Annotated in this window: 40 protein-coding genes and 1 pseudogene; 8 read left to right on the top strand and 33 right to left on the bottom strand. The window is 44.1% G+C overall.

All coding sequences use genetic code 11. The features are described from left to right. Positions 1 to 81: 81 nt before the first annotated feature. From BCT34_RS22450 to BCT34_RS22440, 3 genes are all read right to left on the bottom strand, one after another. Complete coding sequence (locus BCT34_RS22450; protein WP_076651181.1) at positions 82 to 1,314, bottom strand: glycosyltransferase; 1,233 nt, start codon at positions 1,312 to 1,314, stop codon at positions 82 to 84. Positions 1,315 to 1,413: 99 nt separating this feature from the next. Then, the gene (locus BCT34_RS22445; protein WP_076651215.1) at positions 1,414 to 1,878 is read right to left on the bottom strand and encodes a GNAT family N-acetyltransferase; all 465 of its coding nucleotides are present in this window, start codon (positions 1,876 to 1,878) and stop codon (positions 1,414 to 1,416) included. A 40-nt stretch (positions 1,879 to 1,918) separates the two neighbouring features. Continuing rightward, positions 1,919 to 3,016: a ketoacyl-ACP synthase III gene (locus BCT34_RS22440; RefSeq protein ID WP_076651182.1), complete on the bottom strand. Its 1,098-nt coding sequence runs from the start codon at positions 3,014 to 3,016 to the stop codon at positions 1,919 to 1,921. 122 nt (positions 3,017 to 3,138) lie between these two features. Between BCT34_RS22440 and trxC the strand changes: the two genes are divergently transcribed. Continuing rightward, positions 3,139 to 3,573, top strand: coding sequence for a thioredoxin TrxC (trxC, locus tag BCT34_RS22435; protein ID WP_076651183.1), 435 nt, complete (start codon positions 3,139 to 3,141; stop codon positions 3,571 to 3,573). A 109-nt stretch (positions 3,574 to 3,682) separates the two neighbouring features. Here the strand turns inward: trxC and BCT34_RS22430 are convergent, their stop codons facing one another. Next, complete coding sequence (locus BCT34_RS22430; protein ID WP_076651184.1) at positions 3,683 to 5,350, bottom strand: GMC family oxidoreductase N-terminal domain-containing protein; 1,668 nt, start codon at positions 5,348 to 5,350, stop codon at positions 3,683 to 3,685. Next, on the bottom strand, positions 5,343 to 6,950 hold the full coding sequence (locus BCT34_RS22425) for a long-chain fatty acid--CoA ligase (protein ID WP_076651185.1): 1,608 nt from the start codon (positions 6,948 to 6,950) through the stop codon (positions 5,343 to 5,345). The genes BCT34_RS22430 and BCT34_RS22425 overlap by 8 nt, the downstream gene beginning before the upstream one ends. Before the next feature lie 389 nt (positions 6,951 to 7,339). Here BCT34_RS22425 and BCT34_RS22420 point away from each other — a divergent pair, with 389 nt between their 5' ends. Both BCT34_RS22420 and BCT34_RS22415 read left to right on the top strand, forming a co-directional pair. Further along, positions 7,340 to 8,365: an AraC family transcriptional regulator gene (locus BCT34_RS22420; RefSeq protein ID WP_076651186.1), complete on the top strand. Its 1,026-nt coding sequence runs from the start codon at positions 7,340 to 7,342 to the stop codon at positions 8,363 to 8,365. Positions 8,366 to 8,633: 268 nt separating this feature from the next. Then, positions 8,634 to 9,785 (top strand): MFS transporter, encoded by a 1,152-nt coding sequence (locus BCT34_RS22415; protein ID WP_017632410.1) that lies wholly within the window; start codon positions 8,634 to 8,636, stop codon positions 9,783 to 9,785. Positions 9,786 to 9,893: 108 nt separating this feature from the next. On the opposite strand, the gene BCT34_RS22410 is transcribed toward BCT34_RS22415, so the two are convergent. The 3 genes from BCT34_RS22410 to BCT34_RS22400 form a co-directional block, all read right to left on the bottom strand. Then, entirely contained in the window at positions 9,894 to 10,235 is a 342-nt protein-coding gene (locus BCT34_RS22410) for a helix-turn-helix domain-containing protein (protein ID WP_076651187.1), read from the bottom strand. 154 nt (positions 10,236 to 10,389) lie between these two features. Next, a complete protein-coding gene (locus BCT34_RS22405) occupies positions 10,390 to 10,734 on the bottom strand; it encodes a winged helix-turn-helix domain-containing protein (RefSeq protein ID WP_076651188.1) in 345 nt (114 codons plus the stop codon). A 230-nt stretch (positions 10,735 to 10,964) separates the two neighbouring features. Further along, a complete protein-coding gene (locus tag BCT34_RS22400) occupies positions 10,965 to 11,858 on the bottom strand; it encodes an AraC family transcriptional regulator (RefSeq protein WP_076651189.1) in 894 nt (297 codons plus the stop codon). A gap of 50 nt (positions 11,859 to 11,908) precedes the next feature. Here BCT34_RS22400 and BCT34_RS22395 point away from each other — a divergent pair, with 50 nt between their 5' ends. Further along, on the top strand, positions 11,909 to 13,306 hold the full coding sequence (locus BCT34_RS22395) for an MATE family efflux transporter (protein ID WP_076651190.1): 1,398 nt from the start codon (positions 11,909 to 11,911) through the stop codon (positions 13,304 to 13,306). Positions 13,307 to 13,409: 103 nt separating this feature from the next. Here the strand turns inward: BCT34_RS22395 and BCT34_RS22390 are convergent, their stop codons facing one another. Further along, positions 13,410 to 13,805, bottom strand: coding sequence for a nitrous oxide-stimulated promoter family protein (locus BCT34_RS22390; RefSeq protein WP_076651191.1), 396 nt, complete (start codon positions 13,803 to 13,805; stop codon positions 13,410 to 13,412). Between the two features lie 3 nt (positions 13,806 to 13,808). Next, positions 13,809 to 14,323 (bottom strand): annotated as a pseudogene (locus BCT34_RS22385) (GNAT family N-acetyltransferase). A 97-nt stretch (positions 14,324 to 14,420) separates the two neighbouring features. Between BCT34_RS22385 and BCT34_RS22380 the strand changes: the two are divergent. Beyond that, on the top strand, positions 14,421 to 14,630 hold the full coding sequence (locus BCT34_RS22380; RefSeq protein ID WP_076651192.1) for a DUF2986 domain-containing protein: 210 nt from the start codon (positions 14,421 to 14,423) through the stop codon (positions 14,628 to 14,630). Positions 14,631 to 14,746: 116 nt separating this feature from the next. Here the strand turns inward: BCT34_RS22380 and BCT34_RS22375 are convergent, their stop codons facing one another. The 9 genes from BCT34_RS22375 to BCT34_RS22335 form a co-directional block, all read right to left on the bottom strand. After that, positions 14,747 to 15,670 (bottom strand): ABC transporter substrate-binding protein, encoded by a 924-nt coding sequence (locus BCT34_RS22375; RefSeq protein WP_076651193.1) that lies wholly within the window; start codon positions 15,668 to 15,670, stop codon positions 14,747 to 14,749. A 2-nt stretch (positions 15,671 to 15,672) separates the two neighbouring features. Further along, the gene (locus BCT34_RS22370; RefSeq protein WP_076651194.1) at positions 15,673 to 16,548 is read right to left on the bottom strand and encodes a metal ABC transporter permease; all 876 of its coding nucleotides are present in this window, start codon (positions 16,546 to 16,548) and stop codon (positions 15,673 to 15,675) included. Further along, entirely contained in the window at positions 16,548 to 17,282 is a 735-nt protein-coding gene (locus BCT34_RS22365; protein ID WP_076651195.1) for a metal ABC transporter ATP-binding protein, read from the bottom strand. The genes BCT34_RS22370 and BCT34_RS22365 overlap by 1 nt, the downstream gene beginning before the upstream one ends. Next, positions 17,282 to 18,217, bottom strand: coding sequence for a zinc ABC transporter substrate-binding protein (locus BCT34_RS22360; RefSeq protein ID WP_076651196.1), 936 nt, complete (start codon positions 18,215 to 18,217; stop codon positions 17,282 to 17,284). Before BCT34_RS22360 ends, BCT34_RS22365 begins: the two co-directional genes overlap by 1 nt. Positions 18,218 to 18,233: 16 nt before the next feature. Then, the gene (locus tag BCT34_RS22355) at positions 18,234 to 18,830 is read right to left on the bottom strand and encodes a hypothetical protein (RefSeq protein ID WP_076651197.1); all 597 of its coding nucleotides are present in this window, start codon (positions 18,828 to 18,830) and stop codon (positions 18,234 to 18,236) included. Next, entirely contained in the window at positions 18,827 to 19,162 is a 336-nt protein-coding gene (locus BCT34_RS22350) for a hypothetical protein (RefSeq protein WP_076651198.1), read from the bottom strand. The genes BCT34_RS22355 and BCT34_RS22350 overlap by 4 nt, the downstream gene beginning before the upstream one ends. Positions 19,163 to 19,277: 115 nt before the next feature. Next, a complete protein-coding gene (locus BCT34_RS22345) occupies positions 19,278 to 20,114 on the bottom strand; it encodes a DUF4198 domain-containing protein (RefSeq protein ID WP_076651199.1) in 837 nt (278 codons plus the stop codon). Positions 20,115 to 20,214: 100 nt separating this feature from the next. Continuing rightward, entirely contained in the window at positions 20,215 to 20,733 is a 519-nt protein-coding gene (locus BCT34_RS22340; RefSeq protein ID WP_076651200.1) for a DUF2271 domain-containing protein, read from the bottom strand. A 71-nt stretch (positions 20,734 to 20,804) separates the two neighbouring features. Continuing rightward, positions 20,805 to 21,434: a PepSY-associated TM helix domain-containing protein gene (locus tag BCT34_RS22335; RefSeq protein WP_076651201.1), complete on the bottom strand. Its 630-nt coding sequence runs from the start codon at positions 21,432 to 21,434 to the stop codon at positions 20,805 to 20,807. A 343-nt stretch (positions 21,435 to 21,777) separates the two neighbouring features. Here BCT34_RS22335 and BCT34_RS22330 point away from each other — a divergent pair, with 343 nt between their 5' ends. Next, a complete protein-coding gene (locus BCT34_RS22330) occupies positions 21,778 to 22,098 on the top strand; it encodes a hypothetical protein (RefSeq protein WP_076651202.1) in 321 nt (106 codons plus the stop codon). Between the two features lie 140 nt (positions 22,099 to 22,238). On the opposite strand, the gene BCT34_RS22325 is transcribed toward BCT34_RS22330, so the two are convergent. The 7 genes from BCT34_RS22325 to BCT34_RS22295 form a co-directional block, all read right to left on the bottom strand. Continuing rightward, positions 22,239 to 23,417, bottom strand: a complete 1,179-nt coding sequence (locus tag BCT34_RS22325) for a BTAD domain-containing putative transcriptional regulator (RefSeq protein WP_076651203.1) — start codon at positions 23,415 to 23,417, stop codon at positions 22,239 to 22,241. Beyond that, entirely contained in the window at positions 23,414 to 24,034 is a 621-nt protein-coding gene (locus BCT34_RS22320; RefSeq protein ID WP_008219721.1) for an energy transducer TonB, read from the bottom strand. The genes BCT34_RS22325 and BCT34_RS22320 overlap by 4 nt, the downstream gene beginning before the upstream one ends. Positions 24,035 to 24,053: 19 nt before the next feature. Then, positions 24,054 to 24,458 carry a biopolymer transporter ExbD gene (locus BCT34_RS22315; RefSeq protein WP_004739212.1) on the bottom strand — a complete coding sequence of 135 codons (405 nt, stop codon included), beginning with the start codon at positions 24,456 to 24,458 and terminating at the stop codon, positions 24,054 to 24,056. Next, on the bottom strand, positions 24,455 to 25,015 hold the full coding sequence (locus tag BCT34_RS22310; RefSeq protein ID WP_010429842.1) for a MotA/TolQ/ExbB proton channel family protein: 561 nt from the start codon (positions 25,013 to 25,015) through the stop codon (positions 24,455 to 24,457). The genes BCT34_RS22315 and BCT34_RS22310 overlap by 4 nt, the downstream gene beginning before the upstream one ends. Continuing rightward, positions 25,015 to 26,391 carry a MotA/TolQ/ExbB proton channel family protein gene (locus BCT34_RS22305; protein WP_076651204.1) on the bottom strand — a complete coding sequence of 459 codons (1,377 nt, stop codon included), beginning with the start codon at positions 26,389 to 26,391 and terminating at the stop codon, positions 25,015 to 25,017. Before BCT34_RS22305 ends, BCT34_RS22310 begins: the two co-directional genes overlap by 1 nt. Next, on the bottom strand, positions 26,391 to 27,158 hold the full coding sequence (locus BCT34_RS22300; RefSeq protein WP_076651205.1) for a DUF3450 domain-containing protein: 768 nt from the start codon (positions 27,156 to 27,158) through the stop codon (positions 26,391 to 26,393). Before BCT34_RS22300 ends, BCT34_RS22305 begins: the two co-directional genes overlap by 1 nt. A gap of 178 nt (positions 27,159 to 27,336) precedes the next feature. Further along, entirely contained in the window at positions 27,337 to 29,457 is a 2,121-nt protein-coding gene (locus BCT34_RS22295) for a TonB-dependent receptor (protein WP_076651206.1), read from the bottom strand. A gap of 558 nt (positions 29,458 to 30,015) precedes the next feature. Between BCT34_RS22295 and BCT34_RS22290 the strand changes: the two genes are divergently transcribed. Further along, complete coding sequence (locus BCT34_RS22290) at positions 30,016 to 31,320, top strand: dicarboxylate/amino acid:cation symporter (protein WP_076651207.1); 1,305 nt, start codon at positions 30,016 to 30,018, stop codon at positions 31,318 to 31,320. A gap of 179 nt (positions 31,321 to 31,499) precedes the next feature. Here BCT34_RS22290 and BCT34_RS22285 read toward each other — a convergent pair whose 3' ends face one another. From BCT34_RS22285 to BCT34_RS22275, 3 genes are all read right to left on the bottom strand, one after another. Beyond that, a complete protein-coding gene (locus BCT34_RS22285; RefSeq protein WP_076651208.1) occupies positions 31,500 to 32,885 on the bottom strand; it encodes a sensor histidine kinase in 1,386 nt (461 codons plus the stop codon). Further along, positions 32,882 to 33,547 carry a response regulator transcription factor gene (locus BCT34_RS22280; protein WP_017062555.1) on the bottom strand — a complete coding sequence of 222 codons (666 nt, stop codon included), beginning with the start codon at positions 33,545 to 33,547 and terminating at the stop codon, positions 32,882 to 32,884. Before BCT34_RS22280 ends, BCT34_RS22285 begins: the two co-directional genes overlap by 4 nt. Before the next feature lie 80 nt (positions 33,548 to 33,627). Beyond that, the gene (locus BCT34_RS22275) at positions 33,628 to 34,101 is read right to left on the bottom strand and encodes an NYN domain-containing protein (RefSeq protein ID WP_076651209.1); all 474 of its coding nucleotides are present in this window, start codon (positions 34,099 to 34,101) and stop codon (positions 33,628 to 33,630) included. A 245-nt stretch (positions 34,102 to 34,346) separates the two neighbouring features. Here BCT34_RS22275 and BCT34_RS22270 point away from each other — a divergent pair, with 245 nt between their 5' ends. Next, positions 34,347 to 34,889, top strand: a complete 543-nt coding sequence (locus BCT34_RS22270) for a DUF4174 domain-containing protein (RefSeq protein WP_076651210.1) — start codon at positions 34,347 to 34,349, stop codon at positions 34,887 to 34,889. Between the two features lie 51 nt (positions 34,890 to 34,940). On the opposite strand, the gene cobA is transcribed toward BCT34_RS22270, so the two are convergent. From cobA to nirB, 4 genes are all read right to left on the bottom strand, one after another. Then, positions 34,941 to 35,717 carry a uroporphyrinogen-III C-methyltransferase gene (gene cobA / locus BCT34_RS22265; RefSeq protein WP_076651211.1) on the bottom strand — a complete coding sequence of 259 codons (777 nt, stop codon included), beginning with the start codon at positions 35,715 to 35,717 and terminating at the stop codon, positions 34,941 to 34,943. A 329-nt stretch (positions 35,718 to 36,046) separates the two neighbouring features. Beyond that, positions 36,047 to 36,862 (bottom strand): formate/nitrite transporter family protein, encoded by an 816-nt coding sequence (locus tag BCT34_RS22260; RefSeq protein WP_076651212.1) that lies wholly within the window; start codon positions 36,860 to 36,862, stop codon positions 36,047 to 36,049. 123 nt (positions 36,863 to 36,985) lie between these two features. Then, positions 36,986 to 37,309: a nitrite reductase small subunit NirD gene (gene nirD / locus BCT34_RS22255; RefSeq protein WP_076651213.1), complete on the bottom strand. Its 324-nt coding sequence runs from the start codon at positions 37,307 to 37,309 to the stop codon at positions 36,986 to 36,988. A gap of 15 nt (positions 37,310 to 37,324) precedes the next feature. Then, the gene (nirB, locus tag BCT34_RS22250; protein ID WP_102305872.1) at positions 37,325 to 39,883 is read right to left on the bottom strand and encodes a nitrite reductase large subunit NirB; all 2,559 of its coding nucleotides are present in this window, start codon (positions 39,881 to 39,883) and stop codon (positions 37,325 to 37,327) included. Positions 39,884 to 40,522: the final 639 nt, after the last annotated feature.

Genomic DNA, 40,522 nt, shown 5'->3' with positions numbered 1-40,522 from the left:
CGCTAATCCGCGATGAACCTGAAAAAAGCCCCTAGGAGGTAACCTAAGGGCTTGTGATTCATTTTTTTTTGGAAAAAGCAGCTATTTGATCTTGTTCTTCTCAGCAATCCATTGTGACATGTACTTAGTACTTGCCATGCTATGGTGCTTAAGCATCGAGCCAAAAAAATTATCCAATCGATGTGATTCAAGCTCAGAATCCAGCGCAATCAGACGCTCTATCAATTTGTCGCCCAGTTGATTCTGTTCATAGTGCGCTTCAAGAATCGAATGACACTGGCTTTGAGCCTTAAGCCACTTATCTTCGTCTTTATAGAGAGCAACAGCGGCTTCAACAAACTCGTCAATATCATCTGCCACCGCACCCGGCCATTGTAGTTCGCCTTGCGGTAACATGCCTTCGCTGCCGATCTCGCTCGTTACGTTTGGAGTTTGAAGCTTCATCGCATCAAGCAACTTGCCTTTAATGCCTGCGCCAAAACGCAGTGGCGCAACACAAATACGTGCCTGCTCCATTACTTCTTGAGCGTCTTTCGCCCAACCTTTGATATGAAAACCGGTTTTAGGGTTGTGCAAAGCCGTCGCTTTCGGTGGTGGATACGATCCATAAATGTGAAGTTCAGTGTCTGGCAACTGCTTACGAATCTTTGGCCAAATCTTTTGCAACTGAAGCACCGCGTCCCAGTTAGGTGCATGTCTAAAGTTACCTATAGTCATGAAATGCTTACGTTCGTCGAAGCTTTTCGTGCTTTTAGGTAACGTATTAAGATCAACCATGAACGGCAGGTGATGTAGCAGCTTTGGATCGATATTGAACTCAGATTGAAGCAATTCCATCTCGTAGCTTGAAATGATCAACGAAAGATCACAACGTAGAATCGCGGCAATTTCACGCTTTGCCAAATCACTGTATAGGTGCTCTTTGGTCAGCTCCGTCTCTTTCTTAACCGCTTCATGTCGAGCATTACGTAGGAACTGTAAATCTTCAGTATCCAACAGCTTAAAGGCATTCGGGCATACCTTTTCAACGCGCCAACCAAATTGTTCTTCCATCATAAAACGGTCAAACATAACAACATCAGGCTGCAGCTCTTCGATGTACTGGTCAAAGCTATCGCAATTTAACTGAATAGATTGGCTTGTGATTCCCTCTTCTGAGAGATCAATCATGTGTTCGGTTTCTTGAGCTGGCGTTGCGAACTCAACGGACCAACCTTGTCTCTTAAACAGACGTAATAGAGACATCATATGGCTGCCAGCCGCCGATGAATTCGGTTCTGGCCAAACGTAGCCAATTGCTAAAACTTTCTTCAAAACACTTCCTAAGAAATAACAAAAGGGACTGTAGAAGTCCCTAATTAAACGTAAATCGATTTATACCGCTGATTATAATTAGTTCTAAGAACTCAGCGATCAGATTCGTTCACCTACATTGCGAGCTATCATAAGCACTTCATCCGCAGAGTACAGATTTGAAATCGTGGTTTCGACTTCTGCGCCCAACGTCGATTGATATAGCTTTTGTGCAAAATTGTCTGCTCTGGTGGTCACTAATACATGTTTTAGTGTCGAGCCTTGCTCTGCGAGCTTCTGCTTCACTTGCGGCAAAGAGTCTAGAATCAGCTTTTGACCCAATCCTTTGCCCTGCGCGCTCGGTAACACAGCAAGTTGCTCTAGCTCCAAAACAGCTTCAGGTCTAAACCCACTCTTTTGGACCCAAATAATGTAGCCGACAATCTCACCATCGCTTTCAGCAATAAAGTTAAGAAAACGTGGTGAAGCGTTCAAGTTACATTGTAACCAATCTCGCGAGTTTTTCTGTCGGATAATGGCAGACTGATGAACCAAAGCCGCCTCATCGAGGTCGGCTTCTGTCATAAAACGAACTTGCGCCATGTTGCTAGCTTGCGTCATAATGTTAGTCGTTCTCAGAATTAGGATGCGTTTTACAGTGTAAAATGGCTCTTTCTAAAAGCTCTAAAGCAGACTTATCCGCTTCTGGCAGCTTAACGTCCGATTGGCCTAACGGTTCAACTCGGCTACCCCATTTAATATGACCAGCACCCCAAGTTAAACCAGCACCGAATGCCGCCACAAGGATGTTTGAGTTAGGTTTAACAAAGCCTTGCTCTAACGATTCACACAAAGCAATTGGCACAGTCGCAGCCGACGTGTTGCCGTAGTTTTGAATGTTCACAAACGCTTTCTCACGCTCAATGCCCGCGATATCGCACAGCGTTTGAATGATACGGATATTTGCTTGGTGTGGAATCACTACATCGATGTTGTCTGTTGAGATGCCAGTACGGCTCAATACAGTGTGTGCTGCTGCACCCATGCCTTTAACCGCACGCTTGAAGATCTCTTTGCCGACAAAATCGAAGTCCCAGTAGCCGTTATCAGCAGCAAAACGGTCCATAGATGTACCGAATTTTGGTACTGCTAGAATATCGCGGCCTTCCGCATCACAACCGATTTGAGCTTCTTGCAGGCCAACTTGCTCTTCAGTGCGAGATAGAACCACAGCGCCTGCTCCGTCACCAAATAGAACCGCAGTATCACGCTTGGTCCAGTCGATGAAAAACGACAGACGTTCTGCACCCACAACGATTGCATTACGGTAGTTACCCGCTTGAATCAGTCGAGTTGCCGTTTCAACACCGTAGATGAAGCCAGTACACGCTGCATTAAGGTCAAAAGCCGCTGCACTCTTAATTCCTAAGTTCTGCTGGACCTTAGATGCGGTATTTGGGATAAGAGAATCAGGGCTGCACGTCGCGATGATCACAAGGTCGATGTCTTCAGCTGTGAGACCAGCACACGCCATGGCATGTTGCGCTGCAACAGTCGCTAGCTCAGAGGTATTTACATGACTGATACGACGGTTTTCGATACCAGTTCGAGTTCGAATCCACTCGTCAGACGTATCAATGAAAGTGCTTAGATCATCATTGGACAGCACGGCTGGTGGTAGACACTTTCCCCAGCCAGTAATTTCGGCGTAAAATTTTGTCATCATTTACCTGTTTATTGTTTGTTTTTATTTAAGTATCGTATTCTAGTTTTAAACAGTATAAGCGCTCCGAGCGTGATTCGTAAATCGCGTTAGCCACGGAGTTACAATAAAAAGAGAAAGTTATGTCTACATTCAACACACGCTGCCCTTCTTGTAATGGCGTAAACCGAGTTCCTTCAGAAAGAGTTTCAGAAAGCCCAACATGCGGCAAATGCAAAACAGCACTGCTCGATGGCGCTCCTATCGAGGGAACGTCTCTTAATTTCCAATCTATCTTGAACAGTTCACAGCCTGTCGTTGTCGATTTCTGGGCAACGTGGTGTAACCCATGTGTGGGCTTCGCGCCTGTGTTCAGCGACGTTGCAAAAGAGCGCTCTGGAGATGTTCGATTTGTAAAGATTGATACTGAAGCTCAGCAACAGCTTGCGGCAATGTATCAAATCAGAAGTATTCCTACGGTGATGGTTTTTAAAGACGGTAAACGTGTCGATACAATTAACGGAGCGTTACCTAAAGGTCAATTTGATCAATGGCTTAATCAAGCTCTAACTAAGTAAGTTTGTTTCGGTTCTTTGAGTAATCAACAAACAAAATAGGTTAAGGAACCTTAATGGATAAGGCTCCCTAACCTATTGTAAATCCGCTTGTTATCTCTAATCTGTGCTTCTAACCAGTCATTTCATGTTCTGCGCTCTCATTCGCGCCTTGCTTATTTACACTGTCTTTCTTATCCAAGCTATATTGGTTTTTAATTTGATCAGCGACTTTCTCAGCAATCATTATGGTTGGCGCATTGGTATTGGCCCCGACTAATGTCGGCATAACTGACGCGTCAATGACTCTTAAGTTGTTCAACCCATGGACTTTAAGATCTTCATCCACCACGGCTAATGAATCACTGCTAGGTCCCATTTTACAGGTTCCAACAGGGTGATATTGGGTATCAGCGCGGTTACGGATGTCTTCCTCGATAGCCTTGTCATCATTGGCATCGACAGGATAAAAAGCATTGCCACGGATATCATCGAACGCTTCGCTTTCTAGCATTTGATACTGCTTTTTCCACCCTTTAATCATAATCTCCATGTCTTCAGGGTGGCTGAAAAACGCAGGGTCGATCTTGGGAGGATCGTATGGATCAGCACTAATCAGTGTTACAGTGCCATGGCTTTTAGGTCTCAGTAAGGTGACATGTGACGTAAATCCATGACTGGTGTGAATTTTTCTCGCATGGTCATCGACTACTGCGACCACAAATACAAACTCTAAATCTGGCACAGCGATATGATCATCGGAACAAAGAAAGCCTATCCCTTCGGCAAAGTTACTGCTCATCTTGCCTCGGCGTTCTTTGTGCCACAAAGGCAGTGCTTTGGTCATTTCAGAGGCCATTTGCAGCGAGATACCAAAAGTTTCGCGCTTTTCGCTGCACTTGTATGAGTGAACCAAGTCGATATGATCTTGCAGGTTCTTACCCACTCCCGGTAACTCATGAACTTGTTCTATGCCATGAACCGTCAACTCATCTTTAGCGCCAACGCCCGATAGCAACAGCAACTGGGGCGACCCAAAAGCACCTGCAGACAAAATGATTTCCTTGTTGCATCGGATCTGATAACGTTTGCCATTCGATCCATATTCAATACCTACCGCTTTTTTACCTTCAAACAAAACCTTATGTGTGGTTGCTTTAGTTACCACAGTGAGGTTGGGTCGTGACAAGTTTGGTGTCAAGTAAGCCTTAGCAGCGCTACATCGTTCACCATTCAGCTGAGTCACCTGCGTCGGCATTGCACCAAACTGAGCGGCGCCGTTGATATCGTCATTACGAGGAACACCTATCGACTCACACGCAGTTAAATAGCGTTCCAACATTGGGCTTGGCGACCTAAGGTTCGCCACATTCAATGGACCGCCTTGGCCATGGTACTCATCTTGGTAGACTTCGTTATTCTCTGCTTTTTTAAAGTAAGGCAGACACGATTCATAGTTCCAGCCAGCATTGCCTAAGCTTTCCCATGTATCGTAGTCGTAGCGATGCCCACGGGCGTACATCATCGCATTAATAGAGCTAGAACCACCGAGTGTCTTACCCCTCGGTTGATAGCCCTTGCGACCATTTAAACCCGGCTGTTCAACGGTCTCGAAAGCCCAGTTGTTGAGCTTGGTTGGCATCATCGCCACAACACCCACTGGAGTATGAATAAATGGGCTCGTGTCTTTGCCACCAGCCTCCAATAAACAAACGGTCGTGTTTGGGTCTTCAGAAAGCCGAGAAGCCATCACACAACCAGCGGAGCCACCGCCCACGATAATCAAGTCATAGTTATCCATTGATTGCCTCCGCGACTTCTAAAGGGTGCAACTCTCGCTTCAAGATTTTACCTGTTGCCGTCATCGGTAACGCACTACGAATGAACACTTTACGAGGGTATTTGTAATCCGCGAGTTGCTCACGACACCAAGCCATCAAGGCTTTGCTATCACATTGAGTATGCTCGTGAAGCACCACATGGGCATGAATCTCTTCACCTAGCTGCTCATGATGTTCGCCCACCACCGCTACCATTTCCACATCAGGGTGACACATCAATACTTCTTCGATTTCTCGCGGATAAACGTTGTAACCACCGCGGATGATCATGTCTTTTACACGGTCGACAATAAACAAGTTTCCATGCTCATCAACGCGTCCGATATCGCCCGTTAAAAACCAACCATCTCTGATCGCTTCTGCCGTTGCTTCCGGTCGTTGATAGTAGCCTTTCATAACACTTGGGCTCTTAATGCACACTTCGCCCAATTCTCCCATTGCCACCGAGTTGCCTTGTACATCAGTAATCTTGATAAGGTGACCACACAACGGCTGACCAACACTGCCCGACAGACGATCACCATCGATATGATTGAAAGTCGCGACTGGCGCTGTTTCAGATAGCCCGTATCCTTCCAATACCGGTAATTCAAAGCGAGATTCAAACTGACGAATAACCTCAAGCGGCATCGAAGCACCACCAGACACGCCAAGCCTTAAGCTATGTTTAACCTGTTCAGACCGTTTGCTTGTTTGCTCTGAAGTATCAGGAGACTCTTCTCCCGCCTTTAGCAGCGCGATATACATGGTTGGAACACCAGCAAAGACACTCACTTTATGGTTAATGATCTGGTCAATCACCAGTGACGGCTCAAAACGTGGAATCAAGACCATGGTTGATCCCGTCAACACGCTCGCGTTCATCATGACGGTTTGGCCAAAGCTGTGGAACAGAGGAAGCGTGGCCATCGTCGTGTCGCTGTATTCCAATCTCATCAGATACTGTGACGACATCGCATTGGTTTGCATGTTGGTGTGTGAAAGCTCTGCGCCCTTTGGCTGGCCTGTGGTACCCGAGGTATACAGAATGACTGCGGTATCATCGCCATGACACGCTACAGACTCATACACATCCAAAGGTTGTGCTAGCCAATCTGCGATCGTTTCTTGCTCGTTATGGTTTTCTGAGAGCGTGGATGTTGCGCCGTTTGGTATTGGTATAGAAACGAAATGTTCGCAGTTATCGGCCTGCGCAAAACCTTGTAATCCATAGCGCCCAATGGGTAGCTCTTCACTGCCCTCAAAGCATAAATAAGCTTTCGAATCAGAATCATTAAGGTGATAAGCGATCTCTCTGGCCTTAAACAACACGTTTAAAGGCACTACGACACAGCCTGCTTTTAGAATACCGTAATAAGCAATGAGGAAATAAGTCACATTGGGACACGACAGCGCGACCTTATCACCCTTTTTTAAGCCAAGTCTCTCTAGATTCGTAGCTACCTTCCCAGCAAGTTGTTCCAACTGAGCGAAACTGACTTCATCTGTGCCCATGCGCAGAGCGGCTTTAGTTGGAAACAGCGAAGCGCTACGTTCCAAGTTAACAGCAAGATTGTGCATCCATGATCTCCTTATTTGGCTAGACCTAACGGTCACGTTCGCCTTAGACGTTTTAATCGTTGTAATAAGTGTTGTCTTTGTTGCTATCAAAGCCTGCACATTGGCGTGTCATATAGGTAAAAGTCGTTATTGAGCAAAACCGTAGGTATTGAGCAAAATGTTTGAGACGCTCCAATGTGCAACCCATCAAATTACAACATTTTGATAACATATCGAACAGGTTTCAAAAAGACAAAAACCGGTGATATTCGGACACAGCTCAATCAGACCTTGTAAAACCTTGCACACATCAAGCAAAAGTTTGAACAAGCTTGGGAAAGTGAGAACAAGCAACAGGCGTAAATGTTAAAAGTTCGGTTAAGATGACGATATTCAACCAGAGGCATCCTATGGAATACACCGCAGTCTACGAGCCCGATATGCAAGCATTCGGTATTCTTGATCTTCAACTACTGCATCGCTATATGTCACCCGCGCTTAATATCGAAGCATTGTTGGAAGGCAGTAACATTGATGACCTTCAGCTCAACACGCCAGACACGCACATTACCTTGGCGCAAAAGTTGGCGGTATTTAGCAATGCACTGGCAAATACTGATGAAGGCGGTTTAGGGTTAAGAGTTGGCCAGCAAGCACGGTTTAGCGACTTTGGTGTTTTGGGTTATGCGGTATTCAGTAGCGAAACGCTGTTAGATGCTTTGCTGATTGGGTTTAAATATCTCCAACTTGCTGGCCCAGTGCTGAGAAAAACTATGTCAGTAGAAGATAACGTTGGATACTTCAGAGCAGAGCAGCTGATCGACTTGGACTCTCTGCTTCCATTTTGTTGTGAGTATTGGTTCGCGGCAATTCAAAGCCTGTGTGAAGAAGTTCTGCAACAGCCCTTTCCATCCCAAGTGATCCGCTTCCCTTATCCGAAACCAGAATACGGTGACCTCTATACCGAGATTTTCCGTTGCCCGGTTGAATTTAATAGTGATCGCCTCGAATGGCAATTTGATGCAACGAGCTTGTACTCGCCTCTTCCTACGGCCAATACCATCACGTTACAGATGTGTCTTAAATCATGTGATGACATGTTGGCAAAAGTCAGTGCGTCCACCAGCCTTAAAGAAAAGGTCTCACAAATGCTGCTCGAGAGGCCAGGAAGTTACCCATCGATAGAATCAATCTCTTCAGAACTGGGGATGTCTTCTCGCACACTACGTAGACACCTTAAAGCTGCTGATACCAGCTATCAGAAGATACTCGACCATGTTCGCTTTCATCTTTCAAGACACTATCTGTCTTCGACCAAAATGAGCATTGAGGAGATCTCTGAGCGTGTGGGATTTTCAGATAGCGCGAACTTTCGTCATGCCTTTCGTAAGTGGAGTGGTAACTCGCCACGCCAATACCGTAAAGAAACGGCCTAACACATAAACTTCCATTCAATCCAAATCAAAGATAGACAACGATTCTGCGATCGCTTTCTAAATTAAACCACCGCTGAACAACGGCTTAAGTACTTTTTGACCGCATAAAATCTCGCCAAATCGTTAAATAGCGCAATGGTATTTTTGTTTAGATTGGCGATAAATTTCTTTTATCTTAACGACCATTTTTATTCGTTTTACCCAATTCAGTTTCTCCCCCATAGTCGCGGAAAATTCATCGTTTCTTTCACTATCGGAGGCTCCTGCATTGGACAACATCCAACCAACAACTCGCATAACCGTTCCAGTTATTGCACTGTCTTTCTACGCGATCGCTTCTGGCTACTTAATGAGCTCTTTGCCATTAATGCTGTCTGAATATGGCCTAGACAGTAATCTATCGAGTTGGTTGGCGAGTGCCTTTTATGCGGGTCTTCTAGCGGGTACGTTATTGATCGAGCGTGCGATTGCTCGTATTGGTCATAAAGATGCGTTCGTAGTTGCACTGAGTGTGTTCATTGCAACGATCCTAGTGTTGCCATTGATCCCACATCAAGCAGTATGGCTATTGGCTCGTTTTGTTGCTGGTGTTGCGGTAGCAGGCATATTTGTAATCGTTGAATCATGGCTAATGAGCGGTGACGAATCACAACGTGCTAAACGCCTAGCGATTTACATGTGTTCTCTGTACGGCGGTTCTGCGGTTGGTCAGCTAGGCATTGGTTACCTAGGTATCACTGGCGGCGTACCTTTTATCGCGATGTTCACACTGCTATTTGGTGCGATCATTGTGCTGATGTACGGACAAGCAACACCACCACAGATTCACGATGCCCAGTCTCTGTCTCTAAAACAGGTCAGCAAATTGAGCCACAGCGCTTTAATTGGCTGCATTGTGTCTGGGCTTACACTGGGTGCGATTTACGGTTTAATGCCAGTAGAGCTTGCTCAACGTAACATTGCGCATGAAGACATTGGTGGTTTGATGGCTTTAGTGATTATGGGTGGCATGGCTGTGCAGCCGATGGTGACTTGGTTATCTCACCATGTAGGTCAAGTGTTGTTAATGGCTTTGTTCTGCCTACTCGGTGTTGCAAGCATTGGCGTACTAACAATCAATCATGACTTCTACGTACTAGGCATGAGCCTGTTCGTGCTAGGCATGGCGACGTTCGCACTTTACCCAATTGCAATTAACTTGGGCTGCCGTAACTTAGATCCAAGTTACTTGGTGTCAGTGACTCAAATCATGCTGCTTTGCTACAGCATCGGTTCGGTTGCAGGTCCAATCGTGGCAGACAGCTTCATGGATTCTCAAGCAGGGTTATTCACTTACCTTTTCGCGTCTCTGCTAGCGACAACGATCTACATGCTGATTGCAAGCCTAAAACGCTCTCCACTACAAATCGCTGGCGAGTAATCGATTCTAATCACGTAAGATTGAACGATACACTGAGGGGCTCTTCACCAAAGACGATAAGTCTGAAGGAAGCGCCCTTTTTTTATACGCAATACTTAATGGTTAACACTATGGTTGAAACACATAGCCTTCGCCCGTGATCGTTAAGATCAATCCATCACCAAGAATTGAGCGTATCTCTGAAATAGCGACAATCACCGAAGAGTTGGTGACCTTCTCGCCTTCCCAACCGATGTTTTTTAGCTGGCCGACACTGAATAGTTGTCCACGATGACGATTCATAGAGAGAATCATTTTTCTGTAAGCTAATGGCATCGTTCCAACGATATAACCATTTTCTAGATTGCGTATGAGCTTTGTGTTCAGCTCGATAACCTTTCCGTTTACCTCCAAGACCTCGTTTTGTTCTACACGTTTACCTTCAATTACAGGGGAAGAGTCCGTATTCATATAATATTCCCTAATAGAGCAACCAACGACACAACTTTATTAAGAGATGTGTTTAATAACGTCACTTATAAATGGACGCTTAAAATCGAAGATAATGAAAGCAGCGTATACGGTAAAGAGATTAAATTTTTATTATAAGAATATGAACAGAATATCAACAGCAGGGTCTGGGCTCTAACAAATAACCTTCATTCGGTATGGTATAGATGCATTTACAGTCTATCATTCTGCGAATTTCATAAATGGCAACAAGCACTGAAGCGGATGTCACAGACTTACCAGGCCACCCTACGCGCTTGAGAATATTCTTGCTGATGACCACGCCTTTGTTCTGGTAAAGATAGAAAAGTACCTTACGGTGTGGTTCAGATAATGTCCCGACGATTGACCCGTTCTCTTCCTTTCGGACCAATTTCGTTTTAGTATTCACTTCTCTCCTGTTGAGAACGATTACCCGTTCAGAACTAAAGTCCGGCATGTCCGTTATGTCTTGTGGCATCACTTACCTCTTATTTTGTGAATCAGCCATACCGATTTGCATAGGCATGACCATAAAAGTAAGAGAAAAGTACATAACCCCGTTCGTTAACAATACAGTAAATCTACTGCATTCTTGAGTTATCAGACATCGTAAATGAACACTGTTTTATATTGGATTTACAGTTAAATTTCGTCCGAATATCAGACACATTTCTACCGACCTTTTACTTTGATTTTCAGATTAATAAGTTAGCGTGTCAGGCGGTGGCTTTTACGATATTGGCTCGGAGATAAACCAAAATGCTTCTTAAACCGATGTGAGAAATTATATGGGTCTTTATACCCCAGACGATTGGCTATCATCGACACCGACCAATCTTGCTGCTTCAACAAACTGGTCGCTTTATCCATTCTCAGCTGAATCAATTTGCTGCGTGGAGAAACATTGAACAGCGACTTCGTGACTCGATTTAACTGCTCTTCACTAATAAACACACGCTCAGCCATGCCTGCTACTGTCCACGCTAAATGCAGACTGCTTTCGATTTCGTTGTATAACGCCTGAACACGTGCCGTGGTGCTGGTCGATTTAGGCTCAAACCCTGTTAACGTACGTATGATTTCGCTCATCAGCAGCTTTCTATAACTTGCCCTGCCGCCGATTTCAAAGTGAACCAAGTTCATTAGTGACCAGATTTGTTCGCACTCGCCGAAAGGCACAATGCTCTGACCCAAGCTCGCAATATGTTGCCACTGTAGGGTATCAGGCGTCAGCATCCACGCCATTTTCCAATAGTTGTATTGAGGATCGAGTTCAAAGCGAAATGGGGTTCCAGCAGGAAGAACCACCAGCGTGTATGGCGTAATCGCTTGTACTGAGGTTGCGGTGGTAAGGATTCCGCCCCCTTCTTGCGTAAAAATCAACGTATGAACATTTACAGATTCACGTTCAACCCAATACGCTTCATGCAGCTTTGCCATACCACCCATATAGACACCACAGCTTTTCATTTCCGGGATATCTTCAACGGTCAAAAAACGTTCTTTACATTGTTCCGCGAGAAAAACATCATCTTGCCACGTTGATTTAGGCTTCATGGTATCAATGACGGATTCGCACAGGTTTTGTTGTTTTTTAAACATGTTGTTACTTCGCTCAAATCACTATAGTTCTGCCATAAATCGGAGAGCTTATGACAACTAACATCAACCCTAACTCATCTATGAATAACAAGCCAGAGAGCATCTTACCTCGTATCGTTAAACTTGGTTTGCCTGTTGCTTTGCAAAGCGCGCTGGTTGCTATTCTTGCCCTTGCTGACGTTTTAATGGTCAGTGATTTTGGCATGGAAGCAGCTGCCGCTGTGGGAATTGCATCAAAATGGCACTTCGTTGCTATTATGATTATGGCAGGGTTGGCCTCAGCAAACGGAACATTAGTCGCTCAATACTGGGGGAAGAACGACCGCAAAAGCGCGCGCACAGTGTCATCTATCGCGATGGTATTTGGCCTAAAAGTTCTGCTGCCTGTGACTGTAATCATCACTCTTGGTTCTCAGTTTTTAATGATGTTGCAAACCAGCGATCAAACCGTGATTGAACTTGGCGCGACTTACCTTTGGTATGGATTCCCTGTTCTGCTGCTGACTCATATTGTCGTCGTGGTAGAGGCAAGCATGCGCTCATCAGGTGACACCGTAACTCCATTATTACTTGGCGCGGTGACCATTGCACTCAACATTGCGCTTAACTTCGTTCTAATTAAAGGTGCCTTTGGTATTCCGGCTATGGGTGTAGCAGGTGCAGCTCTTGCGACAACACTCGCTCGTGCGATTCAAGTTGGCTTGATGTACGGCTACATGCGCATGCGTAAACACTGGTTATTGACCACGCCTAGCTCACCACATCGTCCATCATTGTGGTTATCTTACCGTCGTATTGCTTTGCCACTAACGATGAATGCGGTGTTATGGGCAATGGGTACTATGGCATACCAAATGATCTTTGGTCACATGGGCACAACGGAACTCGCCGTATTTTCTATGCTCGCGCCGTTTGAATCACTGTGTTACTCGATTTTCTTTGGTATTTCTGTAGCGTGTTCCGTGTTGCTTGGTCATTCATTAGGCCGTGATGAGTTTGATGACGCGATGAATATGGGTCTGACGTTCATTAAAGCCGTCATTGGCTTTGGTGCGGTAGTAGGGTTAATACTGTTTATGGGTAAAGAACATGTTCTAACATGGCTGAACCTTTCTACAGATGCACTTTACCCACTCGCTTCACCTGCAATGACCATTATGTGCTTTGCTGTGGTGATTCGTATGCTGAACATGGTGATCATTAACGGTATTATTCGCGCTGGTGGCGATAATGCGTTCTGCTTGCGTATGGATTTCATCGCAATGTGGATGGTTGGTATTCCTGTGTGTGTTTACGGCGCGTTTATCGCAGGGTGGGATTTCAAATACATCTATGGTTTGATGTTGGTAGAAGAAGTGGTGAAACTGGCAATATGTTCACACCGTTACTTGAGCAGACGCTGGATCAACAACCTCACAGTGACCTACGATGAGCCTCAAGCGGCGTAGGTTACTTAGCTGTGTTCAAGTTTAGATAAAACGTATCTACATCAAAAAGGTCTGAGAAATCAGACCTTTTTTCGTTTCTTTAGAAATGACTTTAAAGCGCCACTTACTTCTTGTTCATTCGAATATGACGGTTCGACACATTCGGCAGAGGCTTTTCTGGCACTTTTCTCTTCTCATGAATCAAATGACGAATCGCTAAAATCGGATGCTTGAGTAACATTCTTGGTCCTGCATAGCGCATCACTAAACGCATTTGCTCTTTCGGGTCAGGTTTATAGCAATGAATCGGACACTTATTGCAGGTCGGTTTAGCCTCACCATAAGGGCAACGGTCAAGTCGGGTTTCTGCATAACGCAACAGTTGCTCACACTCCTCACATAACGCGTTATTCTCGCGCATCGCACTGTGATGGTCTTTACAGTAGATATGCACCATCGCAATAACGGTTTTGTACTCCGTTGCGAGCTCGCCTTGTAGAATATTGTTATGTTGGAACATGTTTTAATTACCTAGTGAGAAACCGTACAGGTTGAGATTAATGCTTTCGTTTATCGTCTCTTCAACTCGATCGAACACGAAACCTAACTTAGTTAGCAGTGCGATGCTTCGAATGTTATCAGAGGTGGTGATGGCAACTAAATGACGATATCAGCATTCTGCTTAGCTTGTTCAATTATCGCCTCCGCTGCTTCTTGAGCAAAACCTTGACCATAAAACTCAGGGACAAACCCGTAACCAATATCATGCGACTCTAAAGTGTCTCTTTTAATTAAGCCGCAAATACCAATTGGCGTTGAAGTATCCTTGATTTCGACCATCAACAAACAGACGCCCTTCTCTTCATACATCTTAAGAATGTTGTTTTCGATGTACTCTACAGCCTTGTCAGTGTCGTTGATTTCCTTATCACCAATGTAACGCAAGAAATCTTCTGAGCTGTATAATCGTTGAATAAACGTCGCATCTTGAGGTGTGATCATTCTTAATCTTAAACGTTCGGTCTCGACTGCCTGCATAGTGATATTTTCCTAGCTGAATACCATGTAAATATTGAGTTCTAGAGCTAAAATGATTATCCTCCACCGCCTAAACTAAATACAAGGCTATGCAGCAATGAACCGTAAGAAAAAAATCAATCAAATTCTAAAAAAGAAGCAGAAACAGGCGAATTCTAAACTGCATAGTAGCAACAAGCCTCGCTACATTTCTAAAGCTGACCGAGCAAAAATGGAAGCTGAAGAACAAGCTAAAGCAGCTCAAGAGCAAGCTGAAGGCTCAGTAGAAGCAACTGTTGAAACTGAAGAGACAAAAGCTGCAGAGTAAGTTTAATATTCGCAGCCCTCTTGTTCTAAGCTCTGAATAGAACTAATGGACAAGAACAAAAAAAGCAGCCTCTATTTGGGCTGCTTTTTTGATCCTACCACTTTTAATCACGCTGGTTAGCCTTTGAATGGCTGTACTTCCCAACGGGCAAACGGTGCTTTTGCGTTGATTCCTGCTCTACCCCAACGGTCAACAGAATCCACCACCAAGATACGCTCATTCGGTACCAATGATTTAACCAAGTTACTTGGCTTTTTCGCTGTGACTAACCATAGAGCATCATCTTCCGAAAACATCTGTTTAAGCTTGGCTTTGTCTTTGTCTGTCCATTCCAGTTCAGCTTTGAACAAGCGCTCTTCAACAAACAATTGGCTACCAGACGCAAAATCTTCCAAGCTTTCTGAAAGCAGCAACACCGAATCTACTTCATTATCTAAAAGTACCGCTTGTTGCTTGTTGATGAGTTCACGAACATCCAACATCACACGTTGTAAGTTGCTATCAATCGTTTCCGCTTGCGCAGGCCACAACAACTTAAAGTCGTCAGCTACAATCGCCGCCATACGCGTTAAGTTAGTCGGGTTTAACCACGCGTATTTAGACACATCACCACTGGACAATGTAAGCGCTGCTACACCTTGTGCTCGCGGTGTAATTGCTTGAGCCGCATCTACTTCCACTAAACGTATGTTTCCTTGTCTTGCGTAGACGAAGGTAGGATCCGCTTGCCAGATGGATGACAGCGTTACAGCAACGGTCGCCTTTTCACCCGATTGAAGCACTTTATTCGCCCCCTTGGTACCAAACCAATTCGGCAGACGGTCAATACCGTAGCGCTTGGGTGGCAGATATTCGGTCGTAATGTCCGTGCCTTTGGTTAGCTCTGTCGCCAACGCATAAGTCACAGGTGTACTGGTTAGAATATCTTCTGCATTCACGTTCAGTGACAGCACAGAACCAGCTATTAACATACTACCAAGTACACTCACTTGAGCGGTTGCTTTTACTGAGCTAGCGATACGATTCATTAAACAAGTCATGATTACGCCTTTCTTACAATTCGGTATAGCGTTGCTGCTAAGAAAAACGTTGCAGAAACGATGATGATTGACGCGCCCGATGGCACTGGCAGTTTTAGCTCCATAGGCAGCACGGTTCCGACCAAACACGCGATGGTGGCCAGCAATGCAGACAGCAGTACAAAGCTTCCCATGCGTTTAGTCAGCAATCGAGCGGTCGCACCAGGGATCAGCAATAACGCACCCACCAAAACCGCACCCACTATCTTCACGGCTGCAATCGTGACTAAGGTAATCATCATGACAAACAAGTAATCATAGAAACTGGTGTTATAACCGCGCACCTTTGCAATATCAGGGCTGATACAAGTCAGGAGAATGCGGTTGAACGTCGGTATCAATAGCAAGATGATGATCGCGCAGCTACCTGCAAGAATCGCTAAGTCTTGGTCTGTTACGGTCAGAATCGAGCCAAACAGTACGTTTTCAAGCATGTGGATGTTGATCTTACGAGCAACGTACATCAGTAACGCCGCACCCACAGCCAAGGCTAGAGCAAGAAAAACGCCAACTAGGGTGTCGTATGGAACATTGGTTCTGTTTCTTACAAAGTGAAGAAGCAGAGCGAAGATCATACAGAAGCTAAACAGACCAATGATTGGGTTTTCTGGTGGCTCACCAAGCAAAACACCGATTGCGATACCGGTTAATGCCGCGTGTCCCACCGCTTCAGAGAAGAAAGCGAGACGCTTAGCAATCACCAAAGTACCAAGCCCACCTAACAGAGGGCCAAGTAATAACGCTGCTACTAGAGCATTGACCATAAAGGCATACATGAAGCTTTCTGATAACCACCCCGCTTCCACGCCACTAATGGCAAGTTGTCGTAACCATTCCATTACGCAACCTCCTGAGATTTAGTTATGGCAGAACCACTGCTGTAATGCTGAAAGAGACTCTCAATTTTACTAGGGTGTAAGACTTCTTCGTGTGGACCACTATCGACCAAGAATCGATTCACAACATGTACATTGGCTTCAAGACGACGCACTGCTGTGACATCGTGATGTACCGCAAGAATCGTGCGGCCTTCATCAACACATTCACGAATGAGTGATTCCAGATAACGAACGCCCTGCTCGTCCATGCCCGTCGTAGGTTCATCCAACACAAGTAAGCTCGGGTTATCCAATAACGCTTGAGCGAACAACACACGTTGCTGCTCACCACCCGATAACTGTCCCATACGGCGGTCGCTGCGTGTCGCCATACCAACGCGATCTAACTGTGCGAGTGCAAGATCCAATTGCTTAGATTTACGACGCCAAAACAATGGGATTCGCGTTTGGTTAAGCAGTACGAAGTCCATTACCGTCAAAGGTAAGCTCGATTCGAAGGTCGCTTTCTGGGGAACGTAACCAATACTTGGCTTTTCTGGCCAGTGGATATTGATTTGACCGGAGAAAGGCGTAAGGCCAAGTACAGAGCGTAGCAAAGAAGTTTTGCCGCCGCCGTTTGGTCCCATGATCACATGACACTCGCCCGCTTTAAGTTCTAACGAGATATCATCAAGAATCACGTTGTTGTCGTATTGCAGACCCAGTTTATTAATTGAGATTGATGGACCTAGCATTATGCGTTCCCGCTTTTCGCTTGGTTCGCCGCCGCAAACTTCATTGCTTCGATTAACGTTTCTAGGTTCTTCTTCATCTCAACTTCTACTTTGTCGTCTTCATATTCGCCGTGGGTCATGTGAGAGAAACGATAAAGCTGAACGCCTGTTTCCGCTTCAATCGTGTCAACAAAACGGTTTGGCATGTTTAACTCGTAGAACAGAACATCAATGCCCGATGCGCGGATCTTCTCGATCGTCTCTTGAAGTTGGCTAGCACTTGGCTCAACACCGTGTGCAGGCTCAATTACTGCCACGACATCCACCCCAAACTCTTGGAGAATGTAACCATAAGCGTTGTGCGTAGTCGCAACCTTCATGCCTGAGGTATCTAACTCACCTAAGGACAACATCGCATCACGCTTCATGAAACGAAATTGCTTAGCGTATTTACGCGCATTCTTGCGATAAAACGCAGCGTTGTCTGGGTCGAGCTTAGAAACTTCACTAGCAATGGTGTAAACCTTTTGAATCGTTGTCGAAAGCCCAACAAAGGTATGCGGGTTAACGGCACCTTGACCAACAGACTGACCAAGAGCAGGAAGTAGAGGCACTTCTTTATTCGCTTCGATCACGACTAAGTCACCACGTTGCGCGGCTGAAATCACTTTAAGTGCGAAGTCATCGTGACCAATACCGTTTACTACGATTGCATCCATTTGGCTCAATCGCTTTAAATCATTGGGTTGTGGTAAGTAGTTATGTGGGTTGAAACCTGCGTCAACCAACGGAAGAATGTTCACTTTATCGCCTACTACTGCTTTTACGTAGCTGTAGTAAGGCTGAAGCGTGATACCAATAGTCAGCTTATCACTGTCGATCTTGTATTCTTTTGCCAATGCATTGGGTGCCATGAACACCGCTAATAACGACATGAACAGAGTCATAATTCGCATAGTAATTCTCTTATTATTAGTGAGCATCGCTTTCATGATGCTGTTCAATTTCTGATTCGTTCACGACCATTTTCCAACCAGTAGACTCAAGCGTTTGTTGGTCAAAAGTAGCTGGCTGTTTCGCTACACCACCCAAGAAGATCCAGATTTCAGGAGAAACACTGTTCGCGTTTAAAATAAAGGAATCTGCAGAACCATGACCGGTTGGCGTAGCTTGTTCACTTGGTGTCACATCTTCACTTGGCGTAGAGAAATAGTAACCACGCTCGTCCAATACCCAAATATGAGAGCCTTTGCGCTTCCAACTCTGGTCTTCGACAAACGGGGCAACCCATTCATCTTTAAGTGACATGACACTTGGCCATTCGCCATCTAAGTCCATACGCAGGTCTCGGATTTCTTCATGAGCCAAACGTAGCTCTGATAGCATCGCCAAGTTTTCTTGCTCGACATCGGTAACTAAGATCTGATGATCAAGTACCGCTACGATATGAGAATCTGCTTGATGAAATGGGATAGCAACCGTGGCAAAGCTCAGAATGGCCACAATAATCAGCCCTACCCATTTGCCTTCTCTGCCTCCCGTGTCAGCACGTACACCTTGAATCATCATTTCTCGCTGATCTCAACAACGTCCACTTCAACAGGAAACTCGTGCCCTGAATCAAATACAAGGTAGAACTCAGTGTTTGGGTGTGGGAATTCAACGATAGAACGTTTATCTGTCATCTCTTTTGCAATCAAGTTGTCTTCGTAATCATACATCTCAACCGCGTAATCAATCGCTTTGCTGCCATCTGAATAGCCCGCTTCACAAGCAACGGTTTTGCCTTCAAACCAGCAGTTCATCAGTGGAAAGTGTGCTTGCGCAGGTAATGCAGCGAAACCAAGTCCCAGTGCTAAGCAAGGAGTCATTAAAGCGTTAAGTTTTGTTTTTATTGTCATGGTTCGTACCCTAGCCACAGTGCAAATTCTCAGAAGTAAACTGAGCGATAAAGGGCTCAAATGAGCCCTTAAATTTTTTGGTTCCTAATCAGGGTTCTGGCCCCGATATCACAGACTATTGAAGCAGTGCTTCGAACGTTAGGTGAACGTTCGCGCTTGCTTTGTCTGCTAGTGGGTTGTCAATCAACTCACCTTTGTAATTCGCTTTCATTACGTAACGACCCGCTACGTCTGGAGTAAACGTGATTTCACCATTCTCATCGCTCACTACGTCAATCTGTTCTTGATGGTTGCGGTAAAGTGTACCTTCACGAGTGATCTCCGCTTTCACGTCTTTCTGGATTTGACCGTTATAGAAGAACTGGAATGTTACTGGTTCGCCTTCAACGATGTCTGAAGGGTGAGTCACTGGCTTCATCTCAAGAAGCTTGCCTTCAATTTTGAACACTGAATCCGTTGGCTTGCCCACCGTGATGTAGCTTTCTGCGCGAGTGAAACTGATTTGTGTTACCACGTCACGTGATTTTTCAGGAAGCACAGAGTCACGTTCTGCTTTGTTTGCTTTAACCCATTTCACTGTGTCACGACGGCCCGCTTTGTATTGCGTGTAGTAAGACGGTTCGTTGTTGATTGCGACCTTGTGTGTCCCTTCTTCTTCAAAGTAGAAATCGAAGATTGAACGACGCTTGCCACGAATCACAAAGTTAGGACGCTCGCTGCGACCATCAGGCATGATGACATGAGCATTTTCGCTGCCAGCAGGCTTATCAAAAACAAACGTACCGTGAGATGCAGTCACGTCGAACGTTAGCCAATCACCACCTTCTTTAGATACAGTGAAGTGAGACGGCAAAATCCAACGTGGGTGAGCTTGTGCCGTTGTCGTTGCTGCTAGGCCGAATGCCATCACACCCACTAGAGCAAGTGCTTTGATTTTTGTCTGTTTCATCATGTTAAATTCCATTATTTATAATTGTTAGCCGTGTCGCTCTATCTGAGCCTACGATGACGACTGTCTATTCTGTTCAGCTTGGTTTTACTGTTCGCACTTACTATTTAGCGATGTAGTTCAGGGTGATCTCACCCGTCTCTTCCGTTGCTTTTAATTCGTAAGACGCATTTGAATCTGTGAGTGATACTTTTTGGCGAAGGTAGTTGCGGCCACCGTGTTCACGAACCACTTCGATATGAACCGTGTATTCACCTTGCTCTAACGTCTCACCGTTGTCGCTCTTACCATCCCAAACGAAACGGTACTGACCAGCAGGACGTGTCGCAGACGTCACAGCATCAACTAGCTCACGATCGTAACGGCCAACCTTTCTCCACCAGCTACGCAGATCCTTAAGCCATTCGTCTTTACCGACCCAAAGCTCGATGGTTTTCACTGACTTTCGTTCGCTGTTCTCTACCCATACCGCCACATAAGGACGTGCATACATAGACGTATCAATTTTTGGAAGCTCAAAGCTGACATCAAGTTTTGCCGTGTCAGGAATCGCTTGTGCCATACCTAGGCTTGGCAAAAGAGATAAAGCAAGAAGCGCCTTGCTCCAGTTCATTTTTTTCATTTTTAACAACCTTTTAAATCCGTTTAACCTTAAGTTCGTTCTTCAATCCAATTCATCAATCGAATCAAGCGTTAAGGCACGGCGAAAAAATAGATAACAAGTGAGATTGCAGATCCAAACACAGTCCACTTGATGGAGGTGTTCAGCGTCTTTTTCTTAGGTAACAGTAAGCACACGCCAGTGAGCACAAAGAAGATCATCAACAGTGCTGTGATATCAATGAAACATTTCCAGACCTCACCGCTATTACGGCCTTTGTGTAAGTCATTCAACAGTGCAATCACACCGTAATTCGTGGTTTCGACTTCGACCATTTCAGATGTCACGTCAACAAACACGGAAGCGTTGTAGCCTGGACCTTTGAAGTCCATAGACACTTCACCGATCAGCAACTCACCGTCTTCAATTTCGGCGTAGATATCTAAGCCAGAAGGAACACCAGATAAATTGACCTCTTCAAACAGGAATGTTTCGAAGGCTCTTTCGTCGGCTTTTAATCGCCCGTCTTGGATCGTGAACAAACTCGTAGGAAGCTCTAAAGTAGAGCGTTGAATATTGGGTTGGCTTGATTCAAATAACTCAGGTCTGTTCAAGGTGATACCTGTCACTGAGAAGAAAAGAACAACGAACAGAAGTGCCATTGAAATATAAACATGAAGTCGACGAGCCCATGATTGAACCGCCCTACTTTTTAACGACATACAAACCAATACCTATAAATTTTATGGCGACAATTTAGTTGATAATCATTCGTATTGGCATTCAATTTACATTGTTTACGTTTGCCGAGTGGCGTAAGGAAATTTACATAACATTACATGGGAAATAATCGAACTGTATGCATATTCTTGCTAACGTGTACTAGAGGGATTTGATTCGTTCTGTTAGAGGTTGTCGATAACAGGATCAAAACTCAAAAAACCTCTATCTCAACACGCTTGATTGAGATGGGTTTAAGGTAACAATTGTGGCTTTAAGGATAGAAAGTTGGGACTATTTGATCACTGGTTTGATGATAGCTAATTAAGCTTAAAAGGATTTGAAATGCGTATTATTGTTTTGGCTTTTGCTGCGCTAGTAACGGCGTGTACCAGCCAAATAGCCAGCACGGAAAAACATATTCAAAAATTCATCGGTGCAGACATAACCGATGTACAAGAACGTTATCTCACCGAACGGTCACGCCCTATCAGTTTTTGGGCTTCTCGAAACTATGCTTGGATTGAAACAAAGAAGCCGTTAGACAATGGCTATACAGTACATGCGTTCAAAAACCCTTATCGTGACTGCACCATTAATTGGATTGCTGATACCAGCGGCGTGATTCAAAGTGCAACGTCCAGCGGCACGATGTGCGAGCCTTAATTAATACACTAGAATAACAAAGATCAAAAACCTTTAACCGCCAAAAATTAAAAAGGGTGTCATTTGAACGCTCAAATGACACCCTTTTGCTGTTGTTACTTCTTACGAACAGTTTCTTATTTTCTGCTTTCTATAAACGGTTAGACGTTTCCGTTATCGCTTACCGTTCGTAGTTGAGTCAGATATTTAATCCAACCTTTTGCTTCAGAAGAAGGTTCAATGTTGTTCGCACGTTTTGCTTGAGCAAGAGCGTTATCAAGATTCTTTAGCTTGTACCAAGAACGTACTTTCGCTAACGCAACATCGGCTTGTTTGTTTTTGTCTTTTACTTTATCTAAAACAACTAACGCTCTGTCGTAGTATCCTTGTTGAACCAATAACTGAGCTACATTCCAATGATATTGAGCGTCCTTTTTAGATGCTAACATCCACACTTCAATTGCACTGTCCCACTCTTTCGCTAACTGCCAGTAGGTTGCTTGCTCAGCCAGAAGTTGAACATCGCTGTTCGCGTCATCTAACTTAGCGATCTCTTGTGCTGCACGCTCTGGAATACCGCGTTTAGCATAAAGCTGAGCCAGTAGTCTCCGGTCTGAGTTTTTCAGTTCAACACCTTGAAGATCAGCTAGTGCTAACGTGTTCAATGCATCGCGGTTACGCTCTAGTCTTAACTGAATACCCACAAGTTGACGCCACCAGTTGTCTTTTTCTGGCTGAAGTTCAATCAGGCTTTCCAGTGTTGGAATGGATTGCTTCCATTGCTTTAACTGTAGTTGTGCACCCAGTTTTAGAGACAGAGGCGACAGTTCTGATTTTGCATTGAACTTGTCACGATTACCAATCGCTACTAGTACTTTTGACCAGTTCTCGATTTGATATTCCGCTTGTGCAATTCGCATCCAAAGCACGTCTTTCTTTTCTGTCTCTGGTGCTGTTTTTACTAGCTCATAGTAATGTGGAATCGCGTTTTTGAACTGCTGATCATTTAATAACAGATCAGCAAGCATACGCTTCGTTATCCAAGCTTGTTCATCTACCAGTAAATTGGTATCGACGGCATATGTAAGCTGCTTAATCGCCTTGTCGGTTTTGCCATCTTGCCAGTAAAACACACCCAGCATACGAGCTACGTACGCTTTGTCGTAGCCTTTAGAAAGCTCCAAGCCTGCAAGTACGTCAATTGCCTGTTTAACCTGTTCATCTTGCGCAAGCTTATGCGCCTTTTGAACACGAATAGCAGTATATTGGGTTAGCTCTTGCGCCTGTGTTGTAAGGGGCATTAACAACAAGCCCACTAATATCCATATCTGTTTCATCATTTTGCCAACTTAAACTCTAGTTTCACGGTTTGACCAACCTGAGCTATCGCTTTTCCATCGACGACTTTCGGTTGATATTTCCATTTTTTAAGTGCTCTCATCGCTTCACGTTCAAACATACGACGTGGGTTTGCGTCAGTGACTTGAATGTCAATTGGGCGTCCCGTTTCATCGATGGTAAAAGACATAATCACATGGCCTTCAGCTCCGCGCTTAAGCGCTTTTGCAGGGTAACGAGGCTCTACTCGATACAAAGGCATGGCCTGTTGGTTTGACCCAAAATCAGAGAATGTCGGTGCGTTAATCGCTAGTCCATCAATGGATGTATTCAAATCCAATGAAGGTAAAGAAGACATCGAATTCAGAGGCGTAACTTCAGCTTGTGACTGAGATGTTTGCGCTTCTGGTGGCGGCTCTGGCATTTCTGGTTTTTCAGGGACTGCACGTTGTCTTCTTTGAACTTCTTGTTCTTGTTCCACCATCACCATGTTGAAACTTAACGTCTCGCTATCGTCTGGTGAGCGTTGGTGACCATTATCGACCATCCAAGCCATGAAAGAAAACAGTGCTAAGCCCAGTGCACCCGCTAGAGGTAAAGCAAGAAATAGGCGAATCATTTATGAAGATCCTCCAAGATCATCGCTTATCAGCAGCAAGCGCAATGTTTTTAACACCTGCACCTTTCGCGGCATCCATCACTTTAACAACGGTACCGTTGTAAGCGTGTTCATCCGCTTGGATTACCAAAGAAGCATCAGGTTGTTCTAGCAACAAATGTTCTAACGTCGCTTGGACACGTTCAACATCAACGACACGCTTATCAATGAAAATGTCGTTAGCAGAGGTAATCGCAACAAAGATGCCTGCATCCTTTTGGCTTACTACGTTAGAAGCTTGTGGGCGATTGACTTCAACCCCTGATTCACGAACAAATGAACTGGTCACAATAAAGAAAATAAGCATGATAAAGACAATATCAAGCATCGAAGTAAGGTCTATTTGAGCCTCTTCGTTTTTAGAATGACGTCGACCGAGTCTCATCGTTGACTCCTTAAAGATTTTTCTAATTTCAATTCTAAGCGATTACACACTTTCGCTAAGCGAGCGTGAACGAACATGCCCGCTAAAGCAGCAACCATACCTGCCATGGTTGGCAGTGTTGCTAACGAAATGCCTGAAGCCATCAATTTAGGGTCGCTGCTTCCTTGAGTCGCCATGACATCAAAGACAGAGATCATACCGGTTACGGTACCTAACAAGCCCAACATCGGGCAGATAGCCACTAACAGCTTAATAAAATTCAAGTTTTGGTTAAGCAAGATACTCGCCTGACCTAACCAACCTTCGCGAATGGCCTTAGCGTGCCAAGAAGAGTGATCTTCTCGTTCATGCCACTTTGCTATCCAAGCTTGGCGTTGCTTAGGAAAATAGAACGCAAGATAGAGCACACGTTCTACCACAAGCACCCAATACACTAGGACGACAGCCGCTAGCCACCACAGGACGAAACCGCCCTGCTCCATAAAGCTTGATAAAGACAGCAGCCAGTCACTCGTTAACCAACTTGCTGGTAATAGAGAACCCGACAAAATATCCATTACGCAGCAGTCCCAACTGGTGAAACAACTGCGTTTGATTCAACGGTCTTTTCTGCCTGCTCAGCAACAAGGCCAATACCTTGTTTCTCAAGAATATTGCGAATGTTCTCTGCTTGAGTGCTAAGAATATTGTGTGCTAGTAGAAGAGGCATCGCCGCAACAAGACCAAGTACCGTAGTTACAAGTGCCATCGAAATACCACCCGCCATTACTTTAGGGTCACCATTGCCAAACTGAGTGATCACTTGGAATGTTTCGATCATGCCGGTTACTGTTCCTAGAAGACCTAACATTGGAGCTAGTGCCGCCAATAACTTAAGCATCGACAAGCCTTTCTCTAGGTGAGTCTGCTCATCAACAACGGCTTCTAAAAGTCGTAACTCTAGTGCTTCAACCGTTTGGTTCTGCTCTTTGTTGTAAACCGCAAGAACACGACCTAGAGGGTTGTTACCCGCTTGCTCTGGGTTCTTAAGTTGAGCACGAATTTTCTGGCGAGCGATAGCCAAAGAAATACCACGAACCAATGCGATGATTAGACCAATTGCAAGCAAACCAAGAATCACTTTACCAACCACACCACCCGCTTGAAGGCGATCAGTTAGGCTTGGCGTTAGCGCTAGTTGCTCTAACATGAATCCACGAGAAGGATCGACAACCACATTAGCCACTTCACCGTTCGCGAATGAAGAAAGTGATGTTAACGTTGGACCATTTTCTGGTTGTTTAAGGTATGCGATTGCATCTTCACGTTGCGTGTTCCAACTTACATAGCCTTGGTCTGTCACTAAGCCGATCGAACCTAAACGGTAAGCATCAACCTTGTTTGTATTACCTTCACCATTAATGAATGCGATTTGAGATTTGCTCAGCTCTGAGCTCGCTTTAATCTGTTCAACCATGCTCATCCACAAACCAGTCAACTGTGGCATTGAAGGCAGAGATTTAGCATCAATGATTTGATCGACGGTTGCAGTATGCTCAGCACGATCAACACTGTTTACTGTTGAGCTAAGCTCTGCGCCAAGTTCTTTTGCGTTTTGACGAACGACACCGAATAACTCACCAAGACTACCCGTTTCTAAACGCAGTTTTTCTTCTAAACGAGCAAGGTTATTTTCGTTGTCACTGAATGTTTGAGTCAGAACATCTGTCGCACCTTGGATAGAGGTGCGCTTCGCTTCAAGCTGAGCTTTAATTGCTTTGAGCTCTTGTTCAGTCTTTTTAAAATCAGCTTCACGCACTACGTTGTGAGAAGCTTGAGTTCGACTTTCTGATTTTGCTTTATTAACGAGCTGAGCCGTTGAGTCTGAAGCTGAGAAAACAGAAAATGAAATTGACGTAATGCAAAGCAATGCTGCTAATGGCTTTAAGTTCATTACTTAACCTCCGCAACAGTTAAAGAAACAGGTAAAGTAATCAAGCTTGGCGCCGCTTGTTGGCTTGCGATGTCATAAGCTTTATCTAGCTCAGATTTCATTGAAGAATCTAGCTCTTGCCACTGAGCTTCTGTTTGATTCCAAGCCCAGTATTGGCTGCCATTTAGGTTACGAGCCACCAAAGAGATACGACCTAGGTGCAATACGTCAGCTTCGATCGTTCTGTCGTTGCTTAGTGCAACACGACCTTGGTACGCACCTAGCTTGATGCCGTAGTCCATCTCAATTTGGTAAGCTTCTAGGATACGACGATACTTTTCTGCATCACTCACATCTGCACGAGTCATCATTGCTTGCAGCTTTTCGACTCTTTCTAGACGCTGTTCTTTCTTGATTGGCACATCTTGTTCAACTAACTGCTGAAGGCCATCAATCATCTGGTACATCAGAGGCACAACACCTTGACGTGTGTATTTGATTTCGTCGATCTGCCCTTCAATGCTCTGAGCTTCTTGATTCTGGCTCTCAACCAATGCAGCAAGGTGGTCATGATAGATTTCTAGATTTTTGACTTCTTCTTGCAGACGCTCAATCTCAGCTTGCAGCATTAAAGTCGCCTGTGAGCTTTTATCAATAACCTTTTGGCTCGAAGCCGACGCGTTATTGGTCTTGTTTTGAATTGATTGAGCTTGATCCAAGCTGTTTGCCATAGAAGACGTTGCAACCAAACTGATGGCAAGCGCTAGGCTAGTTTTTAAAAGATTCATAATGGTAGTCATTTACTATAGAAGAAGGTCAAATGAATTTTATTGATAAGCACTCTCATTATCATTAAAACTCACTCTTATTACTAGGGTTATTTTTGTGAAATAGCAGAATCACGAAAGGGGAAAGTCGAAACCTTCCCCTTAACATTTAAGCTACCAATAGTAACCTACTAACAAATTAGTATTTTACCTGTAAAGTCGCCATGTAGTTACGGCCTTCGCCGACTACTACGCTGCTTGTGCTACCACCTTCAAGGTAATCTGTATCGAATAAGTTCTCTACATTAAAACGAGCAACGAAATCTAGGTTCTCGTCATACTTCATAGTATGTGCGATACCCATATCTACACGAGTATATGCGTCTTTCTTAAATGTGTTAGCGCTTTCTGTGTAACGCTCACCGACGTGGTACACGCCTAAGTTTACGTCAGTACCGTTGTTAAACGCATAAGTAGACCAGATGCTTGCAGTAAACTCTGGCACGTCAGCCGGTGTCTTACCTTCTAACGCTGGGTCATTCTTATATTCCGCATCAAGGAACATAGTAGATGCACTTAGAGACAACGCATTAGTTAGGTAGCCTGTTGCAGACAGTTCAATACCAGTATGAACCTGCTCTCCAACTTGAGAAGTACGTGTTTCTTTTCCGTTGTTAGCGTTAGGATCTACATCTTCTGTCACTTGAATGTTTGATTGAGTGATTTGGAACACCGCACCAGATACAAATAAGCGCTCGTCAAACAATTCCCACTTTGTACCAACTTCATACAAAGTACCTTTCTTAGCGTCTTGTGATTGACCGAAGTTCACATCGTCCTGGTCCGTGATTTCGCCAACTGGTTCAAAGCTTTCTGAATATACTGTGTAGATCGAACCATTCGATGCAGGTGAGTAAATTACACCTAGCTTCGGAAGAACGTTGTTAAAGCTCTCTTCTTTACCTTTGCTGCTAATAGTTTTGTCGTATGCAAAGCGCGCACCCGCAAGTACTTGCCATTGCTCATTAAGCGTTACTAGATCTTGTAGGTAGAAACCATAGTGCTTGCTTTCTGAATGAGATAGCGCGTCATCGTTATGGTAGCTGATATCTGAAGGCATATCGAAGCCATTACCACAAGCCGTTACAGCTTCAGCTTCAGTTGCGCTTGAACATGCGTAATCTTGTGAGTAAAGCTGCTTATAGTCGTAATGCAGGCCGTTAACGCCAACAAGTACTCTATGATTTACGCCCAGAGCATCAAAGTCACCAGTAAAATCAACATAGGCAGTATCGAAAGTCCATTCATCATGACGATCCGATACTTTGTAGCCGTATTCACTATTTGATGAGTTGAAGTCGACTTCATTGTCAGATTCTGTACGTTGGCGCTCATAAAACTGACGACTAACACCTGATTTAACAGACCATGTGTCATTTAGGTTTGCAGTTACTGCAACACCATAGTTTGCTACATCATTATCTGTTTGAGCAAAACGTTGATCTGTCACGGTATTAGGATCGACAACTTTACCTGTCGTGGTATCTATTTTAGAACCATTATCTAGATCGCCTAGTTCTTGTGTTCTGTCGTAGTGTAAAGAAAGCATCACATCATCGTTAATGTCGTAATCAACAAACAGACCACCAACGAAACGTTCTGTTTGTACATCCGTACCGTCGAAACGTGTGCGATAAGAATCTTGATTCTCTTGCGATATGATAGCTCGTGCTCGTAATGTTTGAGCTTCATTTAGCGAGCCACTCACATCAGCAACAGTACGCGTATAATTGTCAGAACCGATATCTTGGCTAACAGAAACTTGCGTTTCATATGTTGGTTTTTTCGACACCATGTTAACTAGGCCACCAGGTGCTGATTTACCGTAAAGAAGACCAGCAGGCCCTTTCAACACTTCTACACGCTCTAAAAGCTCAACGGGTTGGCGATAATGAGACCAGTGTTGAACACCATCACGTAGGTAACTAGAACCACTATCTAGTTCAAAACCACGTAGGTTAAAACGCTCACGGTTTGTAGATTTAGAACCAGCAGAGATAGATGCATCGTTCTTTAGAACTTCACCTAATGTGCTAGCGCGTTGTTCATCGATGATTTGCTCATCGATTACTGAAACTTGTCCCGGAGTCTCTAATTGAGTCGCCTCCATGCGCATTGCTGTTGTATTTGTGTCGGCTTTGTAACCGTAGTCACGACCTTCAACAACCATGTGCTCGTCAGTTTTTACTGTTTCTGCCAATACTGCTGGTGAAGCTAATACTGCGCCGATCACTAAAGCCAATGGGCTCTTTGAAAACATGTCCTTTACTCCGATTTTATTCTTTTAGACGAACACTTTGTTATTTATTCGATGTGTTCGTTGAACCGTTGCCGGTACCACTGAATTATTTCGGGAGAGAATATAAGTGATAACTATTACCATTTGCATTAAATTTACATTCTTTGCATTCGTAAAGTTTTGTAAAGGCCTGTCGGTGGGTCATATTTGGAGAGTTCAAGAAGCCAATTCAATACAAATAGTTAAGGCCGATGACCGTAAATCGAGTGGTTATCTTCACCGAGTTTTTTGAAACAACGATATTCGCCCAATCAATTGAAGACGTTAAGATTGATTAGAAAATCATCTCTTCTTATTTACTACCTTTGAAATGACAAATTTATGTATAAAACCCTCGATAAATGTAAATGACTAGTGAATTATTTTATTTAATCATGTTTATTTTGCATTTTTATCAGTGACTTTGATCACATCTATAATTTCAAACTCATTTTTGGTTTTTGATTTGATTATCCGACTGCTAATCTCCTGCTCACTTTGAAAAGGTATCAAAGTTATAAATAATAAGGAGTGTTCTAAATGAATACCAAGAAACCTATGTCTCTGACTGGTCGAGTAATCCTCGGTATGGTCGTAGGTATATTCACGGGATTTGCCATTCAATCCCTTTTTGCAGAAAGTGGATTTGTTAACAACTACATCGTTAACGGACTCTTTGAAGTAGGCGGACAAATTTTTGTCGCCAGTTTAAAAATGCTTGTTGTCCCATTAGTTTTCGTTTCACTAGTGTGCGGTACAAGTTCTCTTAAAGACTTATCAACTCTTGGCCGTATGGGTGGCAAAACGCTTGCACTTTATATCGGTACTACAGCCGTTGCTATCACTCTTGCATTAACTATCGGTAACCTGTTCCAACCTGGAGCTGGTGCGGATCTTACTGCTGCGAGCTCTTTCAAATCAGCGGATGCCCCTTCTTTGGGCCAAGTAATCATCGACATGTTCCCAACCAACCCTATTCAGGCGATGGCTGAGGGCAAAACGTTACAAGTTATCGTCTTTGCAGTGTTATTTGGTATCGCAATCAGTGCGGCGGGCAAACCTGGTGAACGTATCGCTGCAGTTTTCTCTGATCTAAACGAAGTGATCATGAAGCTAGTTGCGCTATTAATGAACCTTGCTCCTTACGGCGTATTCTTCTTAATGGCGAAACTGTTCTCTGGCCTTGGCTTGGGTGCAATTTGGAACCTAGCAGAATACTTCTTAGTACTTGCGGGTACCCTACTGTTACACGGTCTGGTTACGTACAGCGCTATGCTTAAAGGATTCACAGGTCTTAGCCCGATTACGTTCCTACGTAAGATGGAAGATGCAATCATGTTTGCATTCTCTACAGCATCTTCGAACGCAACCATTCCTGTAACAATGGAAACAGCGAAGAACCGCATGGGCGTAGACAACAAAGTCGCTTCTTTCACAGTACCACTAGGTGCAACTGTGAACATGGACGGCACAGCAATCATGCAAGGTGTTGCGACTGCATTTATCGCGCAAGCATATAACATCGACCTTTCAATGGGTGATTACCTAATGGTTATTCTAACGGCGACACTAGCGTCTGTTGGTACAGCAGGTGTTCCTGGAGTTGGTCTTGTTATGCTAGCGATGGTATTGAACCAAGTTGGTCTACCGCTTGAAGGTATCGCTCTAATCATGGGTGTTGACCGTCTTCTTGATATGATTCGTACCGCAGTAAACATCACAGGTGATAGTGCCGTATCTATCATCGTTGCTAAGTCTGAAGGCGCTCTTGACGAGTCTCGCTTCAACGACCCAGCAGCGGGTGAGAAAGAAGAAGAAGTTAAACTAGCTCGCCAACAGGCATAATCTAGTTTATCTAACGTTCTTGCTATCGAGTTAAAGTGTAATTAATGGCTATGCTTTAACTCAAAAAAGTAAATAAAAAAACGCCACTGCAGATGCCGTGGCGTTTTTTATTGGGTATCGCTTTTTTAAACGCAACTATACGGGGCTAGTTACATTTAATGTGTATCTCGTAGTGAAAGCTAATCACATATTGGGAACATCAAGTTCACTTTCAGCCCCCCACCTTCTCTATTTTCAGCGGTCACATGTCCATTCATCACGCCCATCGCTTCTTTCACAATCGCAAGGCCTAGACCATAACCACCAGACTGTTTATCTCGGGCTGATTCAATTCGTGTAAACGGGTCGAATATACCCGCAATCTTGTTATCAGGAATGCCATTACCGTCATCTTCTACAGATATGACACTGTAACGTTGATCGATAGTCGCTTCATACGTAGTTACCGAAATATGGGCATGCTCACCCGCATATTTAATCGCGTTGCCAACTAAATTCCCGATCACTCTTAAAAGTAATCGCTCATCAATGTTCACCATCGAAGTTGGAGTTTCTAAATCACCCACCAGCGTTTGATTAGGTTTTAAATCGTTTTGCATCTGCGCGATCAGCATCGAGCAATAATGCTCAAGGTGCATCAAGCTTGTTTTAGCATCATAACGAGAGGTTTCTAAGCGGCTAAACTCGAGTATTTCACCCACCAGCTTATTCATCTCTTCTGTTTCGCTTTCCATACGATCTAGCAAGCCTATGCTCTTCTCATCAACTTTATAGCGTAGTAAGTGCAATGCGAGGTTCTGCCTTGCTAGTGGAGTCCTGAGCTCGTGAGAGACATCTCGTATTAATCGACGCTGCTTCTCTGCGAGAGATTTGATCTCAAATGTCATGTGATCAAAGTCCACCGCGAGTTCATTGAACTCTCGTGTGTTGGATTTCAATTCAGAGACGACTTGTACCGAGAAGTCACCTTCCGCTAAGCGTCGACTCGCTTCTCGCAAACGATCCAAAGGTTGTTGTAGCCGACGAGCCATAATCAAAGAGAACAAAGACAAAATAATGAAAGCGATGAATACCTTCATCAAAGACGAGTACAAACCAAACGACTTTGCGGGATGGAACCGGTGCGGCAATTGGATAACTAGGCTTTTTCCATCATTTAAAGGTAGGCCAAAGATCGGCCTATTCACAACAGCATCCAATTGATGATCTAACGTTCTTAAGAAGCGCAACTTGAATTCAAAATGTGGGTGCATGTGCCTATGTGTGATCGGGTGATTGTCTTTTCCCAAAACAAATAGGTAATACTGCTGAGCGTTGGCCCAGTCAGCAAGTTCATCCATGTCCCCTTCTTCGATTAACACGTTAGCTTGATATGCGAGGTCTAGCATCTCTTGCTTCACAGAGTCTGGGACTTTCAATAATGCCTTCATCAAGGCCTTCTCAGCTACAGCTTGGAAAATAAAAATGCTGATAATGATAATCGTCAAGTACGAAAAAAGTTGGAATGTTAAACCATCTTTACGATTGGCGATAAAGTCAGGACAACGCAGCAGTTTTTTACTCATGCTCCTACCGACTCTAGGTAACTGTAGCCTTTACCACGAACAGTTTTAATATGTTGTTTTGACAAGCCCGCCTGCACAAGCTTTCGGCGTATATTGCTGATATGCATATCCAAATTACGATCAAAAGGACACAGTTCTTTCTTAAGTACATGGATTTGGAGATCGGATTTGGAGACAACGATGCCATCATTTTTAACGAGATAATCAAGCAGGTCTTTTTCTGTGCCAGTTAAAGGTAAACGTGATAGTTGTTCGCACAAACCATGATTAGACGAAGCCAATGATTGCCTCTGGCGTTCAAAACCCACTCGGCGCAAGATCACTTTAATACGAGTTAAGAGTTCAGGTACATTAAAAGGTTTGGCAATGTACTGATCGGCTCCAGCTTGGTAGCCATCGAGCATCGAGGCATCATCGTTAAGTGCGGTTAACATAAGAATGGGAGTAGCAAAACGCTGACAAATACGTCTTGCGACTTGAATGCCGCTTAGATTAGGAAGCATTACATCAAGCAGGACCAAATCGACTGGGTGAGATTGAATAAACTCAAGCGCGGATTCACCGCAATGAACAGTATCAACGTGATACCCCTCATTTTCTAACACTTCACCCAGTAATTCACACAACTGAATATCATCATCAACAACTAAAACGCGAGACATTAAACACACCGATAAATAAGAACTGTTTGCATTCTAATTATCGTTATTATTGATTTCAATTATAAAATGTCCGATTTACTCTATAGAAGAAAATCTTTTTCAATTGGTACAAATTTTGAGGCAGAATCGATAAGATTTTGAGCAGTTAGTCCCGGAACACCATACACTTCAACAGGTTTTTCAAAGCGGTCTTTGATTCGCTCTACGAGGATTTCAAAATCACCGTCTCCTGATACTAAAACGATCGTATCAACCGTTTCAGCGAGTTCTATAGCATCTAAAGCAATACCCACATCCCAGTCACCTTTTGCACTTCCATCTCGGCGCTGGATAAATGGTTTCAGTTTCACGTTAAAGCCCACACCACGAAGGATATGGTGAAATTGACGTTGTTTAGGATCTTGGCTTGAGATTGCATAAGCATTAGCTGCAACAACATTGCGACCTTCCGTGGCAACATACCAAAACTGGTTATAGTCGAAGTTAGAACGGTATTTGTCGCGCGTCGTATAGTAAACGTTCTGAACGTCGACCAAAATTGCTATGTTTTCCATAAATTCATACCTTTATATTTTCCGTATACCCTATTCGATTCAATTGGAAAATGCGAGTCGCTTTACTCAATAAAAATGAACTTGTCAGCGATCGTAAACGTAAATCCTATTATCTTTAGCGTAAACCTAACTATGCTTAAGGGTGGTGGTTTGTTCTTCTGTTGTGAAGAGCTCTATTCAGATGGGCTTGATTGACGCCCTAACCGGACCTTAATCAGGCTTAGCATAATAAAGGGAGGTGGGTTATGTTACACCGACAAACGGAAAAGCCGTGCGTGGCCATAAACTCAACTGGGGGAGCACAAGCAAGTACAGACTCCACAGTTTTGCCAACTCTGTATAAGTTTCTTTTTATCTGCACGGTATTGATCATGAGCCTAACCGTCAACTCAGCACTCGCCTACCCAGCCTACTCTCACTCAAAACCTTTACCGCATCGCAGCGTGATTTATTTCGCTCCGAAAGAAGATTCAGTCGTTAAAGAATTTCTGAATGAAGTCTTGATAAATAACTGTCAATTGGATGAGCGAGACGTCGTGATAATGGTCATAGCTGAGAGTGGCTACACCGTTCCAACTTGGCTAGAAGAAGAGTTTAACTTAAAGGCAGTCACCAACATTTATGAGATCCCTAAAGGATCACACACTGCAGTGCTGATTGGTAAAGATGGAAAAGAGAAGCACCGATGGAATGGCAAAACAAACTGGAAACAGATCACTAATATCATCGACGAAATGCCAATGCGCCAACAAGAAATGCAGCGACGAGGTAGCCGCTGCAGTATTTAATTATTGACTATCAAAGCAACGGCTCACGTCTTTAAGCCGAGGATCAAACGATCAGGCTTGCTCATTAAACCAGGCTAGTTTCTCATGCAGTTGGGCAACGCTACCTACAACAATCAATGCAGGGCTCTTTGCAACGCTAGCAAGTTCAGCCAAGTCTCGCAGCCCACCACGGTAAACTTTCTGCTCTTGGCGGGTACCGTTTTCGATGATCGCTACCGGCATGTCTGCACTCATACCGTTTTCGAGTAAATTCTTCTGAATGTTTGGACTCTCTTTCAAGCCCATGTAAAACACAATCGTATGGTTGTGCTGAGCAAGCGAACGCCAGTCAATATCTTCACCATCTTTCTTAAGGTGACCGGTAATAAACTGGACGCTTTGCGCGTGGTCTCGGTGCGTTAAAGGGATACCGGCATAAGCAGTTGCCCCAGCAGCAGCCGTAATACCCGGAATCACTTCAAATCTAACGTCATTTTCAGCTAACGTTTCACACTCTTCCCCGCCACGACCAAAGATAAATGAGTCTCCACCTTTAAGGCGTACTACATGTTTATTCTCTTGTGCTTTAGTAACCAATAGTTGGTTGATCTGCTCTTGAGGTACGCAGTGATGATCGAGCTTTTTACCCACATACAGCATTTCCGCTTCTGGGTTAGCCATCGCCAAGATATCTTTTGATACCAAGCGGTCATAAACCAAAACGTCTGCTTGTTGAATCACTCGTGCTGCTTTTAGTGTAAGTAAGTCTGGGTCGCCTGGACCTGCACCTACTAATGAAACAAATCCTGTGTTTCCTGTTTTAACATTCGATGGCGATACTTCTGACATGCTTTGCTCCGAAAGTTAGCTTGTTATATTTCAAGCTTAATTCTGTATGACGATTCATCGTTGTATGAATCACCAATATCCCTACTTCTTAGACTATCAGTTGTTGCCATAAAACTTCACGATTAATTCTAATCAAGATAGAAGTTTATATAACAAAACAATCTATTACGTTGGAAAACCCTGACATTTGCACCATCATCAAGCACACATTGCTCGCCTTAGGTGCACGGTTATCAAAAGTAGAGAGTGTTAAGATCAAAAAAGCCCCAAATCAACAGCTTGGGGCTTAACACACATTATTAGTTGCTCATTAACCTAGAGCTGTCTAATTACTTAGCGCCTAGAGAAGGGGCTGTTTTAGCATGAGTTAAGTATAGAGGAACACACGTCATTAGTAGACCACCAACTATGTTACCTAGGATTGTTGGGATAAGGTTGAAGTTCAACCATGTCGCGATACCGAAATCAGCGCCAAGAATCATACCTAGTGGGAATAGGAACATGTTTACTACTGTGTGCTCGAACACTAGTGCGAAGAAGATGAAGATTGGGAACCACATCATTGCTACACGGCCAGCGACAGTACGTGCTGTCATGTTACCAATCACACCTAGACATACCATTAGGTTACAAAAGATGCCGCGTACGAAACATGTGATCCATCCGTCCATGCCCATGTTTTCAAAGCCTAAGCTACGACCTGTAGAAACAGCGATGAACTTTTGAGCAACAGCGTTTGGTTCTAAAGAGAAGTTACCTGTTAATGAAACAGCAACTAGGAAAGCAACAATCAAAGAACCAATAAGGTTACCAAGACCAACAATGCCCCAACAACGAAGAATACGGCCCCAAGTAATGCCTGGGCGGTTGTCAAATTTAGCTAAAGGAGCAAGGCCGAATACGCCCGTTACTAGGTCATAACCCATTACACTTAGAATGACGAAGCCTACTGGGAACACAAGAGCGCCAACAATACCGATGCCTGTTTGCACGATAGTTGTGATAGCAACAACAACCGCAAGAGAAAGGATGATACCGGCCATAGTGCTTCGGATCAGAAGATCACGAGTACTCGTTTTGGTTTTCGCTTCACCTACATCGATCATAGTTTGAACGAATTCTGCCGGTTTAAAATCAGTAGACATAAGGTTGTCCTTAAAAAGTTAAAATTAAAAGTTAAAATTGGATAGGAAAAGGTTCTAGTTGCCGAGTTAAGGCAATATCGATAACTAGAACCCTTGAACTATCAAATCTTACTCATCCGAAGATTAAGCAGAGATTTCTACAGCACCTTTGGTAACTCGAGCTTTGTACGCTTTCACGTTGAAGTTCTCGTCTTCCATGCACGCACCTGTTGCTAGGTTAAAGCGTTGCTTCTTAAGCGGACTCGCCACCCAAAGCTCTTCTTTGTGCTCAACAATCAAACCACGTGATAACACGTTAGATTGGAAGTATGGGTCTGTGTTGCTAATCGCGAATACTTCTTCAGCCTTAGTTGGACGGAAGACAGCCACTTGCTCACCACCAACCAATGCACAAACACCTGTACCTGGGATAATGTCTTCGATCTTACAAACTTTGGTAAATGCCATGATGTCGTCTCCCAATTAAACCAGTTCAACGTGAAGGATATCGCCCTTCGCTTCAGGGTGTTTCTCTGTGAATGTCGCTGGACGGTGTTGTTCACGGCCGTCATCAACAAACACAACGTTTTCATCACGGTCATCAGCATTGATGAAGTGTGCAAAGCGTTTAAGTTGAGCTTCGTCGTTGATTGTATCTGTCCACTCACAAGCAAAGTTGTCTACTAGGCCTGCAATATCAGCTTCAAGTTGGTCGTTGATGCCAAGCTTGTTGTCTACAATCACTTCACGTAGGTAATCAACACCACCTTCTAGGTTGTCCATCCATACCGAAGTACGTTGTAGCGGCGCAGCCGTACGGATGTAGAACATCATGAAACGGTCGATATATTTGATTAGCGTTTCTTGGTCTAGGTCGCTTGCAAGTAGGTCTGCGTGACGAGGCTTCATACCACCGTTACCACATACATACATGTTCCAACCAGCGTCAGTTGCGATAATACCTAAGTCTTTACCTTGAGCTTCAGCACACTCACGAGTACAGCCAGACACACCAAACTTCATCTTATGAGGAGTTCGGATGCCTTTGTAACGGTGCTCGATCATCACGCCTAGGCCAACTGAATCTTGAACACCGTAACGGCACCAAGTTGAACCCACACATGTTTTAGCCATGCGAAGTGCTTTTGCGTAAGCTTGACCCGTTTCGTAACCTGCAGCGATTAACTTCTTCCAGATTGCTGGTAAGTCATCTTTTTGAGCACCGAATAGACCTATACGTTGTGCACCCGTTATCTTGGTGTACAAGTTATATTCAGCCGCAACGTCAGCAAGAACGCTTAGCGCTTGAGGCGTTACTTCACCACCGGCCATACGAGGGATAACAGAGTAAGTACCATCTTTTTGCATGTTACCTAGGAAGTTATCGTTGGTATCGTGCAGCTTCACTAGCTCAGGCTTAAGGATGTGTTCACCCCAGCAAGAAGCAAGGATAGAACCCGCTAGAGGCTTACATACTTCACAGCCGTAGCCTTTACCGTATTTCTCTAGCAACTCGTCGAACGTTTTGATTTCTTCGATACGAATTAAGTGGAAAAGCTCTTGGCGAGAGTAAGCAAAGTGCTCACAAACGTCGTTCTTCACTTCAACACCGGCTTTAGCAAGCTCTGCGTTTAATACTGAAGTCACAAGTGGAATACAGCCACCACAACCAGTGCCAGCACCTGTTACTGCCTTGATATCGCCAATTGTATGATGACCTTCAGCGACTGCTTGAGCAATCTTGCCTTTCGTTACATCAAAACAAGAACAAATAACTGCAGATTCAGGAAGAGAGTCTGCGCCAAGTGTTGGTTTTTCAGCACCAGCGTGTGCAGGAAGAATCAATGCATCTGGATGTTCTGGAAGGTCGATTTCGTTCAGCATTAGCTGTAGAAGATCGCCGTAATCAGACGTATCACCAACCATTACTGCACCAAGAAGCTTCTTGTTGTCTTCAGAAACGATGATACGCTTGTAGACTTCTGACTCTTCATTTTGGTAAACGTAGCTCTTACAACCAGGAGTACGACCATTTGCATCACCGATAGAGCCTACTTTCACGCCTAAAAGCTTCAGCTTCGCAGACATGTCCGCACCTTCAAATGTGCTTTCGTTACCAACAACGTGGTCAACAGCAACGGTCGCCATCTTATAACCAGGAGCAACAAGGCCGTAGAACGTTTGGTTCCAAGACGCACACTCACCGATAGCGTAAATATCTTTGTCTGTCGTTTGACAGTGATCGTTAATCTCGATACCACCGCGAGGCGCAATACCTAGACCCATTTGACGAGCAAGTTTGTCTTGTGGGCGAATACCAGCAGAGAATACGATGAAATCAGTTTCTAGCTCTGTACCGTCGGCAAAACGCATTACGTTACGAGCTTCAGTGCCTTCAGGAGCAATCTCAAGCGTGTTCTTACTTGTATGTACGTTTACGCCCATACGTTCGATTTTTTGACGAAGTTGGTTACCACCCGCCTGGTCAAGCTGCTCAGCCATTAATTTAGGGGCAAACTCAACAACGTGTGTTGTCACGCCAAGTGCTTTTAGTGCGCCTGCCGCTTCAAGACCAAGTAGACCACCACCCACAACCACACCAGACTTAGAGTTTTTAGCCGTAGCTTCAATCGCTTTCAGATCTTCGATTGTGCGGTAAACGAAACAGTCTTTACCTTCGTTGCCTTTAATTGGTGGTACGAATGGGAAAGAGCCAGTAGCAAGAACAAGTTTGTCGTATTGAATTTCACGACCAGTGCTTGAGTAAACTGTTTTCTTTTCACGGTTAACGTTGATTGCACGTTCGCCGATCAGCATGTTGATGCCGTGTTTCTCGTAGAAGCCTTCTTTAACTAAAGAAAGTTCGTCTGCAGTGTGGTGTGAAAAGTAAGAAGAAAGGTGCACACGGTCATATGCTACTCGTGGTTCTTCACAGAACACGGTGATGTCCATGTTTGTAACATCTGTCTTCTCGACTAAATCTTCGATATAGCGATGGCCGACCATCCCGTTACCGATTACGACTAGCTTCATCTTGCTCATAAGAATTCCTGAAGGTTATATATTTCTTAACTGAGCGAATAATGAATTATGAAAGAAAATGAAAATATGATGTAAATCAATTACGAAAACAAACTACCCTAAAGGGGTAGAACAAAAGAGGTAGATCTGCTTAATTATCAGGCTAAGCAAACGAATAACCGTAGGTTTAATGGGGTTTAGCGGGGTTTTATATACACTTTCTTGCACTAGATAGAATGTTGTAAATTTTCATAATAGGTTAGCAATAACGTAAGTAAATGACAATCATTTTCATTTATAGTCATAAGAACTGTAATAACCCATGAAAGCGTTACAGGTTCATGAGCAACTATGTATAAATATGAAGAACTTAATGACCCAAAGGACAGGCGCCCTTTTCCACTCCTCTTAAATTCCACTCGCGAACACCACAATTAGTTAACAGATCTTGTTTGCTGTATAGCAAATGATAGATCTCCTGAAGGGAAAACTGACAAAGAAAGTGATCACATAAGCACTATGTCCCTAGAGATGTTAGTGAACAGAGAGCAAAGATAAGAATTTTGGATGTAATGCGTAGAAGTGAAATCTCAGATAGCAAAAAGGCCAGCATTTCTGCTGGCCTTTCTACTTTGAATAGTGGAGGCGCCTCCCGGAGTC

Origin of the sequence: Vibrio sp. 10N.261.45.E2 (assembly GCF_002875705.1) — a bacterium.
Lineage (GTDB): Bacteria > Pseudomonadota > Gammaproteobacteria > Enterobacterales > Vibrionaceae > Vibrio.
Note: the sequence above shows the minus strand (reverse complement) of the source record. Positions and strands in the feature narration are given on the sequence as shown.

Bases quoted from the DNA above. Each gene is read 5' to 3' on its own strand.
- BCT34_RS22330 (WP_076651202.1), top strand. From the start codon at position 21,778: ATGCGTATTATTGTTTTGGCTTTTGCTGCGCTAGTAACGGCGTGTACC.
- BCT34_RS22340 (WP_076651200.1), bottom strand. From the start codon at position 20,733: ATGAAAAAAATGAACTGGAGCAAGGCGCTTCTTGCTTTATCTCTTTTG.
- BCT34_RS22410 (WP_076651187.1), bottom strand. From the start codon at position 10,235: ATGAATACGGACTCTTCCCCTGTAATTGAAGGTAAACGTGTAGAACAA.
- BCT34_RS22445 (WP_076651215.1), bottom strand. From the start codon at position 1,878: ATGACAGAAGCCGACCTCGATGAGGCGGCTTTGGTTCATCAGTCTGCC.
- trxC (WP_076651183.1), top strand. From the start codon at position 3,139: ATGTCTACATTCAACACACGCTGCCCTTCTTGTAATGGCGTAAACCGA.
- BCT34_RS22325 (WP_076651203.1), bottom strand. From the start codon at position 23,417: ATGATGAAACAGATATGGATATTAGTGGGCTTGTTGTTAATGCCCCTT.
- BCT34_RS22260 (WP_076651212.1), bottom strand. From the start codon at position 36,862: ATGTCTACTGATTTTAAACCGGCAGAATTCGTTCAAACTATGATCGAT.
- BCT34_RS22270 (WP_076651210.1), top strand. From the start codon at position 34,347: ATGTTACACCGACAAACGGAAAAGCCGTGCGTGGCCATAAACTCAACT.
- cobA (WP_076651211.1), bottom strand. From the start codon at position 35,717: ATGTCAGAAGTATCGCCATCGAATGTTAAAACAGGAAACACAGGATTT.
- BCT34_RS22295 (WP_076651206.1), bottom strand. From the start codon at position 29,457: ATGTTTTCAAAGAGCCCATTGGCTTTAGTGATCGGCGCAGTATTAGCT.
- BCT34_RS22285 (WP_076651208.1), bottom strand. From the start codon at position 32,885: ATGAGTAAAAAACTGCTGCGTTGTCCTGACTTTATCGCCAATCGTAAA.
- BCT34_RS22430 (WP_076651184.1), bottom strand. From the start codon at position 5,350: ATGGATAACTATGACTTGATTATCGTGGGCGGTGGCTCCGCTGGTTGT.
- BCT34_RS22380 (WP_076651192.1), top strand. From the start codon at position 14,421: ATGAACCGTAAGAAAAAAATCAATCAAATTCTAAAAAAGAAGCAGAAA.
- BCT34_RS22355 (WP_076651197.1), bottom strand. From the start codon at position 18,830: ATGATGATTCAAGGTGTACGTGCTGACACGGGAGGCAGAGAAGGCAAA.
- BCT34_RS22290 (WP_076651207.1), top strand. From the start codon at position 30,016: ATGAATACCAAGAAACCTATGTCTCTGACTGGTCGAGTAATCCTCGGT.
- BCT34_RS22375 (WP_076651193.1), bottom strand. From the start codon at position 15,670: ATGACTTGTTTAATGAATCGTATCGCTAGCTCAGTAAAAGCAACCGCT.
- BCT34_RS22370 (WP_076651194.1), bottom strand. From the start codon at position 16,548: ATGGAATGGTTACGACAACTTGCCATTAGTGGCGTGGAAGCGGGGTGG.
- BCT34_RS22425 (WP_076651185.1), bottom strand. From the start codon at position 6,950: ATGCACAATCTTGCTGTTAACTTGGAACGTAGCGCTTCGCTGTTTCCA.
- BCT34_RS22395 (WP_076651190.1), top strand. From the start codon at position 11,909: ATGACAACTAACATCAACCCTAACTCATCTATGAATAACAAGCCAGAG.
- BCT34_RS22300 (WP_076651205.1), bottom strand. From the start codon at position 27,158: ATGAATCTTTTAAAAACTAGCCTAGCGCTTGCCATCAGTTTGGTTGCA.
- BCT34_RS22360 (WP_076651196.1), bottom strand. From the start codon at position 18,217: ATGCGAATTATGACTCTGTTCATGTCGTTATTAGCGGTGTTCATGGCA.
- BCT34_RS22440 (WP_076651182.1), bottom strand. From the start codon at position 3,016: ATGACAAAATTTTACGCCGAAATTACTGGCTGGGGAAAGTGTCTACCA.
- BCT34_RS22275 (WP_076651209.1), bottom strand. From the start codon at position 34,101: ATGGAAAACATAGCAATTTTGGTCGACGTTCAGAACGTTTACTATACG.
- BCT34_RS22365 (WP_076651195.1), bottom strand. From the start codon at position 17,282: ATGCTAGGTCCATCAATCTCAATTAATAAACTGGGTCTGCAATACGAC.
- BCT34_RS22320 (WP_008219721.1), bottom strand. From the start codon at position 24,034: ATGATTCGCCTATTTCTTGCTTTACCTCTAGCGGGTGCACTGGGCTTA.
- BCT34_RS22280 (WP_017062555.1), bottom strand. From the start codon at position 33,547: ATGTCTCGCGTTTTAGTTGTTGATGATGATATTCAGTTGTGTGAATTA.
- BCT34_RS22310 (WP_010429842.1), bottom strand. From the start codon at position 25,015: ATGGATATTTTGTCGGGTTCTCTATTACCAGCAAGTTGGTTAACGAGT.
- BCT34_RS22390 (WP_076651191.1), bottom strand. From the start codon at position 13,805: ATGTTCCAACATAACAATATTCTACAAGGCGAGCTCGCAACGGAGTAC.
- BCT34_RS22305 (WP_076651204.1), bottom strand. From the start codon at position 26,391: ATGAACTTAAAGCCATTAGCAGCATTGCTTTGCATTACGTCAATTTCA.
- BCT34_RS22345 (WP_076651199.1), bottom strand. From the start codon at position 20,114: ATGATGAAACAGACAAAAATCAAAGCACTTGCTCTAGTGGGTGTGATG.
- BCT34_RS22405 (WP_076651188.1), bottom strand. From the start codon at position 10,734: ATGCCACAAGACATAACGGACATGCCGGACTTTAGTTCTGAACGGGTA.
- BCT34_RS22400 (WP_076651189.1), bottom strand. From the start codon at position 11,858: ATGTTTAAAAAACAACAAAACCTGTGCGAATCCGTCATTGATACCATG.
- BCT34_RS22315 (WP_004739212.1), bottom strand. From the start codon at position 24,458: ATGAGACTCGGTCGACGTCATTCTAAAAACGAAGAGGCTCAAATAGAC.
- nirB (WP_102305872.1), bottom strand. From the start codon at position 39,883: ATGAGCAAGATGAAGCTAGTCGTAATCGGTAACGGGATGGTCGGCCAT.
- BCT34_RS22335 (WP_076651201.1), bottom strand. From the start codon at position 21,434: ATGTCGTTAAAAAGTAGGGCGGTTCAATCATGGGCTCGTCGACTTCAT.
- BCT34_RS22420 (WP_076651186.1), top strand. From the start codon at position 7,340: ATGGAATACACCGCAGTCTACGAGCCCGATATGCAAGCATTCGGTATT.
- BCT34_RS22350 (WP_076651198.1), bottom strand. From the start codon at position 19,162: ATGACAATAAAAACAAAACTTAACGCTTTAATGACTCCTTGCTTAGCA.
- nirD (WP_076651213.1), bottom strand. From the start codon at position 37,309: ATGGCATTTACCAAAGTTTGTAAGATCGAAGACATTATCCCAGGTACA.